The organism is Methylosinus sp., from assembly GCF_036560965.1.
GTDB lineage: Bacteria > Pseudomonadota > Alphaproteobacteria > Rhizobiales > Beijerinckiaceae > Methylosinus.
Genome location: NZ_DATBQF010000005.1, coordinates 1 through 55,181, shown reverse-complemented (window position 1 = coordinate 55,181; position 55,181 = coordinate 1). Strand labels below are relative to the sequence as shown.

The window sequence follows — 55,181 nt, the reverse complement described above, 5'->3', positions numbered from 1 at the left end:
TTTCCGGCGCGGTGCATACGACGCTGCCCGGCGACGATGACGGCGCCGAGACGGCGGAAGGATCGTCTCCATGAAAGCCTTTCATTTCCTCCCCCTCGCCACGGCCGCGCTTTTGTCCGCCGCGCTTCTCGCCGCAGCGCCGCCCGCCGCCGCCAAAGGGCGCTCCGGCGGCATACTTCCCGGCGCGAGCGCCAAGGACCCGGTCGACATAGACGCGGGCAAGCTCGATTTTTTCGACAAGGAGCAGAAGCTCGTCTATTCGGGCAGCGTCGTCGTCGTGAACGGCCCCTCGACGCTGAAGGCCTCGCGCCTCATCCTCTTCCTGGACAAGGCGCAGCAGGGCCAGGACGGCAATGGCGGCAGCGACCGCGTCCGCCACATAGACGCCGAAGGGCCGGTGACGCTCGTCTCCAAGGATCAGATCGGGACCGGCGACCGCGGCAGCTACGACCGCAGCGAGAACAAGGTCTATCTCATCGGCAATGTGACTCTGATCCAGGGCGACAGCGTCGTGAAGGGCGAGAAGCTCATCTACGACACAGCGAGCGGCCAGGCGACCGTGCTTGAGAAGCCCGGCCAGCGCGTGCGCAGCATCTTCACGCCCGGCGAGGCCAAGGGCGAGAAGAAGGAGAAAAAAGAGCCGGCTCCGGCGACAGAGCGCCACGCCGATTGAGCGCCGAGCGAAAGATCGCTCAACGCTTATAGGTCCCGACGAGGAGCGCCTCCTCGAACAGCACCTCGCTCGCGGCGCGCTCCACATCGAGACAGCTCGGGTCCTTGCGCGAGACGGGAAGCGTGGAGGTGGAGAGCGCCATCAGGCGGAAGCGATAGCGATGCGCGCCATGACGCGGCGGCGGACATGGCCCGCCATAGCCGGAGCCCTCGAAATCATTGATCCCCTGCAAGAAGCCGCGTTGCGGCCCCGGTCGTCCGGCGCCCTCCGGCAGCCCGGTGGCGTCGCGGGAGAGATCATAGACCGCCCAGTGACGCCAGACGCCCGCCGGCGCGTCGGGATCGTCGCAGAGCAGAACGAAGCTCTTCGTATGCGAGGGCGCCTCGCTCCAGCGCAGCGGCGGCGAGACATTGGCGCCGTCGCATGTGTATTTGCGGGGAATCTCCTCGCCATGGGCGAAGGCCGACGATAGCAGCCGCATCGTGACGCTCCTTGTCGAACCTCTGATTTTCGTCGAACTTCTGATTTTCGCGTTTCAGCTCTTCGCGATTTTCTGCGCCGGCGCGAAGGGAAGGCCGAGCGCCGCGGCGACGGATGCGTTGACGATCTCGCCGCGCGCGACCGTGAGGCCCGCGGCGAGATGCGGATCGTCGCGCACAGCGCCTAGCCCATTGTCGGCCAGCGCCAGCACGAAAGGCAATGTCGCGCTGGCGAGAGCGAAAGTGGAGGTGCGCGGCACCGCGCCCGGCATATTGGTCACGCAATAATGAATGACGCCGTCGACGACATAGGCGGGATCGGAATGCGTCGTCGGCCGCGAGGTCTCGCAGCAGCCGCCCTGATCGATCGCCACATCGACGATGACCGCGCCCGGCTTCATGCCGGCCAGCATCCCACGGCTGATGAGCTTGGGCGCCGCGGCCCCCGGAACCAAGGCGGCGCCGATGACGAGATCGGCGCGGCGCACGAGCTCGGCGATCGCCGTCGGCGTCGAGAAGATCGTGCGCGCCGCATTGCCGAAGCGCGCGGACAGGCGACGCAGCGGCTCGGCGCCGCGATCGGCGACGATGACGCTCGCGCCCATGCCGAGCGCGATCATCGCCGCCTGCGTCCCCACCATTCCCGCGCCGAGGATCACCACCTCGGCCGGCGGCACGCCCGGCGCGCCGGAGAGCAGCACGCCGCGCCCGCCCATGGATTTTTCCAGACATCGCGCGCCCGCCTGCGGCGCGAGGCGCCCCGCGATCTCGGACATCGGCGCGAGCAGCGGCAGGCCGCCGAAGGGCGACGTCACCGTCTCATAAGCGATACAGATCGCGCCGGAGCGCATCAGCTCCAACGCTTGGGCGCGATCGGCGGCGAGATGCAGATAGGCGAAGAGGATCTGGCCCGGCCGCAATCGCGCGCGCTCCTGCGGCTGCGGCTCCTTCACCTTCACGACGAGATCGGCGCCGGAATAGATCTCGTCCGGCCCCTCGACGATCGCCGCGCCCGCGGTCCGATAATCGCCATCGGAAAGCCCTGCGCCGACTCCCGCGCCGCGCTCCACCATCACGAGATGGCCGCGCTGCACCAGCTCGTAGACGCCGGCCGGAGTCAGCGCCACGCGAAATTCATTGTCCTTGACTTCCCTGGGCGCGCCGACGCGCATCGGAGCCTCCGGTCACGCGCGCGGCGAGAAGCGATCGAGGATGTCGATCACTTCTGCGTCGTCGATCTGGCGAAAATTCTCGTAAAAAAAGCCGATCGCGCCGAAGTCGCGATAATGCTCGAGGCAGACGATTTCGTCCGCCTCATGACGCAGCGGCTCGAGCGCATCCGTCGGCGCCACCGGAACCGCGAGAACGAGCCGCGCCGGGCGCAGCGCTCTGACGGCGCGCAGCGCGGCGCGCGTCGTCGCGCCGGTGGCGATTCCGTCGTCCACGACGACGGCGAGCTTGCCGGCGGGATCGAGCCGCGCCCTGCCGCCGAGATAGAGCGTGCGCCGCCGCTCGATCTCGGCCCGCTCACGCGCGCAGACGGCCTGGAAAACCGATTCCGTCACCTCCGCCGCCTCGATCACATCCTCGTTGCGGACGATGATCGGAGCGCCGCCGTCGGCGACCGCGCCCATGGCCAGCTCCGGCTGATAGGGAACGCCGATCTTGCGCACCAGCACGAGAGCGAGCGGCGCGCTCAATCGCTCGGCGATATGCGCCGCGACGGGAACGCCGCCGCGCGGCAGCGCATAGACGACCGCCGCCTCGCCGACATGCGCGACGAGCGCCTCGGCGAGACGGCGACCGGCGTCGTCACGGTCACGAAACGGCATGGCGATCACAAAACGGCAGATCACGACGAGGCATGGCGATCCTGCTCCGGCGCAGAGGCGCGACGCTTTCGATATAGGCGGACGCCGCGCGAATGCGAGGGCGCGCTCACGACGGCGCCCGCTCGCCGAGCGGCCGCACCGCGCTCGCCTGCGGACCTTTCTCACCATCTTCAGGCACATAGCGCACGCGATCGCCGCTCTCGAGCGCCGCGAATCCCGCGCCTTCGACGCTATTGCGGTGAAAATAGAGTTCGAGTCCATCCTCGCCTTCTAGGAATCCATAGCCATCCTCGCGCATCATCCGTCGCACGACGCCGATCGCCGGCTCCGCATGCTGCTTCACATGTCCCTCGAGGCGGCGGACCTGATCCTGCAACCGCCGACGCGCGCGCTTGAACGCGTCATTGAGCGCGAAGTCGAAGTCCTGATAGCGCTCGTCTTCCGGCGGCGTGCGCTCGACGACCGCCTCGCGCCCGTCCGGCAGAGCCAGACGAATGTTGATCTCATATTGCCCGCCGCTCTGATGCCGCGCGCTCGGCGCCCTGACGACGACGCGGCAAGCGGTGACGCGGCCGAAACGCGTCTCGAGCTCGTCTATATGGCGCGCGATGCGCGCCTGCGCCTGCGGCGAAGCCTCCATGCCCTGGAAGTCGATTTCCGGCGTCGTCTCCATGGTCGAGCCTCCGTTCTGGTGACGCGAATTTCGCCCTCGATCGCCCGACGGCGCGATAGATAGATAGGGCGTGACGAGACGGCGCGCGGCGCGCGACATCGCCGTCGCGATTTCGAAATTTTTAGCCTCGATCGCAGGGCGGGCGCGATATCTTCGCGCCGCGCGGCTGGACATCGTGGCTGGAGCGACACATTTGCTCGAGGAGCCGGGAGCTCTGGAGCGCGTCGCAGAACGCGCCGCCGAATGGTCCGCCGGGACATCGGCGCGACGCGACCGAAGCCGAACGCGACCCCCGCGTCTGCAAAGAGGCGCACATGACGACCCTGGCCGAGACGCAACCTTTTCTGAAGCGTCTGTTCGAGCGTCTCGATCTCGCGCCGCAGCCGATCGGCGCCGAGACCAAGCATGCGCTCGACCATTGGCGAACGACGCGCCGCGGCGTCGCGCCGACTTTCGCCGACGTCGTCGCCGATCTGCGTCATTCCGGCTTCGCCTTTCGCGCCGTGCCGGAGGCGCGCGATTATGAGATCGTGATCGGAGCCAAGGCGGTCGCTCCTCTGCTCGGCGATGTGGCGGAAGGCGCGCGCTTGAGCGAAGCGCCCGATCGCCGCGGCGCCGTCCGCCTGCGACGCCTCTTCGACGAAGCCTTGCGCATCGGCGAGCCGGCGCTCGTCCAGTTCACCCTGGTCGAGAACGGCCGCGACCGCGCCGGCGTCGAGCTTCTCGCCGCGCCGCTTGCGCTCGCCGACGGCGCTCTCGGCGCCGTGCTCGGCGCGATGAGCATTCAACGTTTCGAAACGCCGGCGCCGGCGCGCGCGGCGCCGCCCCTCGGCGACGAGACGATCATCATGTTCGCGCTCGGCTCGAGCCGCGCGCTCGGCGAGCGCGTCGCGCGCGAATTGGGCCTCGCGCTCGCGCCGCACGAAGAGCGTCGCTTCGAGGACGACGAGCGCAAGGTCCGGCCGCTGATCGGCGTGCGCGACAAGGATGTCTATGTGATCTCCAGCCTCGACGGCGAGGCGGGCGACAGCGGCGCCGACAAGCTCATACGCCTTCTCTTCTTCATCGGCGCCTTGCGCGACGCCGGCGCCGCGCGCGTCACCGCGGTCGCGCCCTATCTTAGCTATGCGCGCAAGGATCGCCGCACCAAGCCGCTGGACCCGGTCGCGACGCGCTATGTCGCGCAATTGCTCGAGGGCGTGGGCGCGCATCGCATCGTCACGATCGACGCCCATAATGTCGCGGCGTTCGAGAACGCCTTTCGCATAGAGAGCGTCGCGCTCGACGCGCAGGCTCTGCTCGCGCGCTATCTCGCGCATCGGCTCGGCGCGGAGCCGGTCGCCGTCGTCTCGCCCGATCTCGGCGGCGAGAAGCGCGCCGAGCTGTTCCGCCAGCGCTTGGAGACCCTTCTCGCGCGGCCGGTGGCGAAAGGCTTCATGGACAAGCATCGCAGCATGGGCGAGATCAGCGGCGAGATTTTCGCCGGCGATGTGGCGGGCCGCGCCGTCGTCATTCTCGACGATCTCATCAGCAGCGGCGGCACGATGGCGCGCGCCGCGCATGCCTGCCGCACGCATGGCGCGACGCGCATCGTCCTCGCCGCGACGCATGGCCTCTTCGCGCGCGACGCCGAAACGGCGCTGCGCATGGCGCCGATCGACGAGATCGTCGTCACCGACACGGTCGCCCCGCGCGAGGCCCTCGCGCAGCGCTGGCGCGGACGTCTCGTCACGCTCGGCGTCGCGGCGCTGCTCGCCGAGGCGATCGCGCGTCTGCATGGCGGCGGCTCGATCGACGAATTGCTCGAGACTGGTCCGAAAGGCGCGCCATGACCGCATCCGCTCTTTTCGTCGATCTCTATGAGATCGCGATGCTGCGCGCCTATTTCGAGCTCGGCGTCGCCGAGCGCCGCGCGAGCTTCGGCCTCTTCGTGCGGCGCCTGCCGGCGTCGCGCAATTTCCTGCTCGCCTGCGGCCTCGCCGATGTGCTGAAGGAGCTGCAAGCGCTCCACTACGACGAAGACGATTTGCGCTATCTCGCCTCGCTCGGCTTCCCGGCGGATTTCCTTGATTGGCTCGCGCGATTTCGCTTCACCGGCGACATTCGCGCTCTGCCGGAGGGCACGCCCGTCTTCGCCAATGAGCCCATTCTCGAAGTCACCGCGCCGATCGGCGAGGCGCAGATCGTCGAGACGCTGATCCTCAATCAGATCGGCTTGCAGACGATCCTCGCCTCCAAGGCGGCGCGCATCGTGTTCGCCGCGCGCGGCCGCGCGATCGTCGATTTCGGCGCACGGCGGGCGCAGGGCTTCGACGCCGCGGTGAAAGGCGCGCGCGCCTTCTCGATCGCCGGCGTCGCCGCGACCTCCGATCTCGCCGCCGGCCGCGCCCATGACATTCCCGTCGCCGGCACGATGGCGCACAGCTTCGTCGAGGCCTGCCCGTCCGAAGCCGACGCCTTCGAGGCCTATGCGCGCATTTTTCCGCGCACGACGCTGCTCGTCGACACGTATGACGCGCTCGAAGGCGTGCGCAAGGTCGTCGCTCTGGCGCAGCAGATGGGCGCGGATTTCGACGTCCATGCGATAAGGCTCGACTCCGGCGATCCAGACGCGCTGTCGCGACAGGCGCGGCGCCTGCTGGACGAAGGCGGCCTCGCGCGCGTCGAAATCCTCGTGAGCGGCGGCCTCGACGAAGCGCGCATCGATCATCTCGCATCGTCCGGCGCGCCGATCGACGCCTTTGGCGTCGGCGCGGAAATGGCGGCCTCGACCGATGCGCCTTCGCTCGACATCGCCTATAAGCTCATCGAATTCGCCGGCGAAGGCCGCATGAAGCTCTCCCCCGGCAAGCGCAATCTGCCCGGCCGCAAGCAGATCTTCCGGCTATTTCACGACGGCGTCGCCGTGCGCGACGTGATCGCGCGCGAGGAGGAGCGTTATTCCGGCGTTCCGCTGCTCGAGCCGGTGATGCGCGACGGCGAAATCATCGATCGGGGCCAGAGCCTGCTCGACATACGCGACCATGCGCGCGCGGCGATGGCGGCGCTGCCGGCCGATATGCGAAGCCTCGCGCCTTGCGCCTCGCCCTATCCGGTGACGATCAGCGTGGGACTCGCGGATTATGAGCGCAGAGTGGAGGCGTCGCTCGCGCGCGAGACCCGCTCGCCGGCGAGACCGCCGCGTCTCACTCGATGCTCGTGAGGCGCGCCTCCGCGCGCTCCATATAGCGACGCGCGAGCGGCTCCCATTTGTCTTTGCGGCGCGGCGCTGGATCGAGCAGATGAGCGAGCGCGAGACGCATGCGCAGAACTGCGCGGCAGGCGCCATAGAGCGAAAAGAGCGCCGGCGGCGGCGGCGCGCCGAGACGCCGCGCGGTGGCGGCGACGATCGCCGCGCCCGCGTGCGGCGCGCCGAGCAATTCGTATTCGAGAGCGAGAAAGGCGAGCTCGTCGAAAGGATCGACCTGACGCAATTCATCGTTGAATTCGAGACAGTCGAAAATCGCCAGAGGCTCGCAAAAGCAGATATGCTCGGGCCTGAGATCGCCATGTCCGTCGATGATGCGCCCATCGCGCACGCGCGCCTCGAGCGCCGGCGTCTGCGCGACGAGGCGCCGCTCGAGGCGATCGAGCACGGCCTGCGCGCGGCGATGGTCGAGCGCGAAATCGCGCATCGCGATGACACGGCGATTTTCCGCCTGCTCGCGAAAGAAGCGCGCGATATAATCCTGCGCGGAAATGGGGGAGCGCGCGGCGCTCGCGTAGAATGCGCCGAGCCGCGCGGCGAGCGCCTCGATCCGCCGGGCGTCGAGATGTCCTTCGGCGAGCAGCCGATCGAGCGTGAGCTCGGTCGGAAGACGCTTCATCTCGACGAGCCAGTCGACGATCTCGCCCTTGCCTCCGATCGACAATTCTCCATCCGCGAGCGTCAGCGGAACCACATCGAGATAGACGTCCGGCGCGAGCCGGCGGTTGAGGCGCAGCTCGGCGCGGCAATCGGCCTCCCTGGCGCGCGGCGTCGAGAAATCGAGGAAAGCGAAACGTACGGGCTTCTTCATTTTATAGACGCGGTCTCCCGCGATGAACACATGTGACATATGTGTCTCCACGACGTCCACGCGCGCTGGCGCATGCGGATAGGCCGACGGCTCGACGAGACGCTTCAGCGCGTCGGCGTGCGACGGGCGATCGGACGGCGCCGGGTTGCGCTCTGGAGGCATGTGCGGCTTCGTTGGAGCAGGTCGCGATGACGAGACATAAGATAGGGCTGCGCTCGACCGACGCTCTGCTGATCGTCGATCTGCAGCTCGACTTTTTCGCAGGCGGAAAGCTCGCGGTTCCGCGCGCCGAGGAGATTCTTCCGATCGTCAATGAGCTCATCGACGAAGCGCGCCGGTCGGGAACGCAGATCGTCGCCTCGCGCGATTGGCATCCGCCGGACCATATGAGCTTCGCCGCGCAGGGCGGCGATTGGCCGCAGCATTGCGTGCGCGGCACCAGGGGCGCCGAGTTTCATCCAGCGCTCCGGCTTCCGCCCGGCGCGCTGTTCGTCTCCAAGGCCAAGCGCCCCGAGCGTGAACAATATTCCGATTTCGACGACACCAGCCTCGCCGAGGAGCTACGCCGTCGCGCCATCGATCGCGTCATCATCGTCGGCCTGGCCGAGGACTTCTGCGTGAAGTCGAGCGCGATCGACGCCGCGCGTCTCGGCTTCGAGACGCATGTTCTGCGCGCCGCCACACGTCCGGTCACGCCCGAGGGCGGAGAAAAAGCGCGCGCGGAAATGCGCGCCGCGGGGGTGACGGTGATCGAGCCCCCCTGCTCCCCATATGATGTCGATCACAGATCGAGGACGTGAGCCATGCCGGAGATCAATACCGATAAAGTTTGTTTCGTCATCGTCAAAGCGCGAGAGCTCGAGGCAGAGGACGAAGGAATGCAGCCGGACGCCTCCAATGCCTCGGATGACAAATTCGTGAGCGTGCTCACCGAGGAAGGCTGGTCGCCCAATCGCCGCGAGCTCGTCGCATTCATCGATGCGATGGATGAGGACGAGCAGGCGGAGCTGGTGGCGCTCGTCTGGGTCGGGCGCGGGGATTTCACCGCCGATGATTGGGATTCAGCCGTCATTCAGGCGAAGGAGCGGCGCAAAGGACCGACATCGAAATATCTCATCGGCATTCCCTTGCTCGCGAGCTATCTCGAGGCCGGGCTCGACGAGTTCGACGAGAGCTGCGAAGGCTTCGAGGACGATCGCCAATAGTCACGCGCGGAATGTCGCGACGAGCGGCGCGTGCAGGGAGCCGAGGATCGGGTCCGGCGCCGTCGCCTCGTCGGCGAGGCCGTCGTTGAGGATCGCGACCTCCGCGCATCGCGCCGCGAGCGCGGGCGACGCCAATAGCTGATCGATGAGCGTCTTTCGGCCGGCGTGAACCACGGTGAAGCGCGCGCGCTCGTCGACGCGCGTCGCGAGAGGCGCGAGGCCGCGCGGCCCGCTCGGATCATCGGCGCCCCATAATATGCGCGCCGGCGCATCATAGGCATCACTGTTGAAATCGCCGCAGACGGCGATGAGCGGCGCGCGCTCTTCGTCGAAGAGCCGGTCGACGAAGAGCCGCGCCTCGAGCGCCTGCCCCTCGCGCTTTTGCGCGGCGAGCCATTGCCCTTCCGCGATGGCGCGACTCGATTTGCGATCCGCCTGCCCGAGCAGAGGCACGGCGCGCGGCGCGCGCAAATGAAGATTCAGCACATGCAGGGACGCGCCTTCGGCGAGAGCGATGCGCGCGTAAAGAATGGGACGGTCGAAAGCGACGTCGATCGGCTGCGCGGACGCGCCTTTTTCGGCGGGCGGCGTCCATCGCCAGGGCACGACAATGTCGTGATAGAGCTGGCGCTGCTCGACGATCGGCCAGCGCGAGAGGATCGCGAGATTGTGAATATCGGCCGGCGCGTCGCCGCCCGGACGCAGCGTGGCGGCGCGGAAGAAGCGCTCATAGCCGCCGCCTTCGACGAGGCGATCGAGCGCGACGAAGCGGCGCGGCGCATGCGCCGTCTCGCGCTGCGCGTCGACTTCCTGAAGGCAGAGAATATCGGCGTCGATCGCGGCGAGTTGCGGACGCAGCACGGCGAGGCGCCGCCCGAATTCGTCCTGCGCCGATGGCGACCAGTCCAAATTCTCTATGTTGAAAGTCGCGAGGCGAAATCGGCCCGCCATTCGTCGAAAGCCCCTCGCGTCGAAAGCGCCTCGCGCGCCCTCTCCCACGCGGAGCGGAAGAGGGAGCGCATGAAAGCCGCGTCACGCGGCCTTGATGTCGATGCTCTTCTCGGCCTTTTGCGCCTGCGCCGATTTCGGCAGACGCACGGTCAGCACGCCTTTGGCGAAGCTCGCGTCGATCTTGTCGGCCTCGACATTCTCCGGCACGCGGAAGGCGCGGCGGAAGGAGCCATAGCGGCGCTCGGAGAGGAAATAGCCCTTGTCCTTCTCCTCGCGCTGCTCCTTCTTCTCGCCGCAGATGATGAGCGAGCCATTGGAGAGCTTCACCTCGACATTCTTCTCGTCTATGCCGGGAAGCTCGGCGGTAATCTGATATTCCTTGTCCTTCTCGACGAGATCGACCGCGGGCGTCGCCGCCCAGCCGCCGACGAAGCGGCCGAAGGGCTCGAGATCGGGCGTCGCGCCCTTTTGGAAGGGCGCGTCCTCGAACAAGCGGTCGATCTGCCGCCGCAGCGTCTCCAGAGGATGCCAATCGAACAAGCCGTAGTTCGGCGACGACTCCTTCGTGTCTTTCACGGGAACTTGCGCGTCCTTCACGGGAACTCGGGTCTGCGCTTCCGCCATTTTCGCCTCCTGATATCCGTGCTCGCATGACGCCTGTGACGTAGGAGCGCCCATGGAAAAAGCAATCGGGCGCGCGTCGCCACGATCGCCGCATGAAGCGCGCGACGCAGTGGAACCCGCTGGAAAGGCGACCGAAAGCGAAGGCGCTTCACAGCGCGAGCACGCATAGGCAAATTGTCGCGGCCGTTTATATGATCATGGGCGGAGCGCTGCGACATGTCAGAAGAACCGTCAGAAGAACCGACGATGAGCGAAGACGACGTCATGCGCGCGCTCGAGGCGCGGCTCGGGCGGCTGCATGCGCGCCAGAGGCTCGGCATAGAGCGCGACCATGAAGCGCAGATCTTCGGCCAGGGCCTCAATTTCTTCCATCCGGAAAATCTCGCCGCCTCGCCGCTGCTGATCCGCGCGGCGCTCATCGCCATGGGGCTCTACCGCCGCGGTCTCGCCAATGCCGAGAAGGTGCGGCTGCGCGAGAACCGCATCGTCAGCGCCAGGCTGCCGCGCGCCTTCGACGGCTTCACCATTCTTCACCTGAGCGATCTGCATGTCGACATGTGTCCGCAGGCGATGGCGCGCATGCGCGCGCTCATCGCCGAGCTGTCCTACGACCTTTGCGTGCTGACCGGCGATTATCGCGGCGCGACGCATGGGCCGCATGAGGCGGCGCTCGCCGGCATGGCAGCGTTGCGCGACGTGCTGCGCGCGCCGATTCTCGCCGTGCTCGGCAATCACGACACGATCGCGATGACGCCGCGCCTCGAGCAGATGGGAATGCGCGTGCTGCTCAATGAATGCGAGACGATCCTGCACGCGGGCGCGCGCATCCATGTCGCCGGCGTCGACGACGCGCATTACTTCCGAGTCGACAATATAGAGAAAGCCGGCGAGCGGATTCCGCACGGCGAATTCTCCATTCTCCTCTCGCATACGCCGGAGATTTTTCGTCAGGCGGCGCATGCCGGCTTCGACGCTCTGCTCGCCGGCCACACGCATGGCGGGCAGATCTGCCTGCCCGGCGGCTTCGCGCTCACGCTCGACTCGGCGCTGCCGCGCGCCTTCGGCGCCGGCGCCTGGCGCTATCACGACATGCAGGGCTACACATCGGTCGGCGCGGGCTCCTCGGTGCTGCCGGTGCGCTTCAACTGCCCGCCCGAGATCACTCTGCATCGGCTGCTGGCGGCGGGGTGACGGACGAAATCGCCCGCGCATCTGGTCGAGCTTCGTCAGCCCCGCTAGACTATGACAGCGGCATGAAGGAAAGGGCGGATGATGCGAGGCGGAGAGCGACGGGCGGGCGCGGGCGTTGGCGGCTTCCGGACGGCGATCGGCGCGCTCCTGCTGCTCGCGGCCAGCGGCGCCGCGGCCGTGGCGGCGCTCTATCCGCGCGAGGGACGGCGCTTCATGGCGGAGGAGGATTTTCGCCGCTATCCGGGGGCCGGCGTGCTGATGTGCCGCACGGAGGAAGGGGTTCCCGAGCGCGCCGCCGCGGCCTGGCTCATCGGCGGCCGCGGCCTCGTCGTCCTCAACGCGCATAATTTCGTCGACCGCAAGCTGCGGCCGACGCATCCCATCGACGATTGCACCTTCGGCATCGGCGAGAAGGAATACGCCTTCGAGACGGAGAGCCTGCGCTTCGGCTTCCCCCCAAACGCCAAGGCGCTGAACATCACCGATGATTGGGCGCTGGTGCGGCTGCGCGATCTGGTCGACGCCGATGTCGCGCCGCAGCCGATCCCCGACGGGCCGGCGCTGCCGACCGGCCTCGTGAGCCTGCACGTCGTGATGGTGTCGCCGGCCGGCCACTCCAATTTCCGCCGCGCGACGAGCATAGAGGAATGCCAAATCCGCCAGATCGACGCGCCCTCGGAAGACGGCATCCGCCGCGCGCGGCACGACTGCAACGACGGCTATGGCGGCTCGGGCTCGGGGATTTTCAGCGACGACGGCCGGCTCGTCGCCATGCACAGCGCCTCGCTCGACATGAACTCGCGCCGCGATTTCGACATGGAGCGCCATTTCGGCATGGCGCTGCTGTTCGAGGGCGAATTGCTGGACGCCATCCGGCAGACCTTGCAGGCGGATGCGCGCTAAGGCCCGCGCTCGCCGGCTGGCCGCTCCCAAGCGACGATTGAAACCGGAAAATGAAAGCGGACGCCATCATCGGCATATCGGGCGGCCACGCCGATGCGATCCTTCCCGCTCGCTATATCCTCGTCGAACATAGCGAGCAGCGCGGGCAGCGTCTCGGCGTCCGCGAGATCGACGAGCCGCGCGTCCAGACGATAGGAATCGATCACGCGCTCGTCCAGCCCCGCTTCCGCGCCGAGCCGCCGCAACTGATCGATCGTCGGCGCGCTGCTGTGCGAAGGATCGCGCAGACGCTCCATCCGGTCATAGCCTGTCTGACAGTCCGGCGCGGGAGTGGCGTCGATGACCACCACGCGTCCGCCGGGCCTGCACACGCGCGTCATCTCGCGCAGCGCCGCGATCGGCTCGGGAAGATGATGGAAGCTGTAGCGCGTCATGACGCGATCGAAGGCCGCATCGGGAAAGGGCAAGGCGGTCGCGTCGCCGATGCGCCAGTCGATATTGGCTATTCCCAGCGCCTGCTGGCGGCCTCGCGCCTGCTGGATCATCGCCGGCGTCAGGTCGAGTCCTGTGACGAAAGCCGCGCTTCGGGCCGCCGCGCACGCGACGATCCCGGGGCCGCAGGCGACGTCGAGCACGCGGTGGTCTGCGCCGATCATCGCGGCGTCCAGCGTTTTCCTCAGGCCGTCCGCGTCGGAATGAACAGGCAGCTCTCCGAACCTTTGGGCCCATCGGGTGAATTGGTTGACGATCCGTTCGTCGTGGCGCTTGTCGTCGGTCATGGTCCCTCCTCGGTCGGAGGAGGAGATAGACGGGCCGGCGGCGGCCGGCTAACGTGGGCCGGCCAATCATGAACGATCACCGGCCAATGTATCGTCTGTCCGCTGAGGAGACTGCCGCCGCGCTGAAGACGTTCGGTCTCGACCGACCGAGCGGCTCGGGCTTCGCCTTTCGAGACGACGCGTCGAGCACACGCTATGATTGGCATGCGCATGACTATCACCAGCTGATCTATGCGACCGACAGCGCAATCCAGATCGAGAGCCGGAACGCCTGTCATCTTCTTCCGCCGGGCGGCGCCGCCTGGATTCCGGCGCACGCCTCGCACCGCACGCTTCTGGCGGGTCGCGGCGGAGCATCGCTCTTCCTCGCGCCGAATGGCGCGTCGTGCGCAGGCGGCGAGGTGAGGAGTCTTTCGACGTCGCCGGTGATGCGCGAGATGATCTTGCATGCGCTCCGCTGGCCGTGGGGCGAGGCTGAGCGCGATCCTGTCGCACGCAGCTTTTTTCAAACATTCGCGCTGATGTGCGATGAATGGTTGAGGAGGGACCAGCCGTTCGGCTTTCCCAAAGCGCGACATGCCGGCATATGCCGAGCGATGGATTACGCCTTCGCGAATTTGGCGACCGCCAGCCAGTCCGGCGCGTCGACGGCGGCGGCCATGTCGGAGCGCAGCTTCCGGCGCCGCTTCACCGAGGAAACCGGCGTGAGCTGGCAGGCGTGGATCGCGCAGACGCGAATTCTCTCGGCGATGGCGATGCTGGCCGAGGGGAGGCGCGTGACCGAGATCGCCGCAGATGTGGGCTATGCGTCGCTGAGCGCCTTTGCGCAAGCCTTTACTCGATCCACTGGCGAACGACCGGGGGACTATCGCCGCCGCCTTCTGGGCCGCACTTCGGACGACGGGCGCGACGCCTGACGGCGCGCGCCGAGCGGGATTTCGAAAAATCGGGATTCGGCTTTTCGTCCCCCTTTTTCAAAAAAGTCGAAGCAGGCGAACGCCTGCTCGGGCTCAGTCGGTCGTCTTCGGGAGTCCCGCGCGCGGCGGAATGGCGCGCAGCCAGAGGACGAGCGCGTCGAGGTCTTGCGCCGCCATCTTCGAGAAATGCGCCTTCGACAGATTGGCCATGGTCGGCTTCAGCGGCCGGCCGTCGCGGCCGACGCCCTTGGTGATGGCGGCCTTGATCTCATCGTCGCTCCAGGCGCCGATCCCGGCCCTCTCATGCTGCGTGATATTGGCGCCGACCGCCGCGCCCGCCGGCGTGCGAAACAGCTTGCCGCCGGCGCCGAGCTTTTCTTTATGGTCGAGAGCGCCATTGGTCTCGCCGCTGTGGCATTCCATGCAGCGCGCCAGCGTCGCGACATAAAAGCCGCGCCGCAGCGGATCGGCGAGATCCTTCTCCTCGAAAGGCGTCTCGGCGCCGGGGAAGGTCTCCGCCGCCTGCTCGCCGTCGCGGCGCTGGATGGGCCGCGCGGCCTCGACCGGCGCCGCCGCGCGCAGAAAAGCGACGATCGCCTCGAGATCGCGCGCCGTGAGAATGCGGTAATATTCGGACGGCATGGCCGGCGCGAGCCGCCCGTCGGGCCCGACGCCGGCGACGATCGCCGCCGTCAGCCGGTCGTCGCTCCAGGCCCCTACTCCGGTCGCGGCGTCCGGGGAGATATTCGGCCCGCGCACGCTGTAATTTGCGCCATTGAAGGTCTGCGAGCCGCCGGAAAAGCGCTTGTCGCGCAAATAGCCGTCGGGGCCGCGCGGCGTATGGCAATTGTCGCAGGCGGTCAGCGCCTCGACGAGATAGCGGCCGCGATCGAGATCCGCGGCGGCGGCCGGCGCGGCGAGGACGAGGCAGAGCGTCGCGAGAGCGAGCCGCGGCGCGCGGCGGAACGAAGCAGAGATGCGGGGCACAGCCTATCCGACAGGTCGAGAATGCTGCGCCACCATAGGCGGCGGCCTCGCCCGCTTCATTTCAAAAAAGTCTCGAATATTCGGCCGATTTATCCCGGCCGTCAGAACGGGCGCTCGCGCACGCGAAGATCGAACATCAGCCGCGAGAGCGCTTGCGACCCGAAGAAGAACAGCCCCGTGACGATGATGATCTCCGCGACGCCGAGCGCCGCGGGAGAGGCGATGGCGAGCAGCGGCGCCAGCGCTTCGGGAATCTGATCGAGGCCGGGCGCGCGGCTGCTGGCGGCGAGGCCCAGCCGGCGCTTGACGAAGCTCGAGAAGAGGTCGCCCGCCATCGCGAAGGCCCCGAGCCGCGCGCCGAGCGAAGCCGGCAATCCGACCAGCGGCGCGCAGAGCGTGGCGGCGAGAATGGCGAGCGCCACCCCGCGCCAGGTTTTCGACGCGCCCAGCAGTGGCCGTCCGTCGAAAAAGCGCGCACCGCCGTCGACCGGGCAGGCGAAGGCCGCGCCGAGCATCCGCTTGCCGAGAATGGGCGCGCCATTGGCGACGATCAGCAGCAGCAGCAGTCTGAGGATCTGGGCTCCATCCATGGCGTCGCATCCCTCCCCGTCACGCCAGGGCTCATGGCTCCTTCGCCATATAGCGGAGGCTCTCGCGCCGGCCGCTCTTTCGCGCCGGTCTGTTTCGCGCGTCGTGACCTTGTCGGCGGGAATGGGTCTCTCTAAATATCGTGTGGCGCCCGCACGGCGCGGCAAATCCCTTGAGGCGAATCATGGGCGAGGGCGCAACGGCGGCCGAGGGCCCCGATTTCTCGCTCGGCGTCGCTGTCGCCGATATGGCCGACGGCGCCGCCCTGCCCGGCCGCGTCGGCGCCGAGCCGGCGCTGCTCATCCGCCGTGGCGACGAATTCTTCGCGATCGGCGCCCTCTGCACCCATTATCAGGGCCCGCTCGCCGAAGGCCTCGTCGTCGGCGACACGATCCGCTGTCCCTGGCACCACGCCTGCTTCAGCCTGCGCGACGGAAGCGCCTTGCGGGCGCCGGCGCTCGATCCCATCCCCTGCTGGCGCACGGAAAGGCGCGGCGACCTCCTGTTCGCGACAGACAAGATCGACCCCGCCCGGCGCGAGCGCGCGAGCGTTCCGCCGACGCTCGGACGCGTCGTCGTCATCGGCGGCGGCGCGGCCGGTCTCGCCGCCGCGCATGAGCTGAGGGAGGCGGGCTATTCCGGCTCGCTGATCCTCGTCAGCGCCGACGCCGCCGCGCCCTATGACCGGCCCAATCTGTCGAAGGATTATCTCGCCGGCGCGGCGCCGGAGGACTGGCTGCCGCTGCGGCCGCGCGACTATTACGAGAATCGGCGCATCGAGCTGATGCTCGCAACGCGTGTGCGCGCCATCGATCCAGGCGCGCGTCTCGTCTGCCTCGAGCATGGCGAGCCGCTGCGCTATGACGCGCTTCTGCTGGCGACGGGCGCCGAGCCGGTGCGTCTCCAAATTCCCGGCGCCGAGCGGACGCATGTCCATTATCTGCGCAGCCTCGCCGACAGCCGCGCGATCATCGCCGCGGCGGCGCAAGCGTCGCGCGTCGCGGTGATCGGCGCGAGCTTCATCGGCCTCGAGGCGGCGGCCGCACTGCGCGAGCGCGGGCTCGAGGTCCATGTCGTCGCGCCCGATGCGACGCCCATGCAGAAGACTCTGGGCGAGGACATCGGCCGACTGGTGCGCGCGGTTCACGAGGCGCATGGCGCCGTCTTCCATTTGGGCGAGACCGTCGCATCGATCGGCGCCGATCATGTCGCGCTGGCGAGCGGGACGACGATCGACGCCGATCTCGTCGTCGTCGGCGTCGGCGTTCGCCCGCTCTCGACGCTCGCCGAGGAGGCCGGGCTCGCGATGGATCGCGGCGTGCTCGTCGACGAATATCTGGAAACCAGCGCGCCCGGGGTCTTCGCCGCCGGCGACATAGCGCGCTGGCCGGATCGCCGCAGCGGCGAGAGGATCAGGATCGAGCATTTCGTCACCGCCGAGCGTCAAGGCCAGACCGCGGCGCGCAACATTCTCGGCGCCAAGCAGCGTTTCGAGGCGGCGCCCTTCTTCTGGAGCCGGCATTACGACATGACGATTTCTTATGTGGGACACGCCCGCGCCTGGGATCGCGTCGAGATCGCCGGCAGCGTCGAGAACAAAGATTGCGTCGTGACCTATTTCTGCCGCGATCACAGAATGGCGGTAGCGACGATCGGCCGGGATCTCGCCAATCTACACGCCGAAGTGGAGCTCGAAGAGTCGACCGGCGGTTGAGCGAGCATAGTCTGCGCGCAGACGCTGCATTCGACTTCCAAACGTGACATCAGCGACTTCGAAACGAGGCATGAGCGGAACCCACTCTTCTGCCGAACGGCGGCGGGTTCCTTTCACGTCGCACGGGGACCCGGGCCGCCCAAGTCAAACGCGAGCGGCGGCGGCCGCTCGATTTCTGGCCGTAGTTCTACGTAGCAATCGCAGCAAATATTTATGCCCAGATTTAGTGGAACTTCGTTACGATTTAGTTGCGGGCGGTATAGCATTGATGTATACCCGACAATGTCTTTGCGGTCGATACGGCGCAGACTTGCTCGCCCCCGAGTATGCCGAGCTCCGCCCCGTCTGCCGCGCCGCCCCGTCAGGAATTCCGGCGCCGAAACGCGAAAGTGAAGAGTGAAGAGATGACATCGACGAACAACATCGAACTCGCGGCAGACATCGTTTCCGCCTATGTGAGCAACAATTCGGTTCCGGCCGGCGATCTTCCGGGTCTCATCAACGATGTCTATGGCGCGCTGATGCGTGTGGGCTCCGGCGTGGTCGCCGAGCCTGTCGAAGCGCCCAAGCCCGCTATTTCGGTGCGCAAGTCGGTGACCAACGATTTCATCATCTGCCTCGAGGACGGCAAGAAGTTCAAATCGCTCAAGCGCCATTTGCGCACGCAATATGGTCTCTCGCCGGAAGAGTATCGCGAGAAATGGGGTCTCGCGCCCGACTATCCGATGGTCGCCCCCAATTACGCCAAGGCGCGCTCCACGCTCGCCAAGCAAATGGGCCTCGGCCAGCAGCGTCGTCGCCGCAGCGCCCGCTGACCTCGACGATCCGCGAAGCGCGCGCCGCGAGCGCGGCGCGCTCCTAGGCCGCCGGCCGCGCCGCAGCCGCTTCGCCCGTCGAAATTTTTTTTAGATCATTCCGCACGCTTTCGCGTCGAGCGAAGGCGTGCGAGGAAACGACGCCGGACCACACATCCGGCCTCGCAACGCGGTCGCCCCGGCGACCGCGGCCGCTCGATTGTTGTCACTGATGCGAATGGGGGAAGCTCATGCGGCGTATCGCAGTTGCTCTGTGCATTTTTATCATGAGTTGCTCGGCCGGGTCTGCGTACGAAAATGGGAGCTTGGCCGGACTGTTCGATTTGAGTCCGCGTGGACAGCCGGCCGACGTTCGGCCGCAGGCGACCGCCGTCGCCCGCGAGATCGTGTCCTACCCTGGCGGTTATTCGCCGGGCACCATCATCGTCTCGACCAATGAACGTCGGCTCTATTACGTGCTCGCCAATAATCAGGCGATCCGCTATGGCGTCGGCGTCGGCCGGCCGGGCTTCGAATGGACCGGAACGCGCTATGTCTCCAGCAAGCGCGAATGGCCGGCCTGGACCCCGCCGGCGCAAATGCTGCGCCGCCGTCCCGACCTGCCGCGCCATATGCAGGGCGGACTCACCAATCCGCTCGGCGCGCGCGCCATGTATCTCGGCGGCTCGCTCTACCGCATCCACGGCTCCAACGAGCCGGAGACCATCGGCCAGGCCGTGTCGTCCGGCTGCATCCGCATGACCAATGAGGACGTCGTCGATCTCTATGAGCGCGTGCGCGTCGGCGCGCGGGTCATCGTGACGCGCTGATCCCCGATCGCTCGAAAAAACATGCGCCGAGCCCGGAACGAGGCTCGGCGCATTTTTTTTCAGCGCTCGCCCGGACGATCCCGATCGAGGCCCTTTGCCCCGAGCTCGCCCAGATAGGCGGCGAAATCCGCCTCGCCGCCCACGCCGAGCGTGTGGAGATAGCCCCAAGTGTAGATGCCGGTGTTGTGGAGATCGTCGAAATCGAGCCGCACCGCATAATGGCCGACCGGCGCGACGCCGATTATGGCCACATTGCGCTTGCCGCCCACGGTCTTGCGCTCCTCCTCCGAATGGCCCTGAACCTCGGCCGAGGGGCTGCGCACCCGCAAATGCTCGGCCGAAAGATCAAAGCTCGCCCCATTCTCGAAGCTCACCCGCAGCTTGCGCCCCTCTTCCATGAGGCGTATCTCGCTCGGCCAAATGTCGGCGTCGGCCATTTCCCTCTCCCGCTCCGCTCGTCGCCCGTCCGCCCGGCCCGTTGGGGCTTCACGCGCGGCCATTCCGTCAATATATAGGCTGAACCCTCTCGGGACCCTATACGCCGGACGGGGCGCCGCAAACGGTCGACTGTATGAATCCGCATCCGAAAATCGCCTATGATCCGACGGCCCCCGCGCCGCTTCTCGACCCGTTCGGACGGGCCATTTCCTACCTGCGCGTCTCGGTGACGGATCGTTGCGATTTTCGATGCGTCTACTGCATGTCCGAGCATATGCAATTTTTGCCCCGCCGCGATCTGCTGACGCTCGAGGAGCTCGACCGGCTGTGCACGGCCTTCGTCGAGCGCGGCACGCGCAAGCTGCGCATCACCGGCGGTGAGCCCTTGATGCGCCGCGATATTCTCTCGCTGTTCGAGCGATTGTCGCGCCACCTCCTCGCCGGCCGGCTCGACGAGCTGACGCTGACCACCAACGGCTCGCAGCTCGAGCGCTTCGCTCAGGCGCTCGCCGATTGCGGCGTCAAGCGCGTCAATGTCTCGCTCGATACGCTCGATGCGGAGCGTTTCCGACAATTGACGCGCACCGGCGAGCATGAGCGCGTGCTGGCGGGCGTCGACGCCGCGCTGCGCGCCGGCCTCGACGTGAAGCTCAACGCCGTGGCGCTGAAGGGCGTGAACGAGGACGAGTTCGTCGCGCTGACGCGCTTTGCCCATGAGCGCGGCATGGATATGACCTTCATCGAGGTGATGCCGCTCGGCGAGATCGACGGCGGCGAGCGGATCGACCAATACATCCCGCTCACCCATGTGCGCGACCGGCTCGCCGAACGCTTCACCCTGGAGGAGATCGACTATCGCAGCGGCGGCCCGGCCCGCTACATGCGCGTCGCCGAGACCGGCGGGCGCGTCGGCTTCATCACGCCGCTCTCGCATAATTTCTGCGAATCCTGCAATCGCGTGCGCGTGACCTGCACCGGCACGCTGTTCATGTGCCTCGGCCAGGAGGACGCCGCCGATCTGCGCGCGCCGCTGCGCGCCGACGCCAGCGACGCCTCGCTCCATGCGGCCATAAACGAGGCGATCGCCCGCAAGCCCAAGGGGCATGATTTCATCATCGACCGCGCCACGCGGTCGCCGGCCGTCGCGCGGCATATGAGCACGACCGGAGGATGATCCGGCGCCTCGCGACAATCCGGCGCCTCGCCGCGGCCGCGGCGGCGATCGCCCTCCTCCTCGCTCCGGCGGCGGCCGAGCCCTTGCGCCTGCGCATCGCCAGCGAGGGCGCGCGGCCGCCGTTCAACTATCTCGACGCCAATAATCAGCTCGCCGGTTTCGAGATCGATCTGACGCGCGAGATCTGTCGGCGCATCGCCGCCGATTGCGTCTTCGTCACCCAGGATTGGGAGAGCCTCGTCTCGGGCCTCGAGAACCGGCAATATAATCTCGTCGTCTCCGCCATGGAGATCGACGAGGAGCGGCTGCGCAAAATCGACTTCTCCAAGCCCTATGCGCATCGGCCGTCCGCGCTGATCGCCCAGCGGCAATCGGCGCTCGCCAGCGCCGAGCCGAAAGCGCTGCAAGGCGCGCGCATCGGCGTCGTCGCCGACGGACCGCAGCAGGCCTATGCGGAAGACAAATTCAAGGAGAGCGAGGTCCAGCGCTACGCCACACTCGAGGCCGCCATGCTCGACCTCGCCGAGGGCCGCGTGGACGTGGTCGCGGAGGAAAAGCTCGCCGCCGTCGATTTTCTGCGCGAGCGCAAGGAAGGCCGCTGCTGTCGCATCGTCGCCGATCTGCCGCCGGACGCCGCCTATTTCGGCGGCGGTTTCGGCATAGGCCTGCGCAAGGGCGACGCCGCGCTGAAGCGCGCGATCGACGCGGCGCTCGACGCCATCGTCGCCGATGGGAGCTATCGCGCGATCCGCGCCAAATATTTCGATTTCGACATACGCTAGAGCGAGCCAGCCGCGCTAGAGCCGGGCGGCCGGCCTCGGCCTTGCTTCGCCCGCTCGCGATCACCGCAGAGGACCGAGCTATGACCGATCTCAAAGTCGCCTTCATCGGATTGGGCGTGATGGGCTATCCGATGGCCGGCCATCTCGTCGCGCGCGGCGGACATGAGGTGGTCGTCTATAATCGCACCGCCGAGAAGGCCGCGCGCTTCGCCGCGCAATTTTCCGCGAAGACGGCGCCGACGCCGCGCCTCGCCGCCGAGGGCGCTGATTTCGTCTTCGCCTGCGTCGGCAATGACGACGACCTGCGCCAGGTCACGATCGGCGCGGACGGCGCCTTCCATTCGCTGAAAGCCGGCGCGGTCTTTGTCGATCACACCACCGCCTCGGCCGAGGTCGCGCGCGAGCTCCACGCCCATGCGAAAAAAGGCGGCTTCGGCTTTCTCGACGCGCCGGTCTCCGGCGGCCAGTCGGGCGCGGAAAATGGCGCGCTGACGGTGATGTGCGGCGGCGATGCGGCGGATTTCGCGCGCATCGAGCCGGTCGTCTCCGCCTATGCGCGCGCCTGCCGGCTGATGGGGCAGTCCGGCGCCGGCCAGCTCACCAAAATGGTCAATCAGATCTGCATCGCCGGCCTCGTCCAGGGCCTCGCCGAGGCGCTGGATTTCGCGACCCGCGCCGGGCTCGACGGCGCGGCGGTCGTCGATCTCATCAAGAATGGCGCGGCGCAATCCTGGCAGATGGAGAACCGCCACAAGACCATGCTCGCCGGCGAGTATGATTTCGGCTTCGCGGTCGAATGGATGCGCAAGGACCTCGGCATCTGCTTCGCCGAGGCGCGCCGCAATGGCGCGAGCCTGCCGGTCGCCGCGCTCGTCGATCAGTTCTACGCCGAGGTGGAGGGCATGGGAGGCCGACGCTGGGACACGTCGAGCCTCATCGCGCGGCTGCGCGACTAGCGCGCCGCTTCATTTGAAATTGAGGGTTCGCGCGAGCGAGCCTGAAGGCTCGCTCTTCTGCTCCCTTCGATTCCGATGACGCGCGCCATGAGCGTTTTCGAGCGACGCGTTTCGGGAGCCGGCGCTCAGCGCAGCAGCAGATAGCCGCGGCGCTCGAGGCAGGCGTTCACGACGAGAACATAGTCCTGCATCGCCTGATCCGCCGACATGGCGCCTTGTCCGGCGGCCGCGGAGCCGACGGCCTCCGCCGCGCTGCCGCCCGCCCACAGGCCCTGCGCCGCTCCCCAGCCCGGCACGGGCACGTAGCGCGCGATATTGCCCGCCGTCGCCAGAGCGGCGCCGCCCGCCGCCTGGGCCGCGCCGGCGCGCGCCGCGCGCTCCTGCGGCAGAGCGCGATTGCGGCAGAAGGCGAGATCCTTGGCGAATTTCACTTCCTTGAAGCCGCGCGCGTCGCGGTCGACGAGCGGCTCGTAGAGCGGCTCTTCCTGCGCGCGGGGCTGCGAAGGCGAGGCGAGAAGCGCCGTGAAGCCGCAGGCGACCGCCGCGCCGATCAATAGAATTTTTCCACCATGAAAATACGACATCACAAATCTCCCCACTCGACTCCGTCCCCGCCGGGCGGCGAAAACGAGAATGGAAAGCTGCAGCTGAACTGTCAACCACGCCCGTAACGGCCGCCGCGACGAAAAATGAAGCCACCTTTCAAATCATTCCGCGAGTGTTATGGTCGCGCCCGGCCTGGGGAGGCCCAGGTCGCGCTTTTCGCCTGCGGGCGAAGGGCGAAAATGGAGAAGAAAAAATGAAAGCCAAGATCGTTTCGGGCTCGACCATCGCCGCCGCGGCAATTGCTCTGGCCCTCGCCGGCGGCGTTTCGACGCAGGCCTCCGCCAAGCATTCCAAACACGTCTGCAATATGGAAAAAGGTCATTGCGGCGGCAAGACGAAGTGCATGACCAAAAAAGGCGTCTGCAAGCACAACAAGGGACATAAGGCGTCCTGCAGCGCCAAGGGCTCCTGCTCCGGCCGCTGAGGAATCGAAGCCGTCGATCGCGCCGTTCTCGACGCGATCGATTCTCGTGGCGGGGGCGACGCGAAAAGGCAGTTGGAGCGCGAGAGATGAGCAGACCCGCCCCATTGGGACACGGCCTCGGCCTGAGGCCGATCTATTACGAGGAAATCCTCTCGACGCGCCCGAACGTCGACTGGTTCGAGATCATTTCGGAGAATTACATGATCGGCGGCGGCCGCCCGACCGCCATGCTGGAGCGCGTGCGCGCCGATTATCCGATCGTGATGCATGGCGTCGCAATGTCGCTCGCCTCGACCGATCCTCTCGATTTCGACTATCTGCGCGAATTGAAGGCCCTGGCCGAGCGCATAGAGCCCGCCTGGGTCTCCGACCATCTCGCCTGGACCGGCGTGCATGGCGTCACGCTGCACGATCTGCTGCCCATTCCCTATACGCAGGAAGCGCTCGCCCATGTCGCCGAGCGCGTGATGCGCGTGCAGGATTTCCTCGGACGCCGCCTCGTCGTGGAGAACGCCTCCACCTACGTCGCCTTTCGCGAATCCGAGATGAGCGAATGGGCCTTCGTCGACGAGCTCGCGCGCCGCGCCGACTGCATGCTGCTGCTCGACGTCAACAATGTCTTCGTGTCGGGCTTCAATCACGGCTTCGACCCGAACGAATTCATCGACGCGATCAATCCCGATCGCGTGGCGCAATTCCATATGGCCGGCCATACCGACAATGGCACGCATCGCGTCGACACGCACGACCAGCCGGTCTGCGACGAGGTGTGGACGCTCTACGAGCGCGCGCGGCGGCGCTTCGGCGCCGTCTCGACGATGATCGAGCGCGACGACAATTTCCCGCCCTTCGACGAATTGCTGACCGAGCTCGGCCATATGCGCGAGATCGCCGCGCGCATCGACGCCGACGTCGCGCGGAGCGCCGCATGAGGCTCGCCGATCTTCAGGCGATGTTCCAGGCCGGCGTGCTGGCCGGCGCGGAGGATGGCGCGCGCATTCTCGAATCGGTGAAGAATTCGGCCCAGGCCGACCGCACCACACTCTTCGGCGTCTATGTGAACGCCTATCGCGCGCGGCTCGCGGAATTTCTGGCCGCCGACTTTCCCGCTTTGCGCGCGCTCATCGGCGAGGAGGCCTTCGACGCGCTCGCCGACGCCTATATAGGCGCGCAGCCCTCGCGCCAGCGCAACGCCCGCTGGTACACGACGCGGCTTCCCGATTTTCTGCGCGAGAGCGCCGAGTGGCGCGACAATGCGCGGGCGATCGACCTCGCTTCATTCGAGCGCGCGCTCACCGACGCTTTCGATGCGCCCGACGCCGAGCCGCTGACGATCGACGCGCTCGGCGGCTTCGCGTCGGAGCAATGGCCGAGCCTTTCCTTCGCCTTTCATCCGAGCCTCATTTTGCTGGAGCTCGAGGCGGGCACGATCGCGACGCATGAGGCGGCGATGGAGCAGCAGGAGCTTCCGCCGCCGGACGAGCAGCGCGGCCATGTCGCGGTATGGCGCGCCGATCTCGACTCCGTGCATTGCGAATTGGAGGCGGACGAATTTCTGGCGCTGTCTCTGGCGATGGAAGGCCACGCTTTCGGCGACATCTGCCAGATGGCGGCCTTCCGCGATCTCGAGGACGCCTCGCCCGAGCGCCTCGCGCAAATGCTCACCGGATGGTTCCAGGAAGGGCTGGTGGTGGCGGCGCAGGTGAGCGCGGAGGAGTGAAGGCGCGAACGACCTCAGCGGTCAATAATGATAGCTGCATTGCGCGACGAATAGGCTCTCGCCCTCGACCCGATAGACGAGCTTATGCTCGAGCGTGATGCGCCTGGAGTGCCAGCCGCGCAGATCGCCGCGCAAAGGCTCGGGCTTTCCCGTCCCCGCAAAGGAACAAATGAAATCCGCGATGAAAGGGCCGATGGGCTCTTGGCGAACGAATTTGAAGCCGCCGATTTCGCAGACGGCTCCAGACGATCTTTTCCGCGGAGGTCGCCTCCCGCCGAAGCTGGCGCGCGCGACGCGTCTCGATCAGCCGCAGGCCACGCATGGAACGTCTCCGCTAATCCCGCGAGGGGGGAGAGGGGGACGACTCGGCGCCGCCTGCGGGAAGCCCGCCGGAGGTCAATCCTCCATCTTCAGCGCCGCGATAAACGCCTCCTGCGGGATCTCCACGCGCCCGAACTGGCGCATCTTCTTCTTGCCTTCCTTCTGCTTCTCGAGCAGCTTGCGCTTGCGGGTGGCGTCGCCGCCGTAGCATTTCGCCGTCACATCCTTGCGGAAGGCGCGCACCGTCTCGCGGGCGATGATCTTGCCGCCGATGGCCGCCTGGATCGGCACTTGGAACATATGCGGCGGGATCAGCTCCTTGAGCTTCTCGCACATTTGCCGGCCGCGCGAATCGGCGCGCGTGCGATGCACCAGCATGGAGAGCGCGTCCACCGGCTCGGCGTTCACCAGAATGCTCATCTTCACCAGATCGCCGATGCGATAATCGGTGATGTGATAGTCGAAGCTGGCGTAGCCCTTGGAGATCGACTTCAAGCGATCGTAGAAGTCGAACACGACCTCGTTGAGCGGCAGGTCATAGACCGCCATGGCGCGCTTGCCGACATAATTGAGATCGGCCTGCACGCCGCGTCGATCCTGACAGAGCTTCAGCACGGAGCCGAGATAATCGTCCGGCGTCATGATCGTCGCCCTGATCCAAGGCTCGAGAATCTCGTCGATCTTCACCACATCCGGCATATCCGCCGGATTGTGCAGCTCGATCTCCTCGCCATTGGTCAGCTTGATCTTATAGACGACGGACGGCGCCGTCGCGATGAGGTCGAGATCGAACTCGCGGCGCAGGCGCTCTTGAATGATCTCGAGATGCAGCAGGCCCAGAAAGCCGCAGCGGAAGCCGAAGCCGAGCGCGGCCGACGTCTCCATCTCGTAGGAAAAGCTCGCGTCATTGAGGCGCAGCTTGCCGATCGCGGCGCGCAAATCCTCGAACTCCGCCGCGTCGACCGGGAACAGGCCGCAGAACACCACCGGCTGCGCCGGCTTGAAGCCCGGCAGCGGCGCGTCGCATTGCTTCTTGTCCTCGGTGATGGTGTCGCCGACGCGCGTGTCGGCGACCTGCTTGATCTGCGCGGTGATGAAGCCGACCTCGCCCGGGCCGAGCGAGGCGACGTCGAGCATCTTCGGCTTGAACACGCCGATCTTGTCGACCTCGTAATGGGCGTCGGCGCCCATCATCACGATCTTCTGGCCCTTGCGCATCCGCCCGTCGATGACGCGCACCAGCACGACCACGCCGAGATAGGCGTCGTACCAAGAGTCGACCAGCATGGCCTTGAGCGGCGCCTCCTCGTCGCCCAGCGGCGGCGGCAGGCGGGTGACGATCGCCTCCAGCACATCGGGAATGCCGATGCCGGTCTTGGCGGAAATGAGCACGGCGTCGGCGGCGTCGAGGCCGATGACGTCCTCGATCTGCTGCCGGATGCGCTCGGGCTCGGCCGCCGGCAGGTCGATCTTGTTCAGCACCGGCACGATCTCATGGCCGGCGTCGAGCGCCTGATAGACATTGGCCAGCGTCTGCGCCTCGACGCCCTGGCTGGCGTCGACGACCAGCAGCGAGCCTTCGCAGGCCTTCAGCGAGCGCGAGACCTCATAGGCGAAGTCGACATGGCCGGGCGTGTCCATGAGGTTCAGGACGTAATCCTTGCCGTCCTTCGCCTTATAGTCGAGGCGCACCGTCTGCGCCTTGATGGTGATGCCGCGCTCGCGCTCGATATCCATCGAATCGAGCACCTGCTCCACCATGTCGCGCGCGGCGACGGTCCCCGTCGCCTGGATCAGCCGGTCGGCGAGCGTGGATTTGCCGTGGTCGATATGCGCGACGATGGAGAAATTGCGGATATTGTCGATTTTGCGCGTCGTCATGGGGCCGGGGATAGCAGCGCCGGGGGGCGAAGGGAAGCGGATTTGACAGAAGCGGGTGGGCTCCGCTCCCTGCCGTCCAGCCGCGACGAATGCGCGGACGGCGCTCGCCGGAAAACCCGCCTGTGAAAACGGCGCGCGCCCCGGGGGCCGCGCGCCGCTCGAAAACCATCCGGCCGAGCGCTCAGCTCTGCTTCAACCGCGTCTCGATCTCGCTCTTCGCCTTGGCGTAGAGCTCCAGCACGCGGGGCTTGGCCCATTGATAGGCTTCGACGAGGCGCGGGGCGAGCCAGCGCAGGAAGCTCGCGGTCATCCGGCCGGCCGTCGTCGCCGCCTCGATGAAACGATCGAACCACGGCAGCGCCGCGTGACCCTCCGGGATTTTCGCCCGCGTCCAGGCCACGGCGGCGATGGTCTTCTCGCGCGCGTAATCGGCGAGCACGACGAGCGGATCGGGCGAGCCGGCGGCGGCGAGCCTCTCCTTCAGATAGCCGATCTCGGCGCTCGCATGCGCGGCGAGCGCGGCCGCCTTCTCCTTCGCGCCATGGGCGGAGGCGAGCTCCGCGCGCAAGGCGTCGAGCTCGGCGCTCAGCCGATCGCGATGCGCGGCCGCGCCGTCGCGTTCGGCGACGGCGGCGGAAACCGCCACGTCTTTTTCTTCCGCCGCGGCGGCGAGCTGCGCGCGCGCCGCGTCGAGATCCTTCGACAGAGCGCTGGCCTTGGTGATGAGCTCGATCTTGTCGGAGGCGTGACGATCGCGCTCCGCCTTGATCGCCTCGATTTGCGCGTCCAGGCTCACGGCGTCGACGCCGTTCGACGCCTCCTCGGGGACGGGGGGCTGTTCGGACAGGTTCATCTCCTACCTCTCTTCGTGGCCTAGAGACGCATCCGGCGCGAAACATAGAGAATTTTGACGATTCGGCAAAAGCAGAATCGTCTCCCTCTTTTCGCGCCCGCTCACGGCCGATCTCGTCGATCTGCGCGCGCCGAACCGCACCTAGCGCTCGACGCAATGAGATCAACCGCTTGTGAATTACACCTCGTCCGGATCGGATACGAGGCCGATCGAGGCCCGGACCGCCGCCGCGCGCTCAGCGCTCGGCGAGCAGGGGCGTGACGCCGTCCGTGTCGATATAGACGACGCCGTCCTCGATCTTGACCGGATATTCCGCCAGCCGGCTTTCCTGAGGATGGATCGGATCGCCGGTGCGCAGATCCCACGTCCAATTATGGAGGGGACAGGTCAGCACCTCCCCGTCGAAATCGGCGGTTTCCAGCGGCGCGTTGGTGTGCGGGCACACGCCCTGGAAGCCCTTGATCTCGCCGCCGAATGCCCAAGCCAGGATGATGACATGGGAATCGGCGATGACGAGCCGCATTTCGCCTTCGAAAACCGTGTCTTCCTTGCAGACCCTGGTGAACATGTCCCTAGCTCTCCGGATATCGGCCGTCGCTCCGCGGCCGCTCGCCGTTCCCCCAGCAAGAAAAGCGCCGAGCCGTCCGCCCACCGCGTTGATTTCGCCCTTTGGCGCGCCCATAGTGCCGCGGTGAGCGGAAAAGAGCCGAAATTCTGCGTCATCCAGACGACGATCGACAGCGAGGCGGGGGCCGAGCGGATCGCCCTCGCCCTTCTCGCGGCAAAGCTCGCCGCCTGCGTCCAGATCTTCCCGATCCGCAGCTTCTACGTGTGGGACGGCGAGACCCGCGCCGAGCCGGAGTTTCTGGTGCAGTCCAAGGCCCGCGCCGCCGATTACGACGCGCTCGCCGCCGCCATTCGCGCCGCACATCCTTATGAGACGCCGGAAATCCTGCGCCTCGACGTTTCCGCCGGCGACCCCGCCTATCTCGACTGGGCCGCGCGCGCCACGACGCGCGGCGACGCCGGCCGCTGAAGGGCCCCGCCCAGCTTCACGCAAGCCACGACAGGCAAAGATCGTCGCGCTGGCCGCCGCCGCGCCGCCGCGCGTCCGCCGGCTCGGGAAAGCATTGCGCGCGGAGCGGGGCCTGTCATGACGTCGATCTACTCGTCGCTCACGACCGCACAGGCCGCCCGTCTCCCGACGACCATCATGAGTCAGCTCGAGACCTCCGACATCGAGGCCTTCGACACGACACAGGTCGCCGTGCTGACGGCCACGCAGATCAACTCTCTGCAGACGACCACGCTACAGGCGCTGGTGACGACGCAAGTCGCCTCTTTGTCGAAATCGGCGCTGGCCGGGCTCGATCTCTCGCAATTCCAGGCGCTCGCCTCGAGCGACTTCGAATCCTTCACCACCACCCAGCTCGCGGCGCTCACCAGCACGGAGCTCAATGCGCTCGACGCCACCGAGATCGGCAGCCTGAGCACGACGCGTCTCCAGGCGCTGACCGCCGCGCAGATCGCCACCCTCTCGACGACCGAGCTCTCGCGCTTCACCACGACGCAGATCGCCAATCTCTCCTCGACTCAGGTGCGCGGCCTCACCGCGACCCAGCTCGACTCGCTGAGCCTCGATCAGATCATCGCGCTCCAGGTGAGCAATCTGAGCGCCGCTCAGGCGCGGATGCTGAACGAGACCGAGGTCGGCGATCTCACCACGACGCAGATCTCCTCGCTCTCGTCGACGCAGCTCGGCTCGCTGACGACGACGGCTTTCGACAGCCTGTCGCAGACGGCGATTCAAACGCTGACGACAGCGCAGCTCGCCGGCGTCGCCGCGACGCAGATCGCCGCGCTGACGACCGCCGACCTCGGCGAATTCACCACGACGCAGCTCGCCGCGCTGACCGCGACGCAGACGCACGCCCTCACGACGACGCAGCTCGCGGCGATGACCGCGACCGAGATCCAGACGCTCTCGATCGCCAATCTGTCCAATGCGCAGCTCGCCGGGCTCGGCGCCACGGCTTTCGGCAATCTCTCCGACACGCAGGTCGCGGCGCTGGCGTCGACGCAGCTCGCCGCTCTGACGACGACGACGCTCAACGGCCTTTCGACGACGCGCCTCGGCGCGCTCACCGCGACGCAATTCGCCGGCCTCTCCGCCGCGCAGATCGCCGGCCTCTCCGACACGACGCTCGCCAATCTGACGACGACGCGCCTCGTCGCATTCACGACGACGCAGACGCGCGGACTGACGGCGACGCAGCTCGCCGATCTCGCGACCACGGGGCTTCAATCTCTCGACGTCGCCGAGCTCTCGGCCGCGCAATTTTCGGCCATCGACGCGACCACTTTCGGCGATCTCTCCTCGACGCAATTCGGCGCGCTCTCCTCGACGCAGATTCGCGCGCTGACGACGACGCTGCTGAACGCCTTGCCCGCGACGCTGGTGGCGAGCCTCACGACGACGCAGGTCAATTGGCTCACCGCCGCGCAGATCGCCGGCATGACGACGACGCAGGTCGACAATCTGACGACGACGCAGCTTTCCGCGCTGGCCACGACGCAGGCGCGCGGCCTGACGACGACGCAGCTCGCCGCCATGACGACGACGGCGATCCAATCGCTCGCGATCGGCAATCTCACCGCCGCGCAAGTCGGCGCGCTCGTCTCGAGCAGCGACGGACGCTTGAGCAGCGCGCAGGTCGCCGCGCTCGCCTCGACGCAAATGTCGGCGCTCTCCACCACCTTCCTCAATCTGCTGACCACGACCGAGCTGCAGAGCCTCACGACGACGCAGGCCGCCGCTCTCGCCTCGTCGCAGATCGCCGGGCTTTCCGCCGACGCCATCGACAGGCTGACGCTGACGCAGCTTTCGGCGCTCACCTCGACGCAGGCGCGCGGGCTGACGACGACGCAGCTCGACGATATGACGACGACGGAGATTCAGGCGCTGACGATCGCGCAGCTCTCCGCCGCGCAGGTCGCCGGTCTCGGCTCGGCCGCCTTCGCCAATCTCTCCGCCGGCCAGCTCTCCGCCCTCACCTCGGCGCAGATCGCCGCATTGACGACGACGCAATTCGACGCCTTCGGCGCGACGCAGATCGCCGGCCTGACGACGACGCAGCTCGCCGGCCTCAACGCGACCGAGCTCAACTCGCTCGAGACCACGCAGATCGCGGCGCTGAGCGCAGCGCAATTTTCCGCCATGCCCACGCGCGCCTTCGCGGGGCTCGCCGACACGCAGCTCGCCGCGCTGACGACGACGCAGCTCGCGGCCTTCGCCACGACGCAGATCGCCGCCCTCGCCTCGACGGCCGTCGCCGGCCTCACCAGCGCGCAGATCGCCTCGCTCGCCACCACGCAGATCAGCGCGCTGACGGCGGCGCAGACGCGCGCGCTCGCCGATTGGCAGATCGCCACCTTGAGCACGACGCAGCTCGGCGCCTTGACCACGACCGAGACCGCCGCGCTGACCTCGACGCAGATCGCCGCGCTCACGCTCACGCAGATCGACACGCTCGCGACGACGCAGATCGCCGCGCTCTCGGCCGTGGCGATCGGCGGCTTGTGGCAGAGCCAGATCGCCGAGCTGTCGACGACGCAGCTCAACGCGATGACCTCGACGCAGGTCAAGGCGCTCGCCGACACGCAGGTCGGCGCGCTGTCGGCCGCGCAGCTCGGCGCGCTCACCTCGACGCAGGTCGCCGCGCTGTCGACGACCGGCTTCGGCGCGCTCACCTCCACCGCGGTCGCGGCTCTGACGACGACGCAGATCGGCGCAGTCGGCGCGCTGCTGACAGCCGTTCTGTCGGACGCGCAGATCGCGGCGCTGAGCACGACGCAGGTCGGCGCGCTCTCGGCCGCCGCCATGTCGGGCTTCGGCGCGGCGCAGATCGCGGCGATGACGACGACGCAGCTCACGACGCTCGTCACCACGCAGATCGCAGCGCTCGCCACGACGGCGGTCGCCTCCATGTCGACGGCCGATGTCGCCGCCCTCGCGACGACGCAGGTCTCAGCGCTCACCTCGACGCAGATGCGCGCCATGTCGGATGCGCAGATCGCCGCCTTCTCGGTCACGCAGCTCGCCGCCTTGCAGAAGTCGCAGCTCGCCGCTCTGTCGACGACCGGCGTCGGCGGATTGTCGACGAGCGATATCGCCTCGCTCACCACGACGCAGCTCGCCGCTCTCACCACCGCGCAGATGAGCGTGCTCGTCGACACGCAGCTCGCCGCCTTCACGGCGACGCAGATCGCCGCGCTCGTCGCGACGCAGATCGCGGGCCTCTCCTCCGACGCCGTCGCGAGCCTCTCGACGAGCGTCATCGGCGCGCTCGCCACCACGCAGCTGCGCGGCTTCACCAGCCTTCAGCTGAGCGCGCTGACGCTCTCGCAATTGGGCGCGCTCGCCACCACGCAGATCGCCGCCATGACGACGACCGAGCTCGCCGGCCTCACCGACGCGCAAGCGGCGGCGCTGACGACGACGCAGCTCGGCGCGCTGGCCGGCACGCAGATCGGCGCGCTCTCCACCACCGCGATCGGCGCGCTCACCGGCGCAGAGATCGCCGCGCTCAGCACGACGCAGATCGGCGCGCTGACGACGACGCAGGCCGGCGCGCTCAGCGCGACGCAGATTTCCGCCTTCGGCCTCGACCAGCTGGCGCGCTTGACCTCGACGCAGCTCTCCGGATTGTCGACCACGGCGATCGCCGGACTGACGCTCACCGAATTGCAGGCGCTGACCACGACGCAGCTGCGCGGCCTCACCGCGGCCCTCATCGGCGCGCTGACCACCACCGAGCTCGGCGCGCTCGCGACGACGCAGATCGCCGCGCTCACGACGCTCGAGCTGCAGGGACTGACACAGACGCAGGCGACGGCGCTCACCGGCGCGCAATTCGACTCGCTCGCCGCCACGCAGATCGCCGCGCTCTCCACTTCGGCCATCGGCGGGCTGACGACGACGCAAATGCAGGCGCTGAACGCGACGCAATTCGGCGCGTTGGTCGCGACGCAGATCGCGTCGCTGACCAGCTCGCAGCTCGCATCGCTGTCGACGACGCAAGTCGGCGCGCTCACAGCGACGCAGGCGCGCGGCCTGACCTCCACCGAGGTCTCGCAGCTCGATTCGACGCGGCTCGGCGCGCTCTCGACGACGGCGATCAAATATCTGACCAGCACGGCGATCGGCGGCCTCACCGCCGCGCAGATCGGGCAGCTGACGACGACGCAGCTCGCCAGCGTCGCCGCCACGCAGATCGCGGCCCTCTCCACCACCGCGATCGCGGGGCTGAGCAGCGACGAGATCGGCGCGCTGACCACGACGCAGTTCCGCAGCTTCTCCTCCACCGGAATGGCGGCGCTGACGACGACGCAGGTGCAGGCGCTCACCTCGGCGCAGATCGGCCTGCTCACCAGCACGCAGATCGGCGGCCTCGCCGCGACGCAGGTGGCGGCGCTCACCGCGACGCAGCTCGGCCTGCTGAATGCGACGCAGATCGGCGCGCTCTCGACGACGGGCGTCGGCGGCCTGACGCCGACTCAGGTCGGCGGACTCGCCACGACGCAATTTTCCGCGCTGACGGCCGCGCAGATCGCCTCCTTGTCGACGACCGGCGTCGGCGGACTGACCACGACAGAGCTCGCCGCGCTCAGCACGACGCAATTGATGAGCTTCACCTCGACCGAGATCGGCGCGCTCTCCGCCACGCAATTTTCCGCTCTCACCACCACGCAGCTGAAGACGCTCACAGCGATGGAAGTCGGCGGATTGACCTCGACGCAGGTCGCCTCGCTCGGCACGGATCGGCTCACGGTCTTGACCCCGGCGCAGATCTCCTATCTCTCCACCACCGGCGTCGCGGGTCTGAGCGAGACGCAGATCGCCGCTCTGTCGGACACGCAATCGGCGGCGCTCTCGGCGGATCAGATCGCCGCTCTGTCGCCCACCGCGGTCGCGGGCCTCAGCACGACGGAGATCGCCTCGCTCACCTCGACGCAATTCGCGAGCCTCTCGGCTTCGGCCATTGCGGCGCTCACCTCGACGCAATTCGGAAGCCTCACCTCGACGCTGATCGGACTGCTCTCGGCGACGGAGCTCGGCGGGCTGACCGCGACGCAAGCCGCCTCGCTCACCGCGACGCAGCTCTCCGCATTGAGCGAGACGCAGATCGGAGCCGTCTCCTCCGATGGAATTTCCGGACTCTCTGCCGCGCAGATCGCCAGCCTGACGACGACGCAATTCTCGGGGCTGCAAGCCACGCAATTCGCCGCGCTGACGACATCGCAGATGCAGGCTGTGACCACGACGGAAGTCGCGGCGCTGACCGATGCGCAGCTCGGCGGCCTGCTGCGCCCGCAATTGCGCGCGCTGACGACGACGCAGGTCGGCGCGCTCACCACCTCGCAGATATCCACGCTGGCGACGACGCAGGTCGTCAATCTCACCACCACCGAGCTCGGCGCGCTCTCCTCGACGCAATTCAACGCGCTGACCTCGACGCAGATCGCCGCGCTCACGACGCAGCAGCTCGCCAATCTCGACGGCTCCGTCATCTCCGCCTTCAACGCGCGCCAGCTCACCGGCCTCACGACGACGCAGGTGGGCGCGCTGACCGCCACCGCCATCGCGGCCTTGACGACGACGGAGCTGCTGGCGCTCAACGGCAATCAGATCGCCGCCTTCACCACGCAGCAGATCTCCGGCATGACCACGGAACAGCAGGCCGCGCTGGCGCAGGCGGTCTCGTGAGGCGTCGCGCCGCTCGACGGCGCGGCGGCGACATTTGACAATGATCGAGACGCGCCGCGATTCGCGCGTTCGCAAAAGGGAGCCGCTCGCGGGCCATGACCGACGAATTGAACGAGCCGCTGGGCTTGAACGAGCCGCTGGAGCCGCGCCGGGCGCCGCGCCGACGCGGACGGACATCGACGATCGTGATCGCCGCGCTGCTCGGCGGCGGCGCTCTCGCCGCGCTCGCGGCGCGCGATCCTCACGCGGGACAGCCCGTCGCCATCGCGCGCATAGAGATCGTCGAGCCGACGGCGCCGGCGAGCGCCCCGGCGGACCATGCCTCGGTCGCCGAGCAAGACAAGCGCGCCGATGAGATCGCCGACATAGAGCGCCGCTCGGGCGTGAAGGTCACGCGCGTCGGCGGCGACGCGGCGCCGGGCGCGCTCATCATCAGGCTCGACGAGCAGCATACGGCGCTGGCGCCCGCGCCCGACAAGCGGCTCGTCGAGAAGGACCGCCACGGCCTGCTGCCGAAAATCGGCGCCGATGGCGCGAAGCCGATGGAAGTCTATGCGCGCCCCGCGACGATCAGCGCGCGATTGCCCGCCGGCGCGCCGCGCATCGCGCTCGTCGTCGGCGGCGTCGGGCTCGATGCGCGGCTTTCGGCGAGCGCGATCGACGAATTGCCGGGCGCGGTGACGCTGGCGCTCGCGCCTTACGGCGCCGACACGGAAGGCGTCGCGACCAGAGCGCGCGAGCGCGGCCATGAGATTTTGCTGCAAGCGCCGATGGAGCCTTACGATTATCCGCGCGAAAATCCCGGGCCGCACACGCTGCTGACGACGCGCGGCGCCGGGCTCGACGATCTCCACTGGCTGATGAGCCGCTTTTCCGGTTATATCGGCATTGTGAATTTCCTCGGCGCGCAATTCACCGCCGACGAGACGGCGCTCATGCCCACGCTCACCGACATAGCCGGGCGCGGCCTGCTCTATCTCGACGACGGCACCTCGCCGCGCTCGCTGGTCTCGGCGCTGGCGCCGCGCGTCGCTCTGACGGCGGCGCGCGCCGATGCGGCGATCGAGGCGGGCGCTTCCGGCGAGGCGGTGGAGAAGGCCTTGACGCAGATCGAGGCGCTCGCCCGCCGCAACGGCCAGGCGATCATCGTCGCCGGCGCGCTGCCGGCCGCGATGACGCGCCTCGCGCGTTTCGCGCGCGAGCTGGAGCGCAAGGGAATAGCGCTCGTCCCGCTGAGCGCGCTCGCGTCGCGGGTCGAGGACAAAGAGGCGCGAGCCGGAAAATGGAAATGAGCGAAGCGATCTACAGACCCTGCGCCGGCGTCATGCTGCTCAACCGGCAGGGGCTCGTCTTCCTCGGCCGGCGCTTTTCCAAACGCGCCGACCAGCAAGTGATCGACCAGCAAGTGATCGATCATGAATGGCAGATGCCGCAGGGCGGCATAGACGACGGCGAGGAGCCGCTATCCGCGGCGCTGCGCGAGTTGCGCGAGGAGACGAATGTGACGAGCGTCACCGTGCTCGCGGAGGCGCAGGAATGGTACAGCTATGATCTGCCGCCCACGGCGACGAAACGCTGGAAAGGCAAATATCGCGGCCAGACGCAGAAATGGTTCGCGTTTCGCTTCGATGGCGATGAGGCGGAGATCGACATAGAGCGCCCGGACGGCGGCCGCCACGAGCCGGAGTTCGACTCCTGGCGCTGGGAGAAGGCGGCGCTGCTGCCGGAGTTGATCGTGCCGTTCAAGCGCGAGGTCTATGAGCGCGTGGTGCGGGATTTCGCGCATCTCGCCGGGAGCTGAGGCCCCGGCTCAGAGCGTGATCGTCGCGCCGAAAATCGGCTCGAAGGCGCGGCGCAGCGCGGCGTCGACGGCCGCCAGATCCGAGCCCGCGCCGAGATCGGCGAGGCTGGTGACGCCGAGATGCGACTGGCGCACGCCGCAGGGCGCTATGCCGGAAAAATGCGTGAGGTCCGGCGCGACATTGAGCGCCAGCCCATGGAAAGTCGTCCAGCGCCGCACGCGCACGCCGATCGCCGCGATCTTGTCCTCGGCCGGCTCGCCGAGCAGTCCCGCGGGCTTGTCCGGACGCCGCGTCCATACGCCGACGCGATCCTCGCGCCGCTCGCCGGCGACGCCGAGCGCGGCGAGCGTCGCGATGAGCCAGGCCTCGAGCGCCGACACATAGGCGCGTAGATCACGCTTGCGGCGCGTGAGGTCTAGCATCACATAGGCGACGCGCTGGCCGGGGCCGTGATAGGTGAATTGGCCGCCGCGCCCGGTGCGATGCACGGGAAAGCGCGCATCCAGGAGATCGGCCTGCTTGGCCGAGGTTCCGGCGGTGTAGATGGGCGGATGCTCGAGCAGCCAGACGCGCTCCGCCGCCGAGCCGTCGGCGATGCGCTCGACCAGAGCCTCCATTTCGGCGACCGCCGCCTCATAGGGAACGAGGCCCGAGGCCACGATCCATTCCACCGGCGGCGAGTCCGCCAGCGGGAGCAGAGAGACGGCGCAGGCGTCGCGCGGCGACGGAGCGGTCATGATAGAAAATATCGCAGTGCGGTCATGGCCCGGAATGTATCGCGTCGCGCGGCGGCGCTCCAGCAGGGCGCGCCGCTCGATCGTCGCTATTTTTTCGCCGATTTGCCTTTCCGCGGCAGCGGAAATTCCGCGCTCTCGTAAAGTCCGCGAATGGCTGCGCCGGTGTAGGTCGTCTCCGCCACCTCGAGCGAGCAGCTTCCGAGCAGGGCGGGAGGCATGTCCTCCACGGCGTAGCGAATGGCCTCCGCGGCCTGGGCGAAGCGCCGGAATTCGATGGAGTTCTGGTAGGATCTCGGCCGCTTGGCGAAAATCTTGGACGAGAACAGGCCCGCTTCCATCCCGTAATCGAACTCGCTCATCGCTCGTCTCCCTGTCGTCCACACGTGCGGCGCGAACATCGCCACGGCGCCGCGCTGCGGCGCATGTGGACGAGACGACGCGAGCGACGCGCAACCTTATGCGGAGCGAGAAATTACCAGGCGAATTCCATTCCCGCTTCCGTCACGACACGTTCGAGACCGTCCCGGTCTCCTTTGATGACATATTGAAACCCGGCCCCGCTGTCGGGCAGCAGGCGCGTGATCCGGAATGTCTCCTTTTCCGATCGCGCGCCGATCCGGTGATAGATTTGCGCGCCGAGACGAAACTTATGTGTCGGCGCCTCTTTGCGAAGCCGCTGATGGCGGGAGAGCTCATTCGAATGCGCGCTCATTATCGGCCCTTTCGGAGTAGGCCTTTTTTCGGCGGAGTAAGCTTTTTCTCGAATGGAGCGCGACGCGCCGATCCCGAAAGAACGACGCGTCTCCATCGGGGCCGGGCCCCGCGCTCGCCGCCGGTACATCCGCGGTCGACGAGCGGGGCCCGATCGCCAGAAGGATCAGGCGGCGACCTTCAGCTGATCGGCCGAAGATTTGCCGCTGCGCGAGTCGACGACGATCTGATAGGAGAGCTTCTGACCTTCGGCCAGACCCGGCAGGCCGGCGCGCTCGACAGCGCTGATATGAACGAAGACATCGGCTCCGCCGGCCTCCGGCTGAATGAAGCCGAAACCCTTTTGAGCATTGAACCATTTTACGGTGCCGTTCTGCATGACTGGTCCTTTCGAAGAACGAGTGTCCGGGCGCTCGCGCGATGCGACGCCCCACATGATCGATGTTCTGGAGAGGAAGTCATTTTCCCGGGAGCGCCACTGGGGCGCGAAGCAGGAGCCGTCCGGCCGAAACTCGATTAGTGCCTATTTGGTGCGTCCTGGCGCACAATACAAGCGTGGCCGCCGAATAAGCCGCAAAGCCTCCGCCTCTCCTTGCCCGCCCTGCTCCTTGCTGCGCCTCTCCTTGCGCTCCCCGCCCCGCCCGCTATAGACGGCGCTGTCTCCTCTCCCATCTAGAAGCCCCATGTCCGTCCTCGCCGTCTATCTCCGCGTTCTGGCGCAGCTGAAGCCGGAAAAGCGCCTCGCGACGATCCTCGTCGCCGCCAATCTCGCCGTGGCCATCGCGCAATTCGCCGAGCCCATGCTGTTCGGCCGCGTCATAGACGTGCTCACCAAGGCGCAGGCGGCCGCGCAAAAGCTCGCCTGGAGCGATCTCGTGCCGCTGCTTTCGGCCTGGGCCGGCTTCGGCCTTTTCTCCATCGGCGCCTCCGTGCTGGTCGCGCTGCACGCAGACCGGCTGGCGCATCGGAGCCGCCTCGCGGTGATGGCCGCCTATTTCGAGCATGTGCTCGATCTGCCGTCGAGCTTTCACGCCGGCGCGCATTCCGGCCGATTGCTGAAGGTGATGCTCGAGGGCGCCTCCGGCATGGCGGGCCTGTGGCTGTCCTTCTTTCGCGAGAATTGCGCCTCTTTCGTCGCGCTCTTCGTGCTGCTGCCGGCGACGCTCTTCGTCAATTGGCGCCTCGCTCTGCCGCTCATCGTCCTCCTCGTGATCTTCGGCGCGCTCACCTCTTTCGTCCTGCGCCGCACCGAGCAATTGCAGAGCAAGGTGGAGCGTCACCATTCCTCGCTCGCCGAGCATGCTTCCGACGCGCTCGGCAATGTCGCCGTGGTGCAGAGCTTCACCCGCGTGCAGAGCGAGACCAATGCGCTGCGCCGCATCATCGACGAATTGCTCGCCGCGCAAATTCCGGTGCTCTCCTGGTGGGCGCTGGCGGCGGTGGCGAGCCGCGCCTCGGCGACGCTCACTCTGCTGGTCATCTTCCTGCTCGGCGCCTGGCTGCATTTGCAGGGCCTCGCCTCCATCGGCCAGATCGTCGCCTTCATGAGCTTCGCCACCATGCTCATCGGACGGCTCGAGCAAATGGTCGGCTTCCTCAATGTGCTGTTTCTGCTCGCGCCCAAGATCGCCGAATTCTTCGCCATTCTCGACACGCGCCCGACCGTCGCCGATCGCGAGGATGCGCGCGATCTCGGCCGGCTCGCGGGCGCGGTCGCCTTCGAGCATGTGACCTTCTCCTATGGCGGCAATCGTCCGGCGCTGCGCGACGTCTCGTTTTCGGCGCGGCGGGGCGAGACCATCGCGCTCGTCGGCGCGACGGGCTCCGGCAAATCGACGACGCTCGGCCTGCTGCATCGCGTTTTCGATCCGGCGCAGGGGCGCGTGACCATCGACGGCGTCGACATTCGCGACATGACGCTGACCTCGCTCCGCCGCAACATCGGCGTGGTGTTTCAGGAGCCCATGCTGTTCGCGCGCTCGATCGAGGAGAATTTGCGCGTCGGCAAGCCGGACGCCAGCGAGGAGGAGATCGCCCGCGCGGTGGAGCTGGCGCAGGCGCGCGATCTGGTGGCGCGCCAGAGCGAGGGGCTTTCGACGCTGGTCGGCGAGCGCGGCCGCACGCTGTCGGGCGGCGAGCGGCAGCGTCTCTCCATCGCTCGCGCGCTGCTGAAGGACCCGCCGATCATGATCTTCGACGAGGCGACCAGCGCGCTGGACGCGACGACCGAGCGTCAATTGCAAGAGGCGCTGGAGGCGGCGACCAAGGGCCGTACGACCTTCGTCATCGCGCATCGTCTGGCGACGGTGCGCCATGCGGATCGCATATTGGTGCTGGATCAAGGCGCGATCGTCGAGAGCGGGACCTTCGACGAATTGGTGGCCAAGGGCGGCCTTTTCGCCAAGCTCGCCAGCGCGCAGTTCATCACCGCGGCGTCCTGACCCCCTCGCCCCGGGCGAGCGGGGCCGCCTCCACAACATATCGCGGCGCTGTTCTTGCCTTCCCCGCTATTTTGTGGCGCTCTGGCGCGCATGATATTCCAGCGGCTCCGACTCCTCGGCTTCAAGAGCTTCTGCGAGGCCACAGATTTCCTGATCGAGCCGGGCCTGACCGGGGTCGTCGGGCCGAATGGCTGCGGCAAATCCAATCTCGTCGAGGCCCTGCGCTGGGTCATGGGCGAAAGCTCCTATAAGAACATGCGCGGCTCGGGGATGGACGACGTCATCTTCTCCGGCGGCGGCTCGCGCCCGGCCCGCAATGTCGCCGAGGTCGGCCTCGTCCTCGACAACAGCTCCCGCACCGCCCCGGCGGCCTTCAACGACGCCGAGACGCTGGAAATCACCCGCCGCATCGAGCGCGAGGCCGGCTCAACCTACAGGATCAACGGCCGCGAGGTTCGCGCCAAGGATGTGCAGCTGCTGTTCGCCGACGCCGCCACCGGCGCGCGCTCGCCGGCGCTGGTGCGCCAGGGGCAGATCGGCGAGATCATCTCGGCCAAGCCGCAGGCCCGACGCCGCATTCTGGAGGACGCCGCCGGCGTCGCCGGCCTGCATTCCCGCCGCCACGAGGCGGAGCTGCGGCTGACCGGGGCCGCCGAAAATCTCACCCGCCTCGAGGATGTGTTGAAACAGGTCGACGGCCAGACCGAGAGCCTGCGTCGCCAGGCGCGGCAGGCGCAGCGCTATCGCGCCGTCGCGGCCGATATCCGCAAGAACGAGGCGCTCGCCGCCTTCATCGCCCATCGCCAGGCGAGCGAGCAGTCGAAGACCGCCGAGCGCAAGCTGGAAGAGGATGTGAAGCTCGTCGAGCAGCGCACGCTGCAGCAGGCCGAGGCGGCGCGTCTACAGGCGATCGCCGCCTTCGAGCTGCCGAAGCTGCGCGAGAAGGAGGCCGAGGCCGGCGCCGCTCTGCATCGGCTGATCGTCGCCCGCGACGCGCTGGACGGCGAGGAGAAGCGCGCCAAGGAGCGCATCGCCGAGCTGACCCGCCACGCCGAGCAGTTCAGCCGCGACGTCGAGCGCGAGCGCGCGCTGATCGACGACGCCGCCGAGGTGACGCAGCGGCTCGAGGACGAGCGCGGCGAGCTGGCCGAGCAGGACGCCATCGGCGCCGAGCGCGAGGAGGCGGCGCGCGAGCGTCTGGCGGAAATCGAGGAGGCGCTGGCCCGCACCGAGGCCGAGCTCTCCGAGGCGCAGCAATCGCTGGCCGGCGTCAACGCCCAGCGCGGCGCGCTGGAGGCGGCGCTGCGCGAGGAGACGCAGCGCGTCTCCCGCTTCGAGGCCGAGCTGACCCGCGTCGAGACGGAATTCGCGCTGATCGCCGGCCAGGGCGGCGCGGTGGAGGAGGTCGAGCGCCTCGCCGAATCGCTGGAAATGGCCAGCGAAGCCGCGCACGAGGCCGACGAGACCGCGCTGATGGCCGAAGCGGCGGCGATCGAGGCGCGCGAGGCGGAAAGCCTGTCGCGCCAGCCGCTGGCCGAGGCCGAGAAGCGCGCCGGACGGCTCGAGACCGAGGCGCGCACGCTGGAAAAGCTGCTCGAATCGGGCGGCGGCGATCTCTGGGCGCCGATCGTCGAGAGCGTCAGCGTCGAGAAGGGCTATGAGACCGCGCTCGGCGCCGCGCTGGGCGACGATCTCGACGCCTCCATCGAGCCCTCCGCCCCGGCCCATTGGGCGCTGACCTCCGGCGCCGACGATCCGACCCTGCCGCCGGGCGTGCGCTCGCTTTCGGAAAGGGTGCAGGCCCCGCCGGCGCTGGCCCGGCGCCTCGCGCAGATCGGCGTCGTGCTGCGCAGCGAGGGCGCAGCATTGCGCACGATGCTGAAGCCCGGCCAGCGCCTCGTCTCCAAGGAGGGCGACCTCTGGCGCTGGGACGGATTCACCCAGGCCGCCGAGGCGCCGACGCCGGCCGCCCGCCGCTTGGCTGAGAAAAACCGCCTCGCCGATCTGCGCCTCGAGGCCGCCGCCGCCCGCGAGGCCGCCGACGCGCTCGCCGACGAGGCGCAGACGGCCCAGGAGCAGGCGCGCGCCGCCGCTCTGGCCGAGAGCGCCGCCCGCGAGGCGCAGCGCCGCTCCCGCGCGGCGCTCGAGGAAGCGCGCGAGCGCCATGTCGTCGCCGAGCGCCGCCTCGGCCAGATCGCGCAGCGTCTCTCCGCGCTGCAGGAGGCCAAGGCGCAAATCCTCGCCAATCGCGACGAGGCCGCGATGAAGCGCGAGAGCGCCGCCCAGGCGCTGGACGCGCTGGACGAGCCCGCCTCGCTGGCCGGCGCGGTGGAGCATGTGCGCTCCCGCGCCGCCGCCGAGCGCGCCCAGGCCGGCGAGGCGCGCGCCATGCTCACCGCTCTGCGCCATCAGGCGGAGACGCGCGCCGCCCGCAAATCGGCGATCCAGCGCGAGAACGCCTCCTGGATGGAGCGCCGCGACCGCGCCCAGGACCGTATCTCCGAATTGGAGCGGCGGCTCGAGGATTCGCGCGAGGAGCAGGAGCGCATCGCCGATTCGCCGGAGACCTTCCTGCTTCAGCGCCGCAATCTTCTCTCCGCGATCGAGGAGGCGGACGCCGCCCGCCGCGCCGCCTCCGACGCGCGCGCGACCGGCGAGACCACGCAGGCCGAGGCCGACCGCGCCGCCCGCATGGCGCTCGAGGCGATGAGCGCCGCACGCGAGGAAAAGGCCCGCAGCGAGGCGCAGCTCGAAGCCGCGCGCCGCCGCTCGGCGGATGTGGAGCACGCGATCGCCATGGAATTGGAGAGCGAGCCGCGCTCGCTCGCCGAGCTCGCCGGAATCACCGGCGAGGAGACGCAGTTGCCCGCCATTCCCGATGTCGAGCGCAAGCTCGAAAGTCTGAAGGCCGATCGCGAGCGGCTGGGCGCCGTCAATCTGCGCGCCGAGGACGAGCTCGCCGAGATCGAGACGCAGCGCGACAAGATGATCGCCGAGCGCGAGGATCTCGCCGAGGCGATCAAGAAATTGCGCGGCGCCATAGCGAGCCTCAACAAGGAAGGCCGCGAGCGCCTGCTCGTCGCCTTCGAGCAGGTGAACGCGCATTTCAAGGAGCTGTTCAGCCTGCTGTTCGGCGGCGGCACGGCGGAATTGCAGCTCATCGAGAGCGACGATCCGCTTGAGGCCGGCCTCGACATTCTCGCGCGTCCGCCGGGCAAGAAGCCGCAGACGATGACGCTGCTCTCCGGCGGCGAGCAGGCGCTCACCGCAATGTCGCTGATCTTCGCGGTGTTCCTCACCAATCCGTCGCCGATCTGCGTGCTCGACGAGGTGGACGCGCCGCTCGACGATTACAATGTCGAGCGCTTCTGCGATCTCTTGGACGATATGCGCAAGAAGACCGACACGCGCTTCGTCGCCATCACCCACAACCCCATCACGATGGCGCGCATGGATCGGCTGTTCGGCGTGACGCAGGCCGAGCGCGGCATCTCGCAGCTCGTCTCCGTCGATCTGGAGCAGGCGGAGCGATTCTCGCAGGCGAGCTGAGCGCGCGGCCCGCTCCCCGACCCTCCCCCGCTACGCGGGAGAGGGGGGCGATTCGGCGCTTCATCGACGTTTCGCGCAACGCCTGCCGGCTTCCCTCTCCCGCGATAGTGAGGGAGGGGGCGCAACGCTACTCTCAGCGAGCCGCATTCAACGCCTGATCGAGATCGGCGAGAATATCGTCGATATGCTCTATGCCGATGGCGAGGCGCACATAGCCGGGCGTCACGCCGGTCGCGATCTGCGCTTCGGGCGAGAGCTGCGAATGCGTCGTCGTCGCCGGATGAATGGCGAGGCTGCGCGCATCGCCGATATTGGCGACATGATAGAACAGCTTCAAAGCGTCGATGAAGCGCCGCCCCGCCTCCAGGCCGCCGGCGAGCTCGAAGCCGACCAGCGCGCCATATTTGCCCTTCAGATATTTGTCGGCGCGCTCACGCTCGGCGCCGTTCTGGCGCGACGGGTGAATCACTTTCGTGACCTCGAAGCGCTCGCTGAGAAAATCCGCCACCGCCTGCGCATTAGAGACATGCCGCTCGATGCGCAGCGGCAGAGTCTCTATGCCCTGCAGCGTGAGGAAAGAATTGAACGGCGAAGGCGCGGCGCCGAGATCACGCAGCAATGTCGTGCGCGCCTTGATGATATAGGCGACGGGGCCGAGCGGCCTGACCGCCTCCACCCAGACCGCGCCGTGATAGCTCGCATCCGGCGTGTTGAGCGCGGGCTGGCGCTCGGGAAATTTCTCCCAATCGAAATTGCCGCCGTCGATGATCGCGCCGCCGATCGACGTGCCATGGCCGCCGATATATTTGGTCGTCGAATAGACGACGATCGCGGCGCCATGCGCGAGCGGCTTCACCAGCAGCGGCGCGGCCGTGTTGTCGGCGATGAGCGGGACGCCATATTCGCGGCCGATCGCCGCCACTTCCGCGATCGGGAAAACGGTCAGCTTGGGGTTCGGCAGCGTCTCCGCATAATAGGCGCGTGTGCGATCATCGGTGGCGCGTCGAAAATTCTCCGGATCGCTCGGATCGACGAAGCGCACCTCGAGGCCCTGGTCCTTCAGCGTGTTGGCGAAGAGATTCCAGGTGCCGCCATAGAGATCGGTGGAGGCGACGACATTGTCGCCGGCGCGCGCCAGATTTTGCAGCGCGAAGGCCGAGGCCGCCTGTCCCGAGGCGAGAGCCAGCGCCGCGACGCCGCCCTCGAGCGCGGCCAGACGCTCCTCGAGCACGGAGGTCGTCGGATTGCCGATGCGCGTGTAGATATTGCCGAGCTCCTTCAGCGCGAAGAGATCGGCCGCGTGCTGCGAATCGCGGAACTGGTACGAGGTCGTCTGATAGATGGGCGGCGCGACGGCGCCGGTCGTCGGATCGGAACGCCAGCCGGCGTGGAGGGCCAGGGTTTCGGGATGCTTGCTGTCAACGGGCATTTCCGTCCTCGCTCTTTTCTCTTTTATCGCGCCGAGGCACGTTCATGAGGGCGCGCCGATAGAGCGGACATGCTCATCGGAGACAGGATCTCGGAAACATGCTCTCGGCGGACGCGCTCATGACCGGATTAAACCGGATTATTAGTCTACGAGCAATGTGGGGTTTCGAAAGGTCCGCGGCCGCGTCCCGCGCGACGATCCGCCGCGACCGGAAGCGTCCGGCGGGCCGCCGCGGCAAATTGAAACGATTCTTGCTTACCCCCATTTGTCGCGTCGAGACGCGCGGCGCCGTTTCGTGGGCGCCGCGCCATAGAACAAGCGGGGAGAATTGCATGGCCTTGAAGATCATCGCGTCGCAATGCACGGTTTGCGGAGCTTGCGAGTTCGACTGTCCCACCGCCGCCATTCGCATGAAGGGCGACACCTATATCATCGACCCCAAGAAGTGCACGGAATGCGACGGCGAGACTCCGCATTGCGCCGAAGTTTGTCCGGTTCCCGACACTTGCGTCCCTGCGTGACGCCCTGACGCGACGAGATAGTCGGCGATATGAGCAGCCCTCCCCGGCGGGGTTTTCCCCGGGGAGAGGCGGAAGCGCGTTTGCTTTCAGCGGCCCGGCGCGGTAGAGCGCCGCCGCGTTTTCCGCACGAGGGCGACGGCCGCGCGCCTCGGCCGGCCCCGTTCCAGCCCGTCGAGCGACGCCATCGCCGTTCGACGGGGAACTGCGGCTCGTCATGACGGAGCAATCGTCTTCGCGCCGCCGCGACGAGCCGCCTCGGCGAGGCGAAGGTCGAAAGTGACGAGCGTATAGTCACGATTTTCGCACAGAGCGAGATGCAATGCGTCCGGTGCCGAAAGCTTCAGCGCGAAGTCGCGCATGAGACGATCCGCCAGCGCCATATCGCGCGGAAGAGTGTCGATCGGGGTTGTCATGCGCCGCGCCCATTCGTCGAAATCGTCGAGCGCTTCACGCATGATCGTCTCGCTCGCCGGCTCGACACGAAACCGTCGCGACAATACGGCCGCGAATTCGATCCTCGCGAAATCGCCGATGAATAATTCGCCCGGATTCGAATCGATCCAAGCGTCCGTCGCAGCCGAATGGACATCGGAGACGAAGAGCGCGACGAGCAGATTGGCGTCGAGATAGAAACTCACCGATCGCTGTCCCGCATCTCGCGAATGATCTCGACCGCGTCTTCGCCGAGTGGGGGACGGGCGGCGCGACGCGCGCGCAGTCGCCCCATTTCTTCGACCGTCATTTTATCGGGCGCGCCCGCGCTCGGACGCAATTCGACGACAGGCTTGCCATGGCGCGTGATCGTGACGGTCTCGCCGCGCAGGGTTTCGTCGATCAGGCGCGAGAGCTGCTCTTTGGCCTTGGCGATGGAGTAGCTGGGCATGTGGCGGCTCCAATATGGTCATTTTCCAAGAAAATAGGTCATTTTTCTTCATAATGGAAGCGGCCCCGCCACCGGGAGAAACCGCAAAACCACCCCGCTTGACTCTCCGCCGCGGCGGAGTCAGCATGAGAACAAATTGGCAACATACTGAAGATCGGGGACCCGATGTCGCGCAGCGGCTCATCGGAACGCATCGTCTTTTTGCGTCGACGGATCGCCGCGCTGGAGGCGGGCGGCGACGCGCCTGCGCCTGCGGCCGTCCCGATGTCGAGACTGCGGGACGACGGCCTCTCGCGCCTCTTCGATCCGCGCCGCAGCGGCCTCGGCGAGGCGCTGCCGGCCCGGCCGACCGACGCCGCGGCGGCGGCCGGCTTCGCCTTCTCCCTCGCGCTGCGTCGTCTGCGCCTGAAGCCGCAGGGCGGAATCGTCTGGATCGCCGAGGATATGGCGGCGCGCGAGCTCGGCCTGCCCTATGGGCGCGGCCTGCAGGCGGCGGGCCTCCCGCCGGAGCGGCTGGTGCTGGCGCGCACGCGCCGCCCGCGCGAGACGCTGTGGGCCATGGAGGAGGCGCTGAGAAGCGGCGCCGCCGTCGTCGTCGCCGAGAGCTGGGCCGAGGCGAGCGCCTATGACCTCACCGCCTCGCGACGACTGGCGCTCGCCGCCCGCCGCAGCGGAAGCCTCGGCCTGCTGCTGCTGCCCCGCGCCGCGGGCGCCGCGCAAAGGCTCGCCAGCGCCGCCGAGACGCGCTTCGAGATCGCCGCCGGCGCGCCGCCGCCGCGGGCCGAGGGCGCGCCCCGGCCTCTGCCCGGCCCGCCCGCCTTTCGGCTGCGCGTCGTCAAGGCGCGCGGGCTCGTCGGCGCCTTCGACCCGCAGGCCTGGCGCGACATCGTCTTCGACCATGAGGAGGCTTGAGCTCCATGCGTTGCCTCGCCTTGTTCCTGCCGCGCCTTCCGACCGACCGGCTCTCGCGCCGGCCGCAGCCGAAAAACGCGTCCTCCGAGACGGAGGCGCCGCTCGCCGTCTGGGCCAAGCTCGGCGGCGCCGAGCGGCTGACCGCCGTCGACGCGCGCGCCGCGGCGGACGGGCTCGTCCCCGGCATGGCGGTCGCCGACGCGCGCGCCATGCGCCCCGCCCTGCGGCTGGCCGAGGCCGACCCGCCGGCCGACGCCGAGCTGCTGGGGCGGATCGCCGATTGGTGCCGGCGCTTCACCCCGCTCGCCGCGACCGATCCACCGGATGGACTCCTCATGGATGTGACCGGCGCGGCGCATCTCTTCGGCGGCGAGGCCGCGCTGCTGACGGAGGTCGAGCGCCGCCTCGCCGCCCAGGGTTTCGCCGCGAGGGGGGCGATCGCGCCCGGCCCGGCGCTGGCGCGGGCGCTGGCCCGCTTCTCGCGGCTGCGCCATGTGGCGGAGGGGACGACGCAGACGGAGCTGGAGGCGATCGCCGCCCGCCTGCCCGTCGCCGCGCTCGAGCTCGACCCGGCGGCGCGCCACAGGCTCGATCGCGCCGGGCTGCGCAGCGTCGGCGATCTGCTCGCGCGGCCGCGCGCGCCGCTCGCAGCAAGGCTCGGGACAAAGGCCATGGCGCGGCTCGACGCCATCGCCGGCCGCAGTCGCGAGCCGATCTCGCCGCGCTTCGAGGCCCCGGATTTCATGGCCGAGCGCCGCTTTCCCGAGGGGCTCACGCGGCAAGAGGACATAGAGCGCACGCTGGACGGCCTCGCCCGCGAGCTGTGCCTGCTGCTCGAGCGCCATGGCGTCGGCGCGCGGGCGCTGGAGGCGGTCTTCTACCGCGTCGACGGCGCCGTCGCCCATATCGAGACGGGGACCAGCCGGCCGCTGCGCGACCCCGAGACGATCGCCCTGCTGCTGCGCGAGCGCCTCGCCGTTCTCGCCGAGGAGGGGCTGGACACCGGCTATGGCTATGATGTGCTGCGGCTCGGCGCCGCGCGCGTCGAGCGCTGCGATACGCCGCAGCAGCATTTCGAGGAGCGGCATCTCGGTCTCGCCGAGCGAAAGAGCGAAAGCGGCGGCGGCCTCGACGATCTCGTCGATCGGCTCGGCGCGCGGCTCGGCCCCCGCCGCGTGCTGCGAGTCTATCCGCAGGCGTCGCATCTTCCAGAGCTCGCCGTGGCGCTTCGGCCCGCCTCCGCCCCCGCGCCCGCGGCGATGGAAGCGGCCGCGCCGTCCCGCCATCTGCGTGAAAACGGCGCGCCTTCGCGCCCTTTGCGGCTGTTCGAGCAGCCGGAGCCGATCGAGGCGGTGGCGCTCACGCCCGACGGGCCGCCGCTGCGCTTTCGCTGGCGGCGGCTCCTACACGAGCTCGCCGCCTATGAAGGGCCGGAGCGCATCGCGCCGCAATGGTGGAGCGCGCCCGCGGACGCCGCGACCCGCGACTATTTCTACGTGGAGGATCGCGAGGGCCAGCGCTTCTGGCTGTTTCGCGAGGGACTCTTCGGCCGCGAGAGCGCGCCGCCGCGCTGGTTCGTGCATGGCTTGTTCTAATGGCTGTTGCGAGTCCGCGCGTCATCTTATCGTCACGCTCGGGGGCGAAACCGAACCATGCTCTCGCGGCGACGTTTTCTCGCGACGCCAGGATGAACGACGGGGGACGGCGGCCTGCGCCGGCGTCTCATCCGATCGCCCCCGGGGCGTGCGCAACAGGGAACTCGAAAATCCTATGAATGGACGCCGCGAGGCCCGTCGGTCGCCTTTGAACTCCGCCGCCCGACGTCGTATCGAAGAGGCATATTCCGCGCATTTTCGCAGACGCCTCGAGGAAAAAGAGAAATTGAAACGGCCAGACAGCGATCTCACCGAGACGGGCGCCGCAACGCCCGCCAACGCCGACGAAAGGCCGAACCCGGACCAGCGCGCCGCCGGCCTCGATTTCCTTTCGACGGCCCGCCGCATGATCGCGCCGAGCCTCGGCAAGGCGCTCGGCGGAATCGCCAGCCTCGCCGTCTTCGCGCTGGCGGGCTTCGCTCTGGCGAGCGCGATCTCGAGCGTCAAATTCTCCGACGTGCGCGGCGCCATCGCCGCGATGAGCGCCGAGCAGATTTTCGCCGCTCTGCTGCTCACCGCGCTCTCTTATGTCGCGCTCACCGGCTATGACGCGCTGGCGCTGCGCCAATTGCGGCTGCGCGTGCGCTATCGCATCGCCGCGCTCGCCTCCTTCGCGAGCTACGCCTTCTCCTTCAATCTCGGCTTTCCCGTCGTCACCGCGGCCGCGGTGCGCTATTGGATCTATGCGCGCGTCGGCGTGACCGCCGTGCAGGTCGCCAATGTCACCGTCATCGCGGGCGTGACCTTCTGGCTCGGCATGACCTCGGTCGTCGGCGTCGGCCTCATGGCGCGGGCCGGCGAGATCGGCGCGATCGACAAGCTCCCGGCCTTCGTCAATTTCGCGCTCGGCCTCATGATCTGCGCCGGCGTCGGCTATTACATCGTCTGGGTGTCGCTGCGCCCGCGCCGTGTGCGGCTGCGCGGGCATTTCTTCGAGCTGCCCGGCCTCGCGCCCACCATCGGCCAGACGCTGCTCGGCGTCGTCGATCTGTGCTGCGCGGCGGCCGCGCTCTATGCGATCTTGCCGCAGGATCCGAATCTCGACTTCGCCACTTTCGTCTCGGTCTATGTCTTCGCCTGCATACTCGGCGTCATCAGCCATGCGCCGGGCGGCATCGGCGTTTTCGAGGCGACGATGCTGAACGCGCTGCCCTCCCATTCGCAGGAGAGCCTGCTCGCCTCGCTGCTGCTGTTCCGCGTCATCTATTATTTTCTGCCCTTCATCCTCGCGCTCGCGCTTCTCGGGGCGGACGAAGGCTCGCGGCGCTGGAACAGCCTGCGCGAGACCATCGCGCGCATATTGGAGGCGCGCGAGTGAGCGCCTGCGCGACGGGCTGTCGGGTCGCCGCTCGTCGCTCGTGAACACAAGGCGGCTTCATCTCATTCCTCCAGGCGACACAGTGACGAGAGGACCAATGCCGGATCTGCGACGACGCTATCAGGGCGAAGCTCTGCTCGGCCTGGTCATCGACGCGCTGCCAGAAGCGGTCTTCGTCATCGATTCGGAGGCGCGCATCGTCGCCGCCAATCGCTCGGCGCGCTCGGTGCTGCCGTCCCTGCGCCCCAATGACCCGCTGGCGCGCAGCCTGCGCTCGCCCGATGTGCTCGACGCGCTGGACCGCGTGCTGCGCGGCGCCCAGCCGGAAAAGGTCATCTGGCTCGAGCGCCTGCCGGTGGAATGCTGGTTCGAGGTGCATATCGCGCCGCTGCGCCTCGAGGGCTATGAGAACGCCGCCGTGGTGAGCCTGCGCGACCTGACCGAATCGCGGCGCGTCGAGCGCATGCGCGTCGACTTCGTCGCCAACGCCAGCCATGAGCTGCGCACGCCGCTCGCCTCGCTGCTCGGCTTCGTCGAGACGCTGCTCGGCCCGGCCCATGACGACGCCAAGGCGCGCGACCGCTTCCTCACCATCATGCGCGACCAGGCGCAACGCATGTCGCGGCTCGTCGACGATCTGCTCTCGCTCTCGCGCATAGAGCAGCATCTGCATCTGCGTCCGGACACACCGGTCGATCTCGGCATTCTCGTCGCCCATATCGTCGACACGCTCGCGCCCATGGCGGAGGATGGCGGCATAGAGCTGAAGCTCGACATCGCCGAGCAGGTCGTCGCCCCCGGCGACCGCGACGAGCTCGCCCGCGTCGCCGAAAATCTCATCGAGAACGCCATCAAATACGGGGCCGGGCCGGTCGAGATCTCGCTCTCCCCGCTCGGCGCCTCCGCCGTCTTCTCGGTGCGCGACCACGGCCCCGGCATTCCGCCGGAACATCTGCCGCGCCTCACCGAGCGTTTCTATCGCGTCGACGCGGGCAAGAGCCGCGCCAAGGGCGGCACCGGCCTCGGCCTGGCCATCGTCAAGCATATCGTGGCTCGCCACCGCGGCCGGCTCGCCATAGATTCCGCGCCAGGGAAGGGCGCCACATTCCGGGTGTTTCTGCCTCTGATCGACCCAGAAAAAGCCGAAAGCCCCTGAGCCATCGCAAATTATCTCTGTATAATCCGATAGATGACTTGTCATGCGACAGTCATCCAACCGTCGTAAAACCCTCGTCGCGCGGCTCTAGGGTGCGCACCGCTGGGGCGCTGAACGCGCGCCGACACAGTGAACCTCGAGTTCGAAAGAGACCGAACATGATCTCCAAAGTTCTTCATCGAGTCGCACTGGCGACGAGCCTGGCCGTGGCGACGGCCGGCGCCGCCTTCGCGATCGATATCTCGGGCGCCGGCGCCACCTTCCCCTATCCGATCTACGCCAAATGGGCGGACAGCTATAAGAAAGAGACCGGCGCCGGTCTCAATTATCAGTCGATCGGCTCCGGCGGCGGCATCAAGCAGATCAAGGCCCGCACGGTCACCTTCGGCGCTTCCGACCAGCCGCTGAAGGCCGAAGAGCTGGAGGCCGCCGGCCTCACCCAATGGCCGCAGGTGATCGGCGGCATCGTGCCGGTCGTCAATCTGGACGGCGTCGCCTCCGGCGATCTCATCCTCGACGGCAAGACGCTCGGCGCCATCTTCCTCGGCGAGATCACGAAGTGGGACGACGCCGCGATCAAGAAGCTGAACCCGAAGTCCAAGCTGCCGTCGGCGGCGATCGCCGTCGTGCATCGTTCGGACGGATCGGGCACCACCTTCAACTTCACCAATTACCTGTCCAAGGTGAGCGCGGATTGGAAGTCCAAGGTCGGCGAGAACGCCTCGGTCGAATGGCCGGTGGGCATCGGCGCCAAGGGCAATGAAGGCGTCGCCAACAATGTCGCCAACACCAAGGGCGCGATCGGCTATGTCGAATATGCTTACGCCAAGCAGAACAAGATGACCTTCGTCAAGATGGTCAACAAGGACGGCAAGGTGGTCCCGCCGACAACCGAGAGCTTCCAGGCCGCCGCCGCCAACGCCGATTGGGCCAAGTCGCCGGGCTTTTACCAAATCCTGACGGACGAGCCGGGCGCGAAATCCTGGCCGATCACCGCCGCGACCTTCATCCTGTCGCCCAAGCAGCCGCAGGACGCCGCCTCGACGGCCGAGGCGCTAAAATTCTTTGGCTGGGCCTTCGCCAAGGGCGGCAAGGCGGCCGAGGAGCTGGATTACATCCCGCTGCCCGAGTCTCTCGTCGCGTTGATCAAAAAGAGCTGGGCCGCCAATCTGAAGGGCTCGGACGGCAAGCCGCTCGCCAATTGATTTTGGAGTCCGGCTTGGATCAAATGGATCGGTTTCCCTGGCGGCCGCGATGCGGCGACCGCCAGGCTTCCCTTTCCCGCAGGGCGAATGGCGTCGCGCGGCGGGGCTTTGCGTGGAAATGGCCTTGACCGAACAAACCTTCGAAGACCCCGGCGTCGACAACCTCGCCAAGGAAACACACGTGTCAGATATTGCGTTCATCGGCGCGGGAGCGAAGTCCGCGGAGATTGATCGACGCCAGACGCTCGGAAAGCTCGGCCTGTTCGACAGGCTCTTTCACAAATTGACGTTGTCCGCCGCCGTCCTCGTGCTGCTGCTTTTAGGCGGCGTGATTGTTTCGCTGATTCAGGGCTCCTTGCCGGCGATCCGCGCCTTCGGCTTTGGTTTTCTTGGTTCGCAATCCTGGAATCCCGTCACCGATAATTTCGGCGCCATGGCGCCGATTTACGGGACGGTGACCACATCGCTGATCGCCATGCTCGTGGCCGTTCCCGTGGGGCTTGGGGTCGCGGTGTTTCTGACCGAGCTGTGCCCGCCGCCGCTGCGCCGGCCGATCGGCATGGCGATCGAGCTGCTGGCCGGCATCCCTTCCATTATCTACGGCATTTGGGGCCTCTTCGTGCTCGCCCCGTTCCTGCAGCAATATGTTCAACCGGCGCTGATTTCGACCTTCGCCGACACGCCCGTGCTGTCGACGCTGTTCGCCGGCCCGCCTTATGGCATCGGCGTGCTCACGGCGGGGCTCATCCTTGGCGTGATGGTGCTGCCCTTCGTCGCCTCCATCTCGCGCGACGTATTCGAGACCGTTCCGCCCGTGCTCAAGGAGGCGGCGTCGGGCATTGGCTGCACGACCTGGGAGGTCGTGCGCTATGTCGTGATTCCCTACACGCGCGTTGGCGTTATCGGCGGCGTGATGCTGGGCCTTGGCCGCGCGCTTGGCGAGACCATGGCGGTGACCTTCGTCATCGGCAACGCGCACAAGATTTCCGGCTCGCTGATCGCGCCGGGCACGACGATCTCGGCCACCATCGCCAATGAATTCACCGAGGCGGTCGGCGATATTTACACGTCGTCGCTGATCGAATTGGGTCTGATCCTGTTCGTCATCACCTTCGTCGTTCTCGCCTGCGCGCGCTTGCTGCTGATGCGCATCGAGCATAAGGCGGGAGCCTGATCATGTCGCTCTATGGCTCGCGTCGCCGCAACAACATTCTCGCCGCCGCGCTGTGCTGGACGGCCGCCGTCTTCGGCCTGTCCTGGCTGGTGATGATCCTTGGCGCCCTGGTCTACGAGGGGGGCAAAGGCCTGTCGCTGGACGTGTTCACGCAAATGACGCCGCCCCCAGGCGCCGCCGGGGGGTTGCTCAACGCAATGGCGGGCTCGCTGATCATGAGCGTCATCGGCGTCGCGGTCGGCGCGCCGCTTGGCATGCTGGCCGGCACCTATATGGCGGAATACGGACGCTATTCGAGGCTGACCGTCGTCATCCGTTTCATCAATGACATTCTGCTGAGCGCGCCGTCGATAGTCATCGGCCTGTTCGTGTATGAATTGCTAGTGGCGCGCATGGGGCATTTCTCGGCGATTTCCGGCTCGGTGGCATTGGCCATATTGGTGATTCCGGTGGTGTTGCGCACCACCGAGGACATGCTGCTGCTGGTGCCGGGCTCGTTGCGCGAAGCGGCGACGGCGCTTGGCCTGCCGCGCTCCTATGTCATTCAGCGCGTCGCTTACCGCGCCGCG

Annotated in this window: 54 protein-coding genes and 2 pseudogenes (1 of these 56 running past the window's edge); 32 read left to right on the top strand and 24 right to left on the bottom strand. The window is 67.6% G+C overall.

Going from position 1 to position 55,181, the window contains the following annotated elements; genetic code table 11:
- Both lptC and VIF40_RS00895 read left to right on the top strand, forming a co-directional pair.
- Window positions 1–74 carry the 3' portion of an LPS export ABC transporter periplasmic protein LptC gene (gene lptC, locus VIF40_RS00900; protein WP_331935630.1) on the top strand. Its footprint begins 625 nt before the window's first position, so only the last 74 of its 699 coding nucleotides appear in the window; the start codon falls outside the window, past its left edge; its stop codon occupies window positions 72–74.
- A complete protein-coding gene (locus VIF40_RS00895; protein ID WP_331935629.1) occupies window positions 71–673 on the top strand; it encodes an LptA/OstA family protein in 603 nt (200 codons plus the stop codon). The genes lptC and VIF40_RS00895 overlap by 4 nt, the downstream gene beginning before the upstream one ends.
- A gap of 19 nt (window positions 674–692) precedes the next feature.
- On the opposite strand, the gene VIF40_RS00890 is transcribed toward VIF40_RS00895, so the two are convergent.
- The 4 genes from VIF40_RS00890 to VIF40_RS00875 all read right to left on the bottom strand — a co-directional run bounded on the left by VIF40_RS00890 (window position 693) and on the right by VIF40_RS00875 (window position 3,657).
- Window positions 693–1,154, bottom strand: coding sequence for a YbhB/YbcL family Raf kinase inhibitor-like protein (locus VIF40_RS00890; RefSeq protein WP_331935628.1), 462 nt, complete (start codon window positions 1,152–1,154; stop codon window positions 693–695).
- Between the two features lie 54 nt (window positions 1,155–1,208).
- On the bottom strand, window positions 1,209–2,324 hold the full coding sequence (gene ald, locus VIF40_RS00885; protein WP_331935627.1) for an alanine dehydrogenase: 1,116 nt from the start codon (window positions 2,322–2,324) through the stop codon (window positions 1,209–1,211).
- A gap of 12 nt (window positions 2,325–2,336) precedes the next feature.
- Complete coding sequence (locus tag VIF40_RS00880) at window positions 2,337–2,984, bottom strand: phosphoribosyltransferase (protein WP_331935726.1); 648 nt, start codon at window positions 2,982–2,984, stop codon at window positions 2,337–2,339.
- A gap of 106 nt (window positions 2,985–3,090) precedes the next feature.
- Window positions 3,091–3,657 (bottom strand): cold shock domain-containing protein, encoded by a 567-nt coding sequence (locus VIF40_RS00875; RefSeq protein ID WP_331935626.1) that lies wholly within the window; start codon window positions 3,655–3,657, stop codon window positions 3,091–3,093.
- 314 nt (window positions 3,658–3,971) lie between these two features.
- Between VIF40_RS00875 and VIF40_RS00870 the strand changes: the two genes are divergently transcribed.
- Together VIF40_RS00870 and VIF40_RS00865 are read left to right on the top strand one after the other, a co-directional pair.
- Entirely contained in the window at window positions 3,972–5,489 is a 1,518-nt protein-coding gene (locus VIF40_RS00870) for a ribose-phosphate pyrophosphokinase (protein ID WP_331935625.1), read from the top strand.
- On the top strand, window positions 5,486–6,859 hold the full coding sequence (locus VIF40_RS00865; protein ID WP_331935624.1) for a nicotinate phosphoribosyltransferase: 1,374 nt from the start codon (window positions 5,486–5,488) through the stop codon (window positions 6,857–6,859). The genes VIF40_RS00870 and VIF40_RS00865 overlap by 4 nt, the downstream gene beginning before the upstream one ends.
- On the opposite strand, the gene VIF40_RS00860 is transcribed toward VIF40_RS00865, so the two are convergent.
- Window positions 6,843–7,877, bottom strand: coding sequence for a hypothetical protein (locus VIF40_RS00860; protein ID WP_331935623.1), 1,035 nt, complete (start codon window positions 7,875–7,877; stop codon window positions 6,843–6,845). The genes VIF40_RS00865 and VIF40_RS00860 overlap by 17 nt on opposite strands.
- Window positions 7,878–7,903: 26 nt before the next feature.
- Between VIF40_RS00860 and VIF40_RS00855 the strand changes: the two genes are divergently transcribed.
- Window positions 7,904–8,515, top strand: coding sequence for a nicotinamidase (locus VIF40_RS00855; protein WP_331935622.1), 612 nt, complete (start codon window positions 7,904–7,906; stop codon window positions 8,513–8,515).
- 3 nt (window positions 8,516–8,518) lie between these two features.
- The gene (locus VIF40_RS00850; protein WP_331935621.1) at window positions 8,519–8,920 is read left to right on the top strand and encodes a DUF3775 domain-containing protein; all 402 of its coding nucleotides are present in this window, start codon (window positions 8,519–8,521) and stop codon (window positions 8,918–8,920) included.
- Here the strand turns inward: VIF40_RS00850 and VIF40_RS00845 are convergent, their stop codons facing one another.
- Window positions 8,921–9,871: an endonuclease/exonuclease/phosphatase family protein gene (locus VIF40_RS00845; RefSeq protein ID WP_331935620.1), complete on the bottom strand. Its 951-nt coding sequence runs from the start codon at window positions 9,869–9,871 to the stop codon at window positions 8,921–8,923. It lies immediately after the preceding gene.
- Between the two features lie 81 nt (window positions 9,872–9,952).
- Entirely contained in the window at window positions 9,953–10,495 is a 543-nt protein-coding gene (locus VIF40_RS00840; protein ID WP_331935619.1) for an Hsp20/alpha crystallin family protein, read from the bottom strand.
- Window positions 10,496–10,741: 246 nt separating this feature from the next.
- Between VIF40_RS00840 and VIF40_RS00835 the strand changes: the two genes are divergently transcribed.
- Complete coding sequence (locus tag VIF40_RS00835; RefSeq protein ID WP_331935618.1) at window positions 10,742–11,686, top strand: metallophosphoesterase; 945 nt, start codon at window positions 10,742–10,744, stop codon at window positions 11,684–11,686.
- Between the two features lie 78 nt (window positions 11,687–11,764).
- On the top strand, window positions 11,765–12,589 hold the full coding sequence (locus tag VIF40_RS00830; RefSeq protein WP_331935617.1) for a serine protease: 825 nt from the start codon (window positions 11,765–11,767) through the stop codon (window positions 12,587–12,589).
- Here VIF40_RS00830 and VIF40_RS00825 read toward each other — a convergent pair.
- On the bottom strand, window positions 12,586–13,368 hold the full coding sequence (locus tag VIF40_RS00825; protein WP_331935616.1) for a class I SAM-dependent methyltransferase: 783 nt from the start codon (window positions 13,366–13,368) through the stop codon (window positions 12,586–12,588). The two genes, VIF40_RS00830 and VIF40_RS00825, sit on opposite strands and share 4 nt — an antisense overlap.
- 86 nt (window positions 13,369–13,454) lie before the next feature.
- On the opposite strand from VIF40_RS00825, the gene VIF40_RS00820 reads away from it, so the two are divergent.
- A complete protein-coding gene (locus VIF40_RS00820; RefSeq protein WP_331935615.1) occupies window positions 13,455–14,285 on the top strand; it encodes a helix-turn-helix transcriptional regulator in 831 nt (276 codons plus the stop codon).
- A gap of 93 nt (window positions 14,286–14,378) precedes the next feature.
- On the opposite strand, the gene VIF40_RS00815 is transcribed toward VIF40_RS00820, so the two are convergent.
- Window positions 14,379–15,272 (bottom strand): c-type cytochrome, encoded by an 894-nt coding sequence (locus VIF40_RS00815; RefSeq protein WP_331935614.1) that lies wholly within the window; start codon window positions 15,270–15,272, stop codon window positions 14,379–14,381.
- A gap of 101 nt (window positions 15,273–15,373) precedes the next feature.
- Window positions 15,374–15,862 (bottom strand): CDP-archaeol synthase, encoded by a 489-nt coding sequence (locus tag VIF40_RS00810; protein ID WP_331935613.1) that lies wholly within the window; start codon window positions 15,860–15,862, stop codon window positions 15,374–15,376.
- A gap of 182 nt (window positions 15,863–16,044) precedes the next feature.
- On the opposite strand from VIF40_RS00810, the gene VIF40_RS00805 reads away from it, so the two are divergent.
- From VIF40_RS00805 to VIF40_RS00795, 3 genes are all read left to right on the top strand, one after another.
- Window positions 16,045–17,574: an FAD-dependent oxidoreductase gene (locus tag VIF40_RS00805; protein ID WP_331935612.1), complete on the top strand. Its 1,530-nt coding sequence runs from the start codon at window positions 16,045–16,047 to the stop codon at window positions 17,572–17,574.
- 404 nt (window positions 17,575–17,978) lie between these two features.
- Window positions 17,979–18,389, top strand: a complete 411-nt coding sequence (locus tag VIF40_RS00800) for a MucR family transcriptional regulator (protein WP_331935611.1) — start codon at window positions 17,979–17,981, stop codon at window positions 18,387–18,389.
- Between the two features lie 230 nt (window positions 18,390–18,619).
- Window positions 18,620–19,198: a L,D-transpeptidase gene (locus VIF40_RS00795; RefSeq protein ID WP_331935610.1), complete on the top strand. Its 579-nt coding sequence runs from the start codon at window positions 18,620–18,622 to the stop codon at window positions 19,196–19,198.
- A gap of 59 nt (window positions 19,199–19,257) precedes the next feature.
- On the opposite strand, the gene VIF40_RS00790 is transcribed toward VIF40_RS00795, so the two are convergent.
- Window positions 19,258–19,635, bottom strand: a complete 378-nt coding sequence (locus tag VIF40_RS00790) for a DUF971 domain-containing protein (protein WP_331935609.1) — start codon at window positions 19,633–19,635, stop codon at window positions 19,258–19,260.
- Between the two features lie 134 nt (window positions 19,636–19,769).
- Here VIF40_RS00790 and moaA point away from each other — a divergent pair, with 134 nt between their 5' ends.
- The 3 genes from moaA (at window position 19,770) to VIF40_RS00775 (ending at window position 22,548) form a co-directional block, all read left to right on the top strand.
- Window positions 19,770–20,810 carry a GTP 3',8-cyclase MoaA gene (gene moaA / locus VIF40_RS00785; RefSeq protein WP_331935608.1) on the top strand — a complete coding sequence of 347 codons (1,041 nt, stop codon included), beginning with the start codon at window positions 19,770–19,772 and terminating at the stop codon, window positions 20,808–20,810.
- Window positions 20,807–21,592, top strand: a complete 786-nt coding sequence (locus VIF40_RS00780) for a transporter substrate-binding domain-containing protein (RefSeq protein WP_331935607.1) — start codon at window positions 20,807–20,809, stop codon at window positions 21,590–21,592. Before moaA ends, VIF40_RS00780 begins: the two co-directional genes overlap by 4 nt.
- A gap of 80 nt (window positions 21,593–21,672) precedes the next feature.
- Complete coding sequence (locus VIF40_RS00775) at window positions 21,673–22,548, top strand: NAD(P)-dependent oxidoreductase (RefSeq protein WP_331935606.1); 876 nt, start codon at window positions 21,673–21,675, stop codon at window positions 22,546–22,548.
- 125 nt (window positions 22,549–22,673) lie between these two features.
- Here the strand turns inward: VIF40_RS00775 and VIF40_RS00770 are convergent, their stop codons facing one another.
- Window positions 22,674–23,132, bottom strand: a complete 459-nt coding sequence (locus VIF40_RS00770) for a hypothetical protein (RefSeq protein ID WP_331935605.1) — start codon at window positions 23,130–23,132, stop codon at window positions 22,674–22,676.
- Between the two features lie 215 nt (window positions 23,133–23,347).
- Here VIF40_RS00770 and VIF40_RS00765 point away from each other — a divergent pair, with 215 nt between their 5' ends.
- From VIF40_RS00765 to VIF40_RS00755, 3 genes are all read left to right on the top strand, one after another.
- Complete coding sequence (locus VIF40_RS00765) at window positions 23,348–23,578, top strand: hypothetical protein (protein ID WP_331935604.1); 231 nt, start codon at window positions 23,348–23,350, stop codon at window positions 23,576–23,578.
- 86 nt (window positions 23,579–23,664) lie between these two features.
- Entirely contained in the window at window positions 23,665–24,510 is an 846-nt protein-coding gene (locus VIF40_RS00760; protein ID WP_331935603.1) for a DUF692 domain-containing protein, read from the top strand.
- Window positions 24,507–25,298, top strand: a complete 792-nt coding sequence (locus VIF40_RS00755) for a DNA-binding domain-containing protein (protein ID WP_331935602.1) — start codon at window positions 24,507–24,509, stop codon at window positions 25,296–25,298. The genes VIF40_RS00760 and VIF40_RS00755 overlap by 4 nt, the downstream gene beginning before the upstream one ends.
- A 21-nt stretch (window positions 25,299–25,319) precedes the next feature.
- Here VIF40_RS00755 and VIF40_RS00750 read toward each other — a convergent pair.
- The 5 genes and pseudogenes from VIF40_RS00750 to VIF40_RS00730 form a co-directional block, all read right to left on the bottom strand.
- Window positions 25,320–25,460, bottom strand: a pseudogene (locus VIF40_RS00750) (Txe/YoeB family addiction module toxin); the annotation flags it as partial.
- Window positions 25,461–25,533: 73 nt separating this feature from the next.
- A pseudogene (locus tag VIF40_RS21390) lies at window positions 25,534–25,620 on the bottom strand (hypothetical protein); the annotation flags it as partial.
- 74 nt (window positions 25,621–25,694) lie between these two features.
- Window positions 25,695–27,500 carry a translation elongation factor 4 gene (gene lepA, locus VIF40_RS00740; RefSeq protein ID WP_331935601.1) on the bottom strand — a complete coding sequence of 602 codons (1,806 nt, stop codon included), beginning with the start codon at window positions 27,498–27,500 and terminating at the stop codon, window positions 25,695–25,697.
- Window positions 27,501–27,681: 181 nt separating this feature from the next.
- On the bottom strand, window positions 27,682–28,353 hold the full coding sequence (locus VIF40_RS00735; RefSeq protein ID WP_331935600.1) for a hypothetical protein: 672 nt from the start codon (window positions 28,351–28,353) through the stop codon (window positions 27,682–27,684).
- A 235-nt stretch (window positions 28,354–28,588) separates the two neighbouring features.
- On the bottom strand, window positions 28,589–28,921 hold the full coding sequence (locus tag VIF40_RS00730; RefSeq protein ID WP_331935599.1) for a Rieske 2Fe-2S domain-containing protein: 333 nt from the start codon (window positions 28,919–28,921) through the stop codon (window positions 28,589–28,591).
- Window positions 28,922–29,044: 123 nt separating this feature from the next.
- Here VIF40_RS00730 and cutA point away from each other — a divergent pair, with 123 nt between their 5' ends.
- The 4 genes from cutA (at window position 29,045) to VIF40_RS00710 (ending at window position 36,920) form a co-directional block, all read left to right on the top strand.
- On the top strand, window positions 29,045–29,389 hold the full coding sequence (gene cutA / locus VIF40_RS00725) for a divalent-cation tolerance protein CutA (protein WP_331935598.1): 345 nt from the start codon (window positions 29,045–29,047) through the stop codon (window positions 29,387–29,389).
- Window positions 29,390–29,506: 117 nt separating this feature from the next.
- Window positions 29,507–35,119, top strand: coding sequence for a hypothetical protein (locus VIF40_RS00720; RefSeq protein ID WP_331935597.1), 5,613 nt, complete (start codon window positions 29,507–29,509; stop codon window positions 35,117–35,119).
- A 95-nt stretch (window positions 35,120–35,214) separates the two neighbouring features.
- Complete coding sequence (locus VIF40_RS00715) at window positions 35,215–36,411, top strand: divergent polysaccharide deacetylase family protein (protein WP_331935596.1); 1,197 nt, start codon at window positions 35,215–35,217, stop codon at window positions 36,409–36,411.
- A complete protein-coding gene (locus VIF40_RS00710; RefSeq protein WP_331935595.1) occupies window positions 36,408–36,920 on the top strand; it encodes an RNA pyrophosphohydrolase in 513 nt (170 codons plus the stop codon). Before VIF40_RS00715 ends, VIF40_RS00710 begins: the two co-directional genes overlap by 4 nt.
- A 9-nt stretch (window positions 36,921–36,929) precedes the next feature.
- Here VIF40_RS00710 and lipB read toward each other — a convergent pair whose 3' ends face one another.
- The 4 genes from lipB to VIF40_RS00690 all read right to left on the bottom strand — a co-directional run bounded on the left by lipB (window position 36,930) and on the right by VIF40_RS00690 (window position 38,748).
- Window positions 36,930–37,658, bottom strand: a complete 729-nt coding sequence (gene lipB, locus VIF40_RS00705) for a lipoyl(octanoyl) transferase LipB (RefSeq protein ID WP_331935594.1) — start codon at window positions 37,656–37,658, stop codon at window positions 36,930–36,932.
- An 86-nt stretch (window positions 37,659–37,744) separates the two neighbouring features.
- The gene (locus tag VIF40_RS00700; RefSeq protein WP_331935593.1) at window positions 37,745–38,017 is read right to left on the bottom strand and encodes a hypothetical protein; all 273 of its coding nucleotides are present in this window, start codon (window positions 38,015–38,017) and stop codon (window positions 37,745–37,747) included.
- A gap of 113 nt (window positions 38,018–38,130) precedes the next feature.
- On the bottom strand, window positions 38,131–38,370 hold the full coding sequence (locus VIF40_RS00695) for a hypothetical protein (protein ID WP_331935592.1): 240 nt from the start codon (window positions 38,368–38,370) through the stop codon (window positions 38,131–38,133).
- A gap of 165 nt (window positions 38,371–38,535) precedes the next feature.
- Window positions 38,536–38,748: a cold-shock protein gene (locus VIF40_RS00690; protein WP_331935591.1), complete on the bottom strand. Its 213-nt coding sequence runs from the start codon at window positions 38,746–38,748 to the stop codon at window positions 38,536–38,538.
- A gap of 304 nt (window positions 38,749–39,052) precedes the next feature.
- Here VIF40_RS00690 and VIF40_RS00685 point away from each other — a divergent pair, with 304 nt between their 5' ends.
- Together VIF40_RS00685 and smc are read left to right on the top strand one after the other, a co-directional pair.
- Window positions 39,053–40,810 carry a glucan ABC transporter ATP-binding protein/ permease gene (locus VIF40_RS00685; RefSeq protein WP_331935590.1) on the top strand — a complete coding sequence of 586 codons (1,758 nt, stop codon included), beginning with the start codon at window positions 39,053–39,055 and terminating at the stop codon, window positions 40,808–40,810.
- A 90-nt stretch (window positions 40,811–40,900) separates the two neighbouring features.
- Window positions 40,901–44,359, top strand: coding sequence for a chromosome segregation protein SMC (gene smc / locus VIF40_RS00680; RefSeq protein ID WP_331935589.1), 3,459 nt, complete (start codon window positions 40,901–40,903; stop codon window positions 44,357–44,359).
- 133 nt (window positions 44,360–44,492) lie between these two features.
- Here smc and VIF40_RS00675 read toward each other — a convergent pair whose 3' ends face one another.
- Window positions 44,493–45,788: an O-acetylhomoserine aminocarboxypropyltransferase/cysteine synthase family protein gene (locus VIF40_RS00675; protein WP_331935588.1), complete on the bottom strand. Its 1,296-nt coding sequence runs from the start codon at window positions 45,786–45,788 to the stop codon at window positions 44,493–44,495.
- A 332-nt stretch (window positions 45,789–46,120) separates the two neighbouring features.
- Between VIF40_RS00675 and VIF40_RS00670 the strand changes: the two genes are divergently transcribed.
- Complete coding sequence (locus VIF40_RS00670) at window positions 46,121–46,309, top strand: 4Fe-4S dicluster domain-containing protein (protein WP_331935587.1); 189 nt, start codon at window positions 46,121–46,123, stop codon at window positions 46,307–46,309.
- Between the two features lie 212 nt (window positions 46,310–46,521).
- Here the strand turns inward: VIF40_RS00670 and VIF40_RS00665 are convergent, their stop codons facing one another.
- Both VIF40_RS00665 and VIF40_RS00660 read right to left on the bottom strand, forming a co-directional pair.
- Window positions 46,522–46,947 carry a type II toxin-antitoxin system VapC family toxin gene (locus tag VIF40_RS00665; protein ID WP_331935586.1) on the bottom strand — a complete coding sequence of 142 codons (426 nt, stop codon included), beginning with the start codon at window positions 46,945–46,947 and terminating at the stop codon, window positions 46,522–46,524.
- Complete coding sequence (locus VIF40_RS00660; protein ID WP_331935585.1) at window positions 46,944–47,192, bottom strand: type II toxin-antitoxin system prevent-host-death family antitoxin; 249 nt, start codon at window positions 47,190–47,192, stop codon at window positions 46,944–46,946. The genes VIF40_RS00665 and VIF40_RS00660 overlap by 4 nt, the downstream gene beginning before the upstream one ends.
- Before the next feature lie 165 nt (window positions 47,193–47,357).
- Here VIF40_RS00660 and VIF40_RS00655 point away from each other — a divergent pair, with 165 nt between their 5' ends.
- The 7 genes from VIF40_RS00655 to VIF40_RS00625 all read left to right on the top strand — a co-directional run.
- Complete coding sequence (locus VIF40_RS00655) at window positions 47,358–48,104, top strand: hypothetical protein (RefSeq protein WP_331935584.1); 747 nt, start codon at window positions 47,358–47,360, stop codon at window positions 48,102–48,104.
- Between the two features lie 5 nt (window positions 48,105–48,109).
- On the top strand, window positions 48,110–49,699 hold the full coding sequence (locus VIF40_RS00650; RefSeq protein WP_331935583.1) for a DNA polymerase Y family protein: 1,590 nt from the start codon (window positions 48,110–48,112) through the stop codon (window positions 49,697–49,699).
- 175 nt (window positions 49,700–49,874) lie between these two features.
- Window positions 49,875–51,077: a lysylphosphatidylglycerol synthase domain-containing protein gene (locus VIF40_RS00645; RefSeq protein WP_414684729.1), complete on the top strand. Its 1,203-nt coding sequence runs from the start codon at window positions 49,875–49,877 to the stop codon at window positions 51,075–51,077.
- Between the two features lie 97 nt (window positions 51,078–51,174).
- Window positions 51,175–52,233, top strand: a complete 1,059-nt coding sequence (locus VIF40_RS00640) for an ATP-binding protein (protein WP_331935581.1) — start codon at window positions 51,175–51,177, stop codon at window positions 52,231–52,233.
- Between the two features lie 158 nt (window positions 52,234–52,391).
- Window positions 52,392–53,438, top strand: coding sequence for a phosphate ABC transporter substrate-binding protein PstS (pstS, locus tag VIF40_RS00635; protein ID WP_331935580.1), 1,047 nt, complete (start codon window positions 52,392–52,394; stop codon window positions 53,436–53,438).
- Between the two features lie 181 nt (window positions 53,439–53,619).
- The gene (gene pstC / locus VIF40_RS00630) at window positions 53,620–54,612 is read left to right on the top strand and encodes a phosphate ABC transporter permease subunit PstC (RefSeq protein ID WP_414684731.1); all 993 of its coding nucleotides are present in this window, start codon (window positions 53,620–53,622) and stop codon (window positions 54,610–54,612) included.
- 2 nt (window positions 54,613–54,614) lie between these two features.
- On the top strand, window positions 54,615–55,181 hold a 567-nt coding region (locus VIF40_RS00625), incomplete at its 3' end, for an ABC transporter permease subunit (RefSeq protein ID WP_331935578.1).

Excerpts from the sequence above, each read along its gene's own strand:
- VIF40_RS00895 (WP_331935629.1), top strand. The coding sequence starts at position 71 with ATGAAAGCCTTTCATTTCCTCCCCCTCGCCACGGCCGCGCTTTTGTCC.
- VIF40_RS00890 (WP_331935628.1), bottom strand. The coding sequence starts at position 1,154 with ATGCGGCTGCTATCGTCGGCCTTCGCCCATGGCGAGGAGATTCCCCGC.
- ald (WP_331935627.1), bottom strand. The coding sequence starts at position 2,324 with ATGCGCGTCGGCGCGCCCAGGGAAGTCAAGGACAATGAATTTCGCGTG.
- VIF40_RS00880 (WP_331935726.1), bottom strand. The coding sequence starts at position 2,984 with ATGCCGTTTCGTGACCGTGACGACGCCGGTCGCCGTCTCGCCGAGGCG.
- VIF40_RS00875 (WP_331935626.1), bottom strand. The coding sequence starts at position 3,657 with ATGGAGACGACGCCGGAAATCGACTTCCAGGGCATGGAGGCTTCGCCG.
- VIF40_RS00870 (WP_331935625.1), top strand. The coding sequence starts at position 3,972 with ATGACGACCCTGGCCGAGACGCAACCTTTTCTGAAGCGTCTGTTCGAG.
- VIF40_RS00865 (WP_331935624.1), top strand. The coding sequence starts at position 5,486 with ATGACCGCATCCGCTCTTTTCGTCGATCTCTATGAGATCGCGATGCTG.
- VIF40_RS00860 (WP_331935623.1), bottom strand. The coding sequence starts at position 7,877 with ATGCCTCCAGAGCGCAACCCGGCGCCGTCCGATCGCCCGTCGCACGCC.
- VIF40_RS00855 (WP_331935622.1), top strand. The coding sequence starts at position 7,904 with ATGACGAGACATAAGATAGGGCTGCGCTCGACCGACGCTCTGCTGATC.
- VIF40_RS00850 (WP_331935621.1), top strand. The coding sequence starts at position 8,519 with ATGCCGGAGATCAATACCGATAAAGTTTGTTTCGTCATCGTCAAAGCG.
- VIF40_RS00845 (WP_331935620.1), bottom strand. The coding sequence starts at position 9,871 with ATGGCGGGCCGATTTCGCCTCGCGACTTTCAACATAGAGAATTTGGAC.
- VIF40_RS00840 (WP_331935619.1), bottom strand. The coding sequence starts at position 10,495 with ATGGCGGAAGCGCAGACCCGAGTTCCCGTGAAGGACGCGCAAGTTCCC.
- VIF40_RS00835 (WP_331935618.1), top strand. The coding sequence starts at position 10,742 with ATGAGCGAAGACGACGTCATGCGCGCGCTCGAGGCGCGGCTCGGGCGG.
- VIF40_RS00830 (WP_331935617.1), top strand. The coding sequence starts at position 11,765 with ATGATGCGAGGCGGAGAGCGACGGGCGGGCGCGGGCGTTGGCGGCTTC.
- VIF40_RS00825 (WP_331935616.1), bottom strand. The coding sequence starts at position 13,368 with ATGACCGACGACAAGCGCCACGACGAACGGATCGTCAACCAATTCACC.
- VIF40_RS00820 (WP_331935615.1), top strand. The coding sequence starts at position 13,455 with ATGTATCGTCTGTCCGCTGAGGAGACTGCCGCCGCGCTGAAGACGTTC.
- VIF40_RS00810 (WP_331935613.1), bottom strand. The coding sequence starts at position 15,862 with ATGGATGGAGCCCAGATCCTCAGACTGCTGCTGCTGCTGATCGTCGCC.
- VIF40_RS00805 (WP_331935612.1), top strand. The coding sequence starts at position 16,045 with ATGGGCGAGGGCGCAACGGCGGCCGAGGGCCCCGATTTCTCGCTCGGC.
- VIF40_RS00800 (WP_331935611.1), top strand. The coding sequence starts at position 17,979 with ATGACATCGACGAACAACATCGAACTCGCGGCAGACATCGTTTCCGCC.
- VIF40_RS00795 (WP_331935610.1), top strand. The coding sequence starts at position 18,620 with ATGCGGCGTATCGCAGTTGCTCTGTGCATTTTTATCATGAGTTGCTCG.
- VIF40_RS00790 (WP_331935609.1), bottom strand. The coding sequence starts at position 19,635 with ATGGCCGACGCCGACATTTGGCCGAGCGAGATACGCCTCATGGAAGAG.
- moaA (WP_331935608.1), top strand. The coding sequence starts at position 19,770 with ATGAATCCGCATCCGAAAATCGCCTATGATCCGACGGCCCCCGCGCCG.
- VIF40_RS00780 (WP_331935607.1), top strand. The coding sequence starts at position 20,807 with ATGATCCGGCGCCTCGCGACAATCCGGCGCCTCGCCGCGGCCGCGGCG.
- VIF40_RS00775 (WP_331935606.1), top strand. The coding sequence starts at position 21,673 with ATGACCGATCTCAAAGTCGCCTTCATCGGATTGGGCGTGATGGGCTAT.
- VIF40_RS00770 (WP_331935605.1), bottom strand. The coding sequence starts at position 23,132 with ATGTCGTATTTTCATGGTGGAAAAATTCTATTGATCGGCGCGGCGGTC.
- VIF40_RS00765 (WP_331935604.1), top strand. The coding sequence starts at position 23,348 with ATGAAAGCCAAGATCGTTTCGGGCTCGACCATCGCCGCCGCGGCAATT.
- VIF40_RS00760 (WP_331935603.1), top strand. The coding sequence starts at position 23,665 with ATGAGCAGACCCGCCCCATTGGGACACGGCCTCGGCCTGAGGCCGATC.
- VIF40_RS00755 (WP_331935602.1), top strand. The coding sequence starts at position 24,507 with ATGAGGCTCGCCGATCTTCAGGCGATGTTCCAGGCCGGCGTGCTGGCC.
- lepA (WP_331935601.1), bottom strand. The coding sequence starts at position 27,500 with ATGACGACGCGCAAAATCGACAATATCCGCAATTTCTCCATCGTCGCG.
- VIF40_RS00735 (WP_331935600.1), bottom strand. The coding sequence starts at position 28,353 with ATGAACCTGTCCGAACAGCCCCCCGTCCCCGAGGAGGCGTCGAACGGC.
- VIF40_RS00730 (WP_331935599.1), bottom strand. The coding sequence starts at position 28,921 with ATGTTCACCAGGGTCTGCAAGGAAGACACGGTTTTCGAAGGCGAAATG.
- VIF40_RS00720 (WP_331935597.1), top strand. The coding sequence starts at position 29,507 with ATGACGTCGATCTACTCGTCGCTCACGACCGCACAGGCCGCCCGTCTC.
- VIF40_RS00715 (WP_331935596.1), top strand. The coding sequence starts at position 35,215 with ATGACCGACGAATTGAACGAGCCGCTGGGCTTGAACGAGCCGCTGGAG.
- VIF40_RS00710 (WP_331935595.1), top strand. The coding sequence starts at position 36,408 with ATGAGCGAAGCGATCTACAGACCCTGCGCCGGCGTCATGCTGCTCAAC.
- lipB (WP_331935594.1), bottom strand. The coding sequence starts at position 37,658 with ATGACCGCTCCGTCGCCGCGCGACGCCTGCGCCGTCTCTCTGCTCCCG.
- VIF40_RS00700 (WP_331935593.1), bottom strand. The coding sequence starts at position 38,017 with ATGAGCGAGTTCGATTACGGGATGGAAGCGGGCCTGTTCTCGTCCAAG.
- VIF40_RS00695 (WP_331935592.1), bottom strand. The coding sequence starts at position 38,370 with ATGAGCGCGCATTCGAATGAGCTCTCCCGCCATCAGCGGCTTCGCAAA.
- VIF40_RS00690 (WP_331935591.1), bottom strand. The coding sequence starts at position 38,748 with ATGCAGAACGGCACCGTAAAATGGTTCAATGCTCAAAAGGGTTTCGGC.
- VIF40_RS00685 (WP_331935590.1), top strand. The coding sequence starts at position 39,053 with ATGTCCGTCCTCGCCGTCTATCTCCGCGTTCTGGCGCAGCTGAAGCCG.
- smc (WP_331935589.1), top strand. The coding sequence starts at position 40,901 with ATGATATTCCAGCGGCTCCGACTCCTCGGCTTCAAGAGCTTCTGCGAG.
- VIF40_RS00675 (WP_331935588.1), bottom strand. The coding sequence starts at position 45,788 with ATGCCCGTTGACAGCAAGCATCCCGAAACCCTGGCCCTCCACGCCGGC.
- VIF40_RS00670 (WP_331935587.1), top strand. The coding sequence starts at position 46,121 with ATGGCCTTGAAGATCATCGCGTCGCAATGCACGGTTTGCGGAGCTTGC.
- VIF40_RS00660 (WP_331935585.1), bottom strand. The coding sequence starts at position 47,192 with ATGCCCAGCTACTCCATCGCCAAGGCCAAAGAGCAGCTCTCGCGCCTG.
- VIF40_RS00655 (WP_331935584.1), top strand. The coding sequence starts at position 47,358 with ATGTCGCGCAGCGGCTCATCGGAACGCATCGTCTTTTTGCGTCGACGG.
- VIF40_RS00650 (WP_331935583.1), top strand. The coding sequence starts at position 48,110 with ATGCGTTGCCTCGCCTTGTTCCTGCCGCGCCTTCCGACCGACCGGCTC.
- VIF40_RS00645 (WP_414684729.1), top strand. The coding sequence starts at position 49,875 with ATGAATGGACGCCGCGAGGCCCGTCGGTCGCCTTTGAACTCCGCCGCC.
- VIF40_RS00640 (WP_331935581.1), top strand. The coding sequence starts at position 51,175 with ATGCCGGATCTGCGACGACGCTATCAGGGCGAAGCTCTGCTCGGCCTG.
- pstS (WP_331935580.1), top strand. The coding sequence starts at position 52,392 with ATGATCTCCAAAGTTCTTCATCGAGTCGCACTGGCGACGAGCCTGGCC.